59 protein-coding genes (2 of these 59 running past the window's edge) are annotated in these 56292 nt (G+C 58.4%); 28 read left to right on the plus strand and 31 right to left on the minus strand.

The window, feature by feature from the left end; genetic code table 11:
* The 5 genes from ACR0K4_RS07680 to ACR0K4_RS07700 form a co-directional block, all read right to left on the minus strand.
* Positions 1 to 284 carry the start of an SDR family NAD(P)-dependent oxidoreductase gene (locus ACR0K4_RS07680; RefSeq protein WP_480853482.1) on the minus strand. The gene continues 355 nt to the left of window position 1, outside the view, so 284 of the gene's 639 nt are visible here — the first part of the coding sequence; its start codon is at positions 282 to 284; the stop codon falls past the left edge of the window.
* A gap of 3 nt (positions 285 to 287) precedes the next feature.
* Positions 288 to 743, minus strand: a complete 456-nt coding sequence (locus ACR0K4_RS07685) for a DUF1178 family protein (RefSeq protein WP_480517779.1) — start codon at positions 741 to 743, stop codon at positions 288 to 290.
* 71 nt (positions 744 to 814) lie between these two features.
* On the minus strand, positions 815 to 1297 hold the full coding sequence (locus ACR0K4_RS07690) for an NUDIX hydrolase (RefSeq protein ID WP_480853483.1): 483 nt from the start codon (positions 1295 to 1297) through the stop codon (positions 815 to 817).
* A 102-nt stretch (positions 1298 to 1399) separates the two neighbouring features.
* Entirely contained in the window at positions 1400 to 2149 is a 750-nt protein-coding gene (locus ACR0K4_RS07695) for an EcsC family protein (protein ID WP_480853485.1), read from the minus strand.
* A gap of 53 nt (positions 2150 to 2202) precedes the next feature.
* Entirely contained in the window at positions 2203 to 2697 is a 495-nt protein-coding gene (locus ACR0K4_RS07700; protein ID WP_480853486.1) for a GNAT family N-acetyltransferase, read from the minus strand.
* A gap of 72 nt (positions 2698 to 2769) precedes the next feature.
* On the opposite strand from ACR0K4_RS07700, the gene ACR0K4_RS07705 reads away from it, so the two are divergent.
* Positions 2770 to 3375: a flavin reductase family protein gene (locus ACR0K4_RS07705; protein WP_480853487.1), complete on the plus strand. Its 606-nt coding sequence runs from the start codon at positions 2770 to 2772 to the stop codon at positions 3373 to 3375.
* Positions 3376 to 3505: 130 nt separating this feature from the next.
* On the opposite strand, the gene ACR0K4_RS07710 is transcribed toward ACR0K4_RS07705, so the two are convergent.
* On the minus strand, positions 3506 to 5140 hold the full coding sequence (locus ACR0K4_RS07710) for a SulP family inorganic anion transporter (RefSeq protein WP_480853488.1): 1635 nt from the start codon (positions 5138 to 5140) through the stop codon (positions 3506 to 3508).
* 167 nt (positions 5141 to 5307) lie between these two features.
* Between ACR0K4_RS07710 and ACR0K4_RS07715 the strand changes: the two genes are divergently transcribed.
* Complete coding sequence (locus ACR0K4_RS07715) at positions 5308 to 5862, plus strand: hypothetical protein (RefSeq protein WP_480853489.1); 555 nt, start codon at positions 5308 to 5310, stop codon at positions 5860 to 5862.
* A gap of 78 nt (positions 5863 to 5940) precedes the next feature.
* The gene (locus tag ACR0K4_RS07720; protein ID WP_480517767.1) at positions 5941 to 6813 is read left to right on the plus strand and encodes an S-methyl-5'-thioadenosine phosphorylase; all 873 of its coding nucleotides are present in this window, start codon (positions 5941 to 5943) and stop codon (positions 6811 to 6813) included.
* A 13-nt stretch (positions 6814 to 6826) separates the two neighbouring features.
* Here the strand turns inward: ACR0K4_RS07720 and ACR0K4_RS07725 are convergent, their stop codons facing one another.
* Positions 6827 to 7687, minus strand: coding sequence for an alpha/beta hydrolase (locus ACR0K4_RS07725; protein WP_480853490.1), 861 nt, complete (start codon positions 7685 to 7687; stop codon positions 6827 to 6829).
* A 251-nt stretch (positions 7688 to 7938) separates the two neighbouring features.
* Here ACR0K4_RS07725 and ACR0K4_RS07730 point away from each other — a divergent pair, with 251 nt between their 5' ends.
* A complete protein-coding gene (locus tag ACR0K4_RS07730; protein ID WP_480853491.1) occupies positions 7939 to 8955 on the plus strand; it encodes a DUF418 domain-containing protein in 1017 nt (338 codons plus the stop codon).
* A gap of 52 nt (positions 8956 to 9007) precedes the next feature.
* Positions 9008 to 9637, plus strand: a complete 630-nt coding sequence (locus tag ACR0K4_RS07735) for a LysE family translocator (RefSeq protein ID WP_480853492.1) — start codon at positions 9008 to 9010, stop codon at positions 9635 to 9637.
* A 4-nt stretch (positions 9638 to 9641) separates the two neighbouring features.
* Here ACR0K4_RS07735 and ACR0K4_RS07740 read toward each other — a convergent pair whose 3' ends face one another.
* Entirely contained in the window at positions 9642 to 9815 is a 174-nt protein-coding gene (locus ACR0K4_RS07740) for a hypothetical protein (RefSeq protein WP_480853493.1), read from the minus strand.
* Between the two features lie 321 nt (positions 9816 to 10136).
* Here ACR0K4_RS07740 and ACR0K4_RS07745 point away from each other — a divergent pair, with 321 nt between their 5' ends.
* Both ACR0K4_RS07745 and ACR0K4_RS07750 read left to right on the plus strand, forming a co-directional pair.
* Positions 10137 to 10676 (plus strand): adenine phosphoribosyltransferase, encoded by a 540-nt coding sequence (locus ACR0K4_RS07745; RefSeq protein ID WP_480517757.1) that lies wholly within the window; start codon positions 10137 to 10139, stop codon positions 10674 to 10676.
* Positions 10677 to 10844: 168 nt separating this feature from the next.
* On the plus strand, positions 10845 to 11324 hold the full coding sequence (locus ACR0K4_RS07750) for a fasciclin domain-containing protein (RefSeq protein ID WP_480853494.1): 480 nt from the start codon (positions 10845 to 10847) through the stop codon (positions 11322 to 11324).
* A gap of 36 nt (positions 11325 to 11360) precedes the next feature.
* Here ACR0K4_RS07750 and ACR0K4_RS07755 read toward each other — a convergent pair whose 3' ends face one another.
* The 12 genes from ACR0K4_RS07755 to coxB form a co-directional block, all read right to left on the minus strand.
* Positions 11361 to 12776: an FAD-binding oxidoreductase gene (locus ACR0K4_RS07755; protein WP_480853495.1), complete on the minus strand. Its 1416-nt coding sequence runs from the start codon at positions 12774 to 12776 to the stop codon at positions 11361 to 11363.
* A 38-nt stretch (positions 12777 to 12814) separates the two neighbouring features.
* The gene (locus ACR0K4_RS07760; RefSeq protein WP_480853496.1) at positions 12815 to 13660 is read right to left on the minus strand and encodes an MBL fold metallo-hydrolase; all 846 of its coding nucleotides are present in this window, start codon (positions 13658 to 13660) and stop codon (positions 12815 to 12817) included.
* A 129-nt stretch (positions 13661 to 13789) separates the two neighbouring features.
* Positions 13790 to 14338, minus strand: a complete 549-nt coding sequence (locus tag ACR0K4_RS07765) for a hypothetical protein (RefSeq protein WP_480853497.1) — start codon at positions 14336 to 14338, stop codon at positions 13790 to 13792.
* Positions 14339 to 14342: 4 nt separating this feature from the next.
* The gene (locus ACR0K4_RS07770; protein ID WP_480517997.1) at positions 14343 to 14927 is read right to left on the minus strand and encodes a GNAT family N-acetyltransferase; all 585 of its coding nucleotides are present in this window, start codon (positions 14925 to 14927) and stop codon (positions 14343 to 14345) included.
* On the minus strand, positions 14927 to 16189 hold the full coding sequence (locus ACR0K4_RS07775) for a M16 family metallopeptidase (protein ID WP_480853498.1): 1263 nt from the start codon (positions 16187 to 16189) through the stop codon (positions 14927 to 14929). The genes ACR0K4_RS07770 and ACR0K4_RS07775 overlap by 1 nt, the downstream gene beginning before the upstream one ends.
* Positions 16186 to 17571: a threonine synthase gene (gene thrC / locus ACR0K4_RS07780; protein WP_480853499.1), complete on the minus strand. Its 1386-nt coding sequence runs from the start codon at positions 17569 to 17571 to the stop codon at positions 16186 to 16188. Before thrC ends, ACR0K4_RS07775 begins: the two co-directional genes overlap by 4 nt.
* Positions 17568 to 18245, minus strand: a complete 678-nt coding sequence (locus ACR0K4_RS07785; protein ID WP_480853500.1) for an SURF1 family protein — start codon at positions 18243 to 18245, stop codon at positions 17568 to 17570. Before ACR0K4_RS07785 ends, thrC begins: the two co-directional genes overlap by 4 nt.
* Before the next feature lie 166 nt (positions 18246 to 18411).
* Positions 18412 to 19227: a cytochrome c oxidase subunit 3 gene (locus ACR0K4_RS07790; RefSeq protein ID WP_480517741.1), complete on the minus strand. Its 816-nt coding sequence runs from the start codon at positions 19225 to 19227 to the stop codon at positions 18412 to 18414.
* Between the two features lie 22 nt (positions 19228 to 19249).
* A complete protein-coding gene (locus tag ACR0K4_RS07795; RefSeq protein ID WP_480517739.1) occupies positions 19250 to 19825 on the minus strand; it encodes a cytochrome c oxidase assembly protein in 576 nt (191 codons plus the stop codon).
* Positions 19825 to 19986 carry a hypothetical protein gene (locus tag ACR0K4_RS07800; RefSeq protein ID WP_162896804.1) on the minus strand — a complete coding sequence of 54 codons (162 nt, stop codon included), beginning with the start codon at positions 19984 to 19986 and terminating at the stop codon, positions 19825 to 19827. Before ACR0K4_RS07800 ends, ACR0K4_RS07795 begins: the two co-directional genes overlap by 1 nt.
* Positions 19983 to 20939 (minus strand): heme o synthase, encoded by a 957-nt coding sequence (gene cyoE / locus ACR0K4_RS07805; protein ID WP_480517737.1) that lies wholly within the window; start codon positions 20937 to 20939, stop codon positions 19983 to 19985. Before cyoE ends, ACR0K4_RS07800 begins: the two co-directional genes overlap by 4 nt.
* Before the next feature lie 73 nt (positions 20940 to 21012).
* The gene (gene coxB / locus ACR0K4_RS07810; protein ID WP_480517735.1) at positions 21013 to 21924 is read right to left on the minus strand and encodes a cytochrome c oxidase subunit II; all 912 of its coding nucleotides are present in this window, start codon (positions 21922 to 21924) and stop codon (positions 21013 to 21015) included.
* A 176-nt stretch (positions 21925 to 22100) separates the two neighbouring features.
* Here coxB and tldD point away from each other — a divergent pair, with 176 nt between their 5' ends.
* From tldD to ACR0K4_RS07840, 6 genes are all read left to right on the plus strand, one after another.
* A complete protein-coding gene (gene tldD, locus ACR0K4_RS07815) occupies positions 22101 to 23522 on the plus strand; it encodes a metalloprotease TldD (protein WP_480517733.1) in 1422 nt (473 codons plus the stop codon).
* Positions 23523 to 23752: 230 nt separating this feature from the next.
* Entirely contained in the window at positions 23753 to 24877 is a 1125-nt protein-coding gene (gene dprA, locus ACR0K4_RS07820) for a DNA-processing protein DprA (protein WP_480517731.1), read from the plus strand.
* 174 nt (positions 24878 to 25051) lie between these two features.
* Positions 25052 to 27655, plus strand: a complete 2604-nt coding sequence (topA, locus tag ACR0K4_RS07825) for a type I DNA topoisomerase (RefSeq protein ID WP_480853501.1) — start codon at positions 25052 to 25054, stop codon at positions 27653 to 27655.
* A gap of 126 nt (positions 27656 to 27781) precedes the next feature.
* Positions 27782 to 28309 (plus strand): superoxide dismutase family protein, encoded by a 528-nt coding sequence (locus ACR0K4_RS07830; RefSeq protein WP_480853502.1) that lies wholly within the window; start codon positions 27782 to 27784, stop codon positions 28307 to 28309.
* A gap of 113 nt (positions 28310 to 28422) precedes the next feature.
* Entirely contained in the window at positions 28423 to 29127 is a 705-nt protein-coding gene (locus ACR0K4_RS07835) for a CoA transferase subunit A (protein WP_480517725.1), read from the plus strand.
* Positions 29127 to 29768 carry a 3-oxoacid CoA-transferase subunit B gene (locus ACR0K4_RS07840; RefSeq protein WP_480517723.1) on the plus strand — a complete coding sequence of 214 codons (642 nt, stop codon included), beginning with the start codon at positions 29127 to 29129 and terminating at the stop codon, positions 29766 to 29768. Before ACR0K4_RS07835 ends, ACR0K4_RS07840 begins: the two co-directional genes overlap by 1 nt.
* A gap of 43 nt (positions 29769 to 29811) precedes the next feature.
* Here ACR0K4_RS07840 and ACR0K4_RS07845 read toward each other — a convergent pair whose 3' ends face one another.
* Positions 29812 to 30681, minus strand: a complete 870-nt coding sequence (locus tag ACR0K4_RS07845) for a lytic transglycosylase domain-containing protein (RefSeq protein ID WP_480853503.1) — start codon at positions 30679 to 30681, stop codon at positions 29812 to 29814.
* Between the two features lie 352 nt (positions 30682 to 31033).
* Between ACR0K4_RS07845 and ACR0K4_RS07850 the strand changes: the two genes are divergently transcribed.
* The 15 genes from ACR0K4_RS07850 to pdeM all read left to right on the plus strand — a co-directional run bounded on the left by ACR0K4_RS07850 (position 31034) and on the right by pdeM (position 46294).
* Positions 31034 to 31228 (plus strand): hypothetical protein, encoded by a 195-nt coding sequence (locus tag ACR0K4_RS07850; RefSeq protein WP_480517719.1) that lies wholly within the window; start codon positions 31034 to 31036, stop codon positions 31226 to 31228.
* Between the two features lie 84 nt (positions 31229 to 31312).
* Positions 31313 to 31507, plus strand: a complete 195-nt coding sequence (locus ACR0K4_RS07855; protein WP_480517717.1) for a hypothetical protein — start codon at positions 31313 to 31315, stop codon at positions 31505 to 31507.
* A gap of 175 nt (positions 31508 to 31682) precedes the next feature.
* Complete coding sequence (gene cpaB, locus ACR0K4_RS07860) at positions 31683 to 32564, plus strand: Flp pilus assembly protein CpaB (RefSeq protein ID WP_480517715.1); 882 nt, start codon at positions 31683 to 31685, stop codon at positions 32562 to 32564.
* A gap of 196 nt (positions 32565 to 32760) precedes the next feature.
* Positions 32761 to 34167: a type II and III secretion system protein family protein gene (locus ACR0K4_RS07865; RefSeq protein WP_480517714.1), complete on the plus strand. Its 1407-nt coding sequence runs from the start codon at positions 32761 to 32763 to the stop codon at positions 34165 to 34167.
* 17 nt (positions 34168 to 34184) lie between these two features.
* A complete protein-coding gene (locus ACR0K4_RS07870; protein ID WP_480517712.1) occupies positions 34185 to 34805 on the plus strand; it encodes an OmpA family protein in 621 nt (206 codons plus the stop codon).
* A 208-nt stretch (positions 34806 to 35013) separates the two neighbouring features.
* Positions 35014 to 36246, plus strand: coding sequence for a CpaE/TadZ family protein (locus ACR0K4_RS07875; RefSeq protein ID WP_480853505.1), 1233 nt, complete (start codon positions 35014 to 35016; stop codon positions 36244 to 36246).
* Positions 36247 to 36263: 17 nt separating this feature from the next.
* The gene (locus ACR0K4_RS07880) at positions 36264 to 37709 is read left to right on the plus strand and encodes a TadA family conjugal transfer-associated ATPase (RefSeq protein WP_480517708.1); all 1446 of its coding nucleotides are present in this window, start codon (positions 36264 to 36266) and stop codon (positions 37707 to 37709) included.
* Between the two features lie 11 nt (positions 37710 to 37720).
* The gene (locus ACR0K4_RS07885) at positions 37721 to 38689 is read left to right on the plus strand and encodes a type II secretion system F family protein (protein WP_480517706.1); all 969 of its coding nucleotides are present in this window, start codon (positions 37721 to 37723) and stop codon (positions 38687 to 38689) included.
* 10 nt (positions 38690 to 38699) lie between these two features.
* Positions 38700 to 39698 carry a type II secretion system F family protein gene (locus ACR0K4_RS07890; protein ID WP_480853506.1) on the plus strand — a complete coding sequence of 333 codons (999 nt, stop codon included), beginning with the start codon at positions 38700 to 38702 and terminating at the stop codon, positions 39696 to 39698.
* Between the two features lie 61 nt (positions 39699 to 39759).
* Positions 39760 to 40284, plus strand: coding sequence for a tetratricopeptide repeat protein (locus tag ACR0K4_RS07895; RefSeq protein ID WP_480853679.1), 525 nt, complete (start codon positions 39760 to 39762; stop codon positions 40282 to 40284).
* 30 nt (positions 40285 to 40314) lie between these two features.
* The gene (locus ACR0K4_RS07900) at positions 40315 to 41166 is read left to right on the plus strand and encodes a tetratricopeptide repeat protein (protein WP_480853508.1); all 852 of its coding nucleotides are present in this window, start codon (positions 40315 to 40317) and stop codon (positions 41164 to 41166) included.
* 3 nt (positions 41167 to 41169) lie between these two features.
* Positions 41170 to 41715, plus strand: a complete 546-nt coding sequence (locus tag ACR0K4_RS07905) for a prepilin peptidase (protein WP_480853509.1) — start codon at positions 41170 to 41172, stop codon at positions 41713 to 41715.
* Between the two features lie 117 nt (positions 41716 to 41832).
* Positions 41833 to 43140: an ATPase gene (locus ACR0K4_RS07910; protein ID WP_480517698.1), complete on the plus strand. Its 1308-nt coding sequence runs from the start codon at positions 41833 to 41835 to the stop codon at positions 43138 to 43140.
* A 38-nt stretch (positions 43141 to 43178) separates the two neighbouring features.
* Entirely contained in the window at positions 43179 to 45590 is a 2412-nt protein-coding gene (locus ACR0K4_RS07915) for a ligase-associated DNA damage response DEXH box helicase (protein ID WP_480853510.1), read from the plus strand.
* 41 nt (positions 45591 to 45631) lie between these two features.
* The gene (gene pdeM, locus ACR0K4_RS07920) at positions 45632 to 46294 is read left to right on the plus strand and encodes a ligase-associated DNA damage response endonuclease PdeM (RefSeq protein ID WP_480853511.1); all 663 of its coding nucleotides are present in this window, start codon (positions 45632 to 45634) and stop codon (positions 46292 to 46294) included.
* A gap of 4 nt (positions 46295 to 46298) precedes the next feature.
* Here the strand turns inward: pdeM and ACR0K4_RS07925 are convergent, their stop codons facing one another.
* The 10 genes from ACR0K4_RS07925 to tolB form a co-directional block, all read right to left on the minus strand.
* A complete protein-coding gene (locus ACR0K4_RS07925; protein ID WP_480853513.1) occupies positions 46299 to 47036 on the minus strand; it encodes a LytTR family DNA-binding domain-containing protein in 738 nt (245 codons plus the stop codon).
* A 204-nt stretch (positions 47037 to 47240) separates the two neighbouring features.
* Positions 47241 to 48131: a bifunctional methylenetetrahydrofolate dehydrogenase/methenyltetrahydrofolate cyclohydrolase FolD gene (gene folD / locus ACR0K4_RS07930; RefSeq protein ID WP_480517690.1), complete on the minus strand. Its 891-nt coding sequence runs from the start codon at positions 48129 to 48131 to the stop codon at positions 47241 to 47243.
* A 53-nt stretch (positions 48132 to 48184) separates the two neighbouring features.
* On the minus strand, positions 48185 to 48490 hold the full coding sequence (locus ACR0K4_RS07935; RefSeq protein WP_480853514.1) for a chorismate mutase: 306 nt from the start codon (positions 48488 to 48490) through the stop codon (positions 48185 to 48187).
* Positions 48491 to 48547: 57 nt separating this feature from the next.
* A complete protein-coding gene (locus ACR0K4_RS07940; protein WP_480853515.1) occupies positions 48548 to 50224 on the minus strand; it encodes a formate--tetrahydrofolate ligase in 1677 nt (558 codons plus the stop codon).
* A gap of 185 nt (positions 50225 to 50409) precedes the next feature.
* Positions 50410 to 50985: an MOSC domain-containing protein gene (locus ACR0K4_RS07945; protein ID WP_480853516.1), complete on the minus strand. Its 576-nt coding sequence runs from the start codon at positions 50983 to 50985 to the stop codon at positions 50410 to 50412.
* A gap of 95 nt (positions 50986 to 51080) precedes the next feature.
* Positions 51081 to 52997: an ATP-dependent zinc metalloprotease FtsH gene (gene ftsH, locus ACR0K4_RS07950; RefSeq protein ID WP_480853517.1), complete on the minus strand. Its 1917-nt coding sequence runs from the start codon at positions 52995 to 52997 to the stop codon at positions 51081 to 51083.
* Between the two features lie 76 nt (positions 52998 to 53073).
* Entirely contained in the window at positions 53074 to 54327 is a 1254-nt protein-coding gene (gene tilS / locus ACR0K4_RS07955; protein ID WP_480853518.1) for a tRNA lysidine(34) synthetase TilS, read from the minus strand.
* The gene (ybgF, locus tag ACR0K4_RS07960) at positions 54324 to 55145 is read right to left on the minus strand and encodes a tol-pal system protein YbgF (protein ID WP_480853519.1); all 822 of its coding nucleotides are present in this window, start codon (positions 55143 to 55145) and stop codon (positions 54324 to 54326) included. The genes tilS and ybgF overlap by 4 nt, the downstream gene beginning before the upstream one ends.
* A gap of 4 nt (positions 55146 to 55149) precedes the next feature.
* Positions 55150 to 55653 (minus strand): peptidoglycan-associated lipoprotein Pal, encoded by a 504-nt coding sequence (gene pal / locus ACR0K4_RS07965; protein ID WP_480517676.1) that lies wholly within the window; start codon positions 55651 to 55653, stop codon positions 55150 to 55152.
* An 87-nt stretch (positions 55654 to 55740) separates the two neighbouring features.
* Positions 55741 to 56292: the end of a Tol-Pal system beta propeller repeat protein TolB gene (gene tolB / locus ACR0K4_RS07970; protein WP_480517674.1), read on the minus strand. 768 nt of this gene lie beyond the right edge of the window; only the last 552 of its 1320 coding nucleotides appear in the window; its start codon lies beyond the right edge, outside the window; its stop codon occupies positions 55741 to 55743.

Here is a 56292-nt window from a genome sequence, read left to right on the forward strand (position 1 = left end):
CCGGTGACATTGGCGGCAAAGCTCTGGGCCCACATGTCCACAGGATAGCCACTCAGATCCTGCCCTTTGTCCAGGTAAACACCCGCATTACAAATCAGCAAATCAACCGGCATATCGCTCAGCTGACTTGCCATATCGGCATGCATCTTTGGGTCTGTGACGTCCAATGCGATTTCACATTCCGCAGTTCTGGACGTTCCAGTCACCTCATGACCCAGAAGGCGATATTTGTCGGCCAAAGCTTTTCCGATGCCACGGTTGGCCCCCGTCACGACCACATGCATCGGTCAGTTGGTCTTGCGGCTGGGCACGAACGGCAAAGGGGCAACGGGTACACCGTCTTCGACCAGTGCTTTGGCATCTTCGGGTTTGGCCTCACCATAGATGGCGCGTTCCGGCGCATCACCCAGATGAATCTTGCGGGCTTCGCTGGCAAAATCGCCGCCCACATAATCCGCGTTCTGTTCTACTTTGCGTCGCAGTTCCGACAGAACCTTTTCGATTTCCGGCGCAGGTGTCGCGACATCAATTTCAGTTGGCGGAGCCTTTTTGACCTCGTGCCCCGTTTTAGCCTGACGGGCCGGGCGCACACGCGGCGTCATCACTGCCTTTTCGACATTGCTACACCCGCAAACCGCGCAGGTCACCATCCCCGCAGCGGCCAGTTTGTCAAACGCCGCTGCCGATTGAAACCAACTGTCAAAACTGTGGCCGTCTCTGCATTTCAAAGCATATTGAATCATGAATCGCCCATAAGCCGGATGGCGAATAGATACCGACGGGCCAGATAAGATCAAGCCTTGACCTTTGTCACTTATTGCAAGAAGCGCGCGAAATCGCTTAACGCTGCAGCAAGTTCTCGTGAAATGACCAAATTCGAGGCATCCTCCGGCGACACCCATCTACGCTGTCGCTCGCCCGCCTCGGGAAAATCCGTCGCCAGCGTCTGCACGTGCAGAGGAAAAATCCGGACATTGCACAGCGCTGGTCCTTTGGTCGCCCGGTTTTTCACATATGTAAACTGACCGATACTGTCTGATCCACACCGACCCGAAACGCCAGCCTCTTCCCAGGCTTCCCGTTCTGCCGTTTGCGATGGGCTCAACCCGGTAATCAGCCACCCTTTTGGAATAATCCACCGCCCTGATCGACGGGTCGTAATCAGCAGGATTTCCGGCTGACCGACCCGAAACCGATAGCACAGCGCCGCCGATTGCACATGCACTGGCAAAACATCAGTACGATAGCCCCGCCGCGCACCAATCTCTCCCGAGATCTTACTTTTCCGCCTGTCCAACACTGTTCAATCCAGTTGCCTTACCCGCTTATCTTGCGGTGTATGGCTTGAATGCTACAATATTTCGACAAAGCGTCAACTTTTTGACGAAAAAGCCCCAGATCACACGCCCATACGGTGCGACAAGCGCTGCACAAGCTCGGCATGGGGGATATCGGCATCAATGGCCAGACGCCGCAGGCCGAAATGAACCCGCGCGATCTGCTGGTAATAGCGCGTGTAGATAAAGTTGGTGCCCCCACCCGCCAGCGCCCCAAGAACGGGGACGGATTGCGCGGCCAGCTTCTGCCCCAAAACCACCGACAAACGGGGCGCGACAGCGGCAATCAGGCGCTGTATGGCCGGGCCGGTCAATGTCATGCGCGTGGAAAAGAAACCCAAATCCGCGCCATCGTCCTCCGACAACGGGCCAGCAGCGGACAACACCCGGATACTGTCGAACCGGACATTCTCGGCGGATGGGTCGAACCCTTCGCTCGCCGCAACTCCTTGAATCGAGCGCAACAGCATTGCCGTTGTTGCCGGAAGCTCAACCAGTGCCGAGGAAACGCCGCCCAACCCTCCGGCGGCCCCCATCGCAGTGGTGACTGCGGTGTTCACCCAAGCGCTTTGGTCCGGAATCGCCCGCCGCGAACCTTGCGCCGCGTGCATCGCAAGCCAAAGCGCCTGTTCTGTTGCCTGGGTCAGTCCAATCCGTAGCGAATTGGGCAATTGTTCCAAAAGTGACTCGGCCGAGCCGCCCAATCGGTTCAGCAGCATCACACCCGATCCACCGGCTGTGCGATACAACCGGGCCAGTCGATCAAGCTCGGCCTCGGGGTCAATGTCAGCAACTAGAACAACGTCTTGCATTTGTGCCCTCCTGCCAGTCCAAGATCGGCACGGAACCCGCGCATTTCAACTCCTCAGCGGGTCCAGCGGGTGACATTGCCCGACACCCCTTGCCATCCGCCGACGGCCAGTTCTACGCCCAAAACACGGTCCGGGTTGGTCGGAGGCGGCATCTCGACTCCCCGAAGCCTGAAGAACCCGAACCGCTTGTAATAGGGCGCATCACCGACCAGCATCACGCGACGCCAGCCCAGTTCACACCCTGCATTCAGCCCTTCGTGGATCAGATATCCGCCCAATCCTTCGCCCTGATGCGTCGGGTGAACCGCGACCGGACCCAGCAACAGAGCGTCATGATTGCCTACATGCACAGGCCAGAACCGGATCGCACCCGCCACGATCCCTGCACTGTCGCGCACGACAAAAGACAGATCCGCAACAGGGGGCACGTCATCGCGCAACCGGTACGAAGACAAGGCCTCGCGCCCCGGTGCAAAGCACAGGTCATAAAGCGCCTCAACCTCCCACCAGTCCTCCGGTGTTTCCGGCTTGATCCCGAACTGCTGCACCCCTGCCCTCTTTTCCTTGCTGGAATTCGCCCTAGCACTTCGGTACGCCTTGGGCAAACGCTTGGAGACCACATGTTCTATCGCCCCGAAGATGGCCACGGCCTGCCTCACAACCCCTTCAACGCCATCATCACGCCGCGTCCCATCGGCTGGATTTCATCCCGTGATGCGGATGGGATCAACAATCTGGCCCCATATTCCTTTTTCAACGGCGTCGCCTACACGCCTCCACAGGTCATGTTCGCAACAACCGGAACCAAGCACGATCAGGATGGCGGCAAGGACAGCATCGCCAATATCGCAGCCACCGGCGTTTTTTGCGTCAATGTCGTGGCCCATGCGCACCGGGATGCGATGAATGCCAGCTCGGCCGGTTTGCCCAAAGAAGTTGATGAATTCGCCCATGCAGGTCTGACGGCCGTTGAATGCGAAACCGTGCCCTGCGCGCGCATTGCAGATGCACCAGCAGCGCTGGAATGCAAACTGACTCAGATCGTGACCTTACCCGGCGAGGCAAACCGGGTCGTGTTCGGAGAGGTGACAGGCGTCCACTTGCGTGATGATTGCCTGAAAGACGGCAAATTCGATGTGACAACCTTCCAACCTCTGGCGCGCCTTGGATACAGGGACTATTCGGTTGTCACTGAATTATTCTCGCTCAATCGTCCGGATGACTGACGTAGCGCAACTGAGGCCGCTGCCCTGACGACGACATTTCAAGGATGACGCCCTCCAAACAAAACAAGCGATCCTGCATTCATCTGGCTAAAAATATCCCGGAGCGCGAGGCAGAGCCTCGCAAAAAAACTCAGTGCCCCCCAAGAATGCCGGTTCGGACCGAATAGTCCACAGCGATTTCATAATCCGGGTCGTCATCGCTATCGACCATCAGATGACCCGCCTTGTTAAGCAGCTTGTGACAATCACGGCTCAGGTGGCGCAGCATGACACGCTTGCCGGCAGTCTCATATTTGGCAGCGATATTTTCGATGGCCTGCAACGCCGACTGGTCAACAACACGGCTTTCGGCGAAATCCACGATGACGGTTTCCGGGTCATTGGGAACATCAAATAGCTCCACAAACCCCTCGGACGATCCAAAAAACAGCGGACCCTGAATTTCGTACACTTTCGCGCCTTTCTCCGTCTCGGATTCGCGCGTAATCGCGTGGATGCGCTTGGCGTTGTTCCACGCATATGCCAGCGCCGAGACGATCACCCCCACAACCACGGCAACCGCGAGGTCCTCCATCACCGTGACAACCGTCACCAGCACAATGACAAACGCATCAGTCATGGGCACTTTGCGCAGGATATTGAACGAGTTCCAGGCAAAGGTTCCGATCACCACCATGAACATCACACCAACCAGGGCAGCCAGCGGGATTTGCTCGATCAAGGGTGAGGCAAAAAGGATAAAGATCAGCAAGAACAAGGCGGCGGCAATCCCCGCGATGCGGGTGCGTCCCCCTGATTTTACGTTGATCATCGATTGTCCAATCATGGCGCAACCACCCATGCCGCCGAAAAAGCCGGTGGCGACATTGGCAACGCCTTGCGCAATGCATTCCTGCGATGCCCCGCCGCGTTTGCCGGTGATCTCGCCCACAAGGTTCAGGGTCAGCAAGGATTCAATAAGCCCAATCGCAGCCAGAATGACGGCATAAGGCAGAATGATCTCAAATGTTTCCCAGGTCAGCGGCACCATCGGGATATGCAAAGGTGGCAGGCCGCCCTCAATCGAGGCAAGGTCGCCCACACGCGGCACATCCAATCCAAGGCCAATCACCAGCGCGGCCACCACGACAATCCCGGCGAGCGGTGCCGGAATGATACGCGTGATGCGCGGCATGACCCAGATCACCGCCATCGTCAGCGCCACCAACCCCAACATTGTATAGAGTTGCAGACCCGAAAGCCATTCTCCGCCGCCCATGCCGTGGCCGGTATTTTCCATTGTGCCCGGAACTTTGAACTGGCCCATCTGCGCCAGAAAGATCACAATCGCCAGCCCGTTCACAAAACCCAGCATCACCGGATGCGGCACCAGACGGATAAAGCGGCCCCAATGCATCGCTCCGGCGATTACCTGCAAGATGCCCATCAGAACAACGGTTGCAAACAGGTATTCGACACCATGTTCGGCAACCAGCGCCACCATGACCACGGCCAACGCCCCGGTTGCACCGGAAATCATGCCCGGTCGGCCGCCAATCAGCGCGGTGATCAGCCCCACCATGAACGCTGCATAAAGACCAACCAGAGGATGCACGCCAGCCACGAACGCAAACGCGACGGCCTCGGGCACCAAGGCCAATGCAACCGTCAGCCCCGACAGCAACTCGATGCGTACCCGCGACAGGGTGAACCCTTCGTCAGGCATCCAACGCAGATCGGGAATGGCGATACGGTTGGCAAAGCTTGCCAGCAAGGCTCGGGGCATTGGACAGTCCTGTCGGTCTGATGGGTTCGCGCGAAAGGGACTTTCTACCTGCGATCCGCCCTCAGAGCCACCGCAATAGGTGGGAGGCTGGTATGCACCTGATGCATATCATAAGCCTCTCAACTTCGTGAGTTGAAGACCGCGTCACACTCCCGCAGGTTTGGTCCATGCGATGGATTTTCCTGTTCTTGCTGGCTCCGACAGCTGCGTTTGCGCAGGATCTGGAAGGCAATGACACTGCAAGCAACTGGCTTGTGACTCACTACGAATCTTTCGGTGTCTGGAATTCGATCTGTGATGAGCGCGAAGAATTCGACGCTCTGAAGCAACGGTGTTACATCCGTCGGGCCGAGGTGTTTTCATACCGCCCGAAATTCGGCGCGCAGTATCTGTTCATCACACCTTCGCCCAAAGGCATCGAAATCGAATTCGGCATCGAGCCCGGCACGTTGTTTCGACCCTCCGGCTTTCGCATTGATGGCGCGGATGGCGTGATCTGGCGCACGCGACGACCCGGGTGCCTGACCGGGTTGAGTTGTACGTTCGGCGGCCCCGACGCCGATCAGATTGTCGAGGCGATGTTGACTGGCGTCGACTATCGTTTTGTCTTTCGCGACCGCCATGGGCAATCACAGGATCTGACATGGCCGCTGCAGGGATTTGATGCAGCCTGGAGCGATTTTCAGAGCGAAGCGCAGACCCGCGCCCTGTTGCCCCGGTAGTCCCGGGCATTGCCCCTTGTCAAACAAGCCCGCACGACGCACAAATTCCAGAACGCACAAAACAAACGGAGAAAACCAGTGACCCAAACCAAAATCGCTGTCATCGGCGGATCGGGGATTTACGATATCGACGGTCTGGAAAACGCGGAATGGGTCACGGTTGAAACCCCCTGGGGTGCGCCCTCAGATCAGGTGCTTACCGGAACGCTGGACGGGGTAGAAATGGCGTTCCTGCCGCGTCACGGACGGGGCCATATCCATTCGCCGACCGACGTGCCCTATCGCGCCAATATTGACGCATTGAAGCGGCTGGGTGTGACGGATGTGATCTCGGTCTCGGCCTGCGGGTCCTTCCGCGAACATATGGCGCCAGGTGATTTCGTGATCGTCGATCAGTTTATCGACCGGACTTTTGCACGTGAAAAAAGCTTCTTCAGCTCGGGCTGTGTTGCCCATGTCAGCGTTGCCCACCCCACGTGCCCCCGGCTTTCTGATGCTTGCGAGACTGCCGGCAAGGCGGCTGGCATTAATATCCACCGGGGCGGAACCTATCTGGCAATGGAGGGGCCACAGTTCTCGTCGCTGGCGGAATCCATCATGTATCGCGAGCAATGGGGCTGCGATGTCATCGGCATGACCAACATGCCCGAAGCCAAGCTCGCCCGCGAGGCCGAGCTGTGTTACGCCTCGATCGCGATGGTCACCGACTATGACAGCTGGCACCCCGATCACGGCGAGGTCGACGTCAGCGCCATTATCGCTACGCTGACAGGTAATGCTGACAAAGGACGTGCCTTGGTCAAGGGTTTGCCCGCCCTGTTGGGCGCAGATCGCGCACCTTGCGAGCATGGCTGCGACCGGGCGCTTGAATATGCTATCCTGACTGCTCCGGAAAAACGCGACCCGGCACTGCTGGCCAAACTGGATGCGGTCGCGGGTCGGGTGCTCTGAGCCGGTCCTGAGTTCAGTTTTGGGACAAGCTGTGTTGCACCTTGTCCCACAGACCGTGGGACCACAGATCATTATGGGTCCCACCCGGCACAATGAACAACTGCGCTGTGTCATCCGCGAGGGCGGCCAACGCCTTGCCATGGTGAACCGGCACCACTGTGTCATCCGTGCCGTGAAAGATCAGAATCGGAACGGAAATGTCACTCACCCGGTCTCGCGTGGCGAATTGATCCGTCATCAGCGCGTTCACGGGCAGCCATGGATACCGCTCGACCGCGACATCAACCGTTGCGGTAAAAGGCGCTTCCAGCACCAACATCATCGCATCAGGGCGCTGTTCGGCCACGGCAGCCGCGATTGCCGTGCCAAGGCTTTGGCCATGCAAAACGATTTCCGCGCCCTTGTCATTCAGCATATCGTACATCTGAACACCGTCGGAAATCAGTGCCGGTTCGGACGGTGTTCCTTCGCTGCCCGGATAGCCGCGATAGCTGGGCGCAAACAGGCCGAAGCCGCTGTCAAGAATTTCGCGCAATCTGTCCGCGCGATCCCCCAGATTGCCACCTTGACCATGAAAGAACAAAACCGTCGGCGCGGTATCAGACGCCGGTGGCGCGGACCATGCGGTCAGAACCGTGCCATCCGCCATCGGTAGAGCGATCACCTCCACTTCCGATAACCCCACCGCGCTTGGTTCAGGCAAGGCACCTTCGGGTTTAAACAGCAATGCGCGCTGGTTCAGATACATATAGCCCAAAATGGCACAATAGAGGACTGCCGCGACGACGCACAGCGCGACAAGCCCACGCCCGAGGCGCGCCCTGCTCGTTAAGGTTCGCGTGGCGGGCATGTCGGGATCAAGATCCTGTGCCATCAACTTCTCCCAAAGGGTCATATGCCGTCTGATACTGGGCAGCGACGTTCCGGTTTCAAGAGAATGGCGCTGGCTTTCATCCAATCTTTAACTCTTGGCCACATTGCAACACAGGCCTGACCAAAGGCGAACCAGTCTTGAAAATCTTCTTCCGGACTCGCGATTTGTTTATTTGGACCAAAGGATCGGGTCGTACTTGCGCCACAAATCAAGGTCACAAGACGTCCACGTGACAGCGAAAGAGGGCGTACATGCAGCGGTTAGAAGCTTTGGATGCGGCGCGGTTTTTGGCCTTCTGCGGCATGGTCCTGGTCAACTTTCGCATCGCCGCACAAGTAGCGCCGGGCAATGATTGGGCCTCGGCGCTGATCGACGCGCTGGAAGGTCGGGCTGCCGCGCTGTTTGTCATCTTGGCGGGCGTCGGTGTCGGCCTTTCGCGCATGTCAGCGGGCACGCTGCTGCGCAGGGCAGCATTCCTGTTTGTGCTCGGACTGATAAATATGACGATCTTCGATGCAGATATTCTGCATTTCTACGCGCTCTACTTCGTTGTCGGAGCGATCTTTCTGACCGCGTCGCCCCGAGGATTGTGGCTGGGTGCGGTTGCAATCGTCTTGCTGGCAGTACTGGCCAATCTGGGTTTCAACTATGATCGGGGCTGGGACTGGACGACCCTGACCTATCCCGATCTATGGTCCCTGTCCGGGTTTTGGCGAAACGCGCTTTTCAACGGATGGCACCCGGTTCTACCTTGGGCGGCGTTTCTGCTGGTCGGGATGGCGCTGGGGCGAACTCAACTACATACGATTTGCATTCAGCATCGGCTGATCATGTGGGGGTTTGGCGCATCTGTATTGGCTGTGTTTCCACAAACTCTTGCGTCCGATCCTGATCTGACCGCCTATCTGGGCACCGCCTCCATTCCGCCCGGGCCGTTCTATGTTCTGGCGGCCACCGGGTCTTCCTGTGTCGTGATCGGAGGGTTGCTGAAACTCTGGCCGCGTATCGCCGGGCTGGGCCTTGGCCCCGCGCTCGTGGCGCCCGGACGGCAAAGTCTGACCTTGTATATGGCGCATATCCTGGTCGGAATGGGCGGACTCGAAGCAGCCGGGTTGCTGAACGGGTCGCTCAACACCCCTCAGATTGTCGGATTTGCGTTGGCGTTTTGTGCCCTGTCTTCAGCTTTTGCGCTGCTTTGGAGCCGCCATTTCGTGAGCGGCCCGCTAGAGGCCCTCATGAGACCGGTCGTCGACCCACGAAAGGCTTGACCTGCACCGCATTGGCGGGCTTGGTGCCAGAAACGTTTGAACAGGACCTGGTATGTCGCTTGATCTTTGGTTGACCTTTGTGGCCGCCTCTACCGCATTGCTTTTGATCCCTGGACCCACGGTGTTGCTGGTCCTCAGCTACGCCTTGTCAAAGGGACGCAGCGTGGCAGTCGCGTCGGCCACCGGGGTTGCTGTGGGCGATCTTGTCGCAATGACCGCGTCGCTGCTGGGGCTTGGCGCATTGGTATTGGCATCTGCCACGCTGTTTTCAATCCTGAAATGGATCGGCGCGGCTTATCTGGTCTGGTTGGGCATCAAACTGTTGCGCAGCGCCCCGTCAGGCGGCCTGAGAGCGGTGGATACCGGTCGTGACGTGACCGCGCGTGGCGTCTTTGGGCACGCCGCTGCAGTCACGGCGCTGAACCCTAAATCCATCGCGTTTTTCATCGCTTTCGTGCCGCAGTTCCTGCGCCCGACTGACCCTTTGGGCCCGCAATTCACTATCTTGATCGCGACATTTGTCGGCCTCGCCTGGCTTAACGCACTGGCCTATGCGCTGTTGGCCGACCGGCTGCGCCTGATGATCGAGCGCGCAAGCGTCATCACCGCATTGACGCGGTTCGGAGGGCTGGCACTGATCGGTATGGGCGTGGCAACGGCCGTTCTGCGCCGCCCGGCCTGAGGCGTCACTCTTCGACGTTTTCTTTCATGAAACCACGTATGAAGCGTCGGATTTCCCGCGCGGCTGACGTGTCCAGCTCTTTGCACAGTTCGACAAATGCGTCGCGTTCATCCTTGTCCAAACGCAAGACCAACTGACTGTTTTTCTTGGTGGACCTTTTGCCGTCTTTCTTTGCCACGTGCTTTTTTCCCGCGCAAATCTTGATTCACTTCGCGATGCAATGTATATACACTGCATATAGGTTGTAGTTATCGAGCACCTAACAAAAAACAAGGATTATGGCAATGAATCTTCATGCTGCTCAAGCATTTCTTTTGCGCGACCAGAGAAACTGGCGGAAACCTCACCTGTCCTGGTTACCCGCTGCACTTTATCGATATTACAGCCTGCCAAATTCCGTTTCCAAACGCCGCAAGTAATTCAACGACAGTCTTTTCTTGCAAGCCTAACCGGTATGGGCCAAACACCTTGGCGTGTGTTGATGCCAAAGGGGTGGTTTATGTCCAGAAACAAAACGGTCAAGGATTACATTCGGACCATCGTTGATTTCCCGCATGACGGGATCATGTTTCGCGATGTCACAACCCTGTTTGCCGACCCGCGCGGGTTCCGCATGGCCATTGACCAGATGCTGCACCCTTATGCAGGTGAACAGATCGACAAGGTCGTCGGACTTGAGGCGCGCGGCTTTATTCTGGGCGGTGCAATCGCTCACCAGCTAAGCGTCGGATTTGTGCCGATCCGAAAGAAAGGCAAACTGCCCGGCACTACGATCAGCCAGGACTATAAGCTGGAATATGGCGAGGCCATCGTCGAAGTCCATGATGATGCCATTCAACCGGGCGAGAAGATACTTGTGGTCGATGACCTGCTGGCCACCGGCGGTACAGCCGCAGCCGGGATCAAGCTGGTCGAACGTCTGGGGGGCGAGATCGTTTCCTGCGCGTTCATCATCGATTTGCCAGCGCTCGGCGGCCGAAAAGTGCTTGAGGACATGGGTATGGATGTCCATGTGCTATGCGAATTCGACGGTTTGTGACTTGGATCTGATCACAAAAACGTGAGTGGAAAACTTTTGACGCACTGGCTTAGCGCAGCTTGCTGCCCGGTCAACGTTATTTCATCCACATATTCGATGATCTTGTTTCGTGAAAGGCCCGTAACCTGAATGATGCCGCTTCGGGCATCCCAACAAGGGAACCTTATCATGTTTCGCAAAATCGCACTTGCCGGAGTGTCTGGCGCCTTGATCGCCTCTGCTGCATTCGCGGGTGGCAAAAAGGATATCGTTGATACGGCTGTCGGCGCAGGCAGCTTTGAAACTCTCGTCGCAGCTGTTCAGGCGGCCGAACTGGTTGATACGCTGAAAGGCGATGGTCCGTTCACTGTCTTCGCCCCTACGGATGAAGCTTTCGCCGCGCTGCCCGAAGGCACGGTCGAAACTCTGCTGAAGCCCGAGAACAGGGATCAGCTGGTTGCGATCCTGACCTATCACGTTGTGCCGGGCAAAGTGATGTCGGGTGATTTGTCCGACGACATGACAGCCGCAACCGTGCAGGGCAGCGACATTACAGTTGATCTGGACAATGGCGTCATGATCAATGATGCATCGGTCGTTCAGGCAGATATCGAAACGTCGAATGGCGTAATCCACGTCATCGACAAAGTAATCCTGCCGGAAACCTGAAATCCCGCGCGTGGTCCGGTTCTGGCCGGGCCACGCCTACGGCTTCAAGACTGCGCCGGGGTTCATGATGCCTTTGGGATCCAGCGCAGACTTTATAGCGCGCATAGCGCCCAGCTTTACCGGATTACCATAGGTTTCAAGGTCCCCGCTTTTCAGACGCCCCACCCCGTGTTCAGCGCTGACCGAACCACCGAATTGATGCACCAGATCATGAACCGCTTGCCGGATATCTCCGCTCAGAGCATCAAACTCTGACCGAGACCGCCCGGGCGGCGGGAACACGTTGTAGTGCAGGTTCCCATCCCCCAAATGTCCAAAACAATTGATGCGGAAAACACCGAACTGCGCAACAACATCAGGCGCCTGCCGGATAAATTCGGGAATTTCCGAGATCGGAACCGAGATATCGTGGCTTGAGATCGCTCCGATCAAACGATTGGCTTCCGGAATCTGCTCGCGTACGGCCCAAAGGGCCAGTCGCTGCGCCTCACTTTGGGCGATCACAGCATCGGTCACAAACCCTCGGCCCTCTGCCGCCATATACAGGGTTTCCAGGGTGGCATCGGGGCGCTGACCTGCGGACAGTCCGATCTCGATCAACACGGTCCATTGCGGTTGATGCGCGAACGGCTGGCGGATCTCGGGCAACACTTCGGACAGAAACGCAAGCCCCTGCTGGTGGATCAGCTCGAATGTGGTGACGCCATCACCGATCTGATCCCGCGCCAAAGCCAGCAGGTCAATCGCGGCCTCGGGCGAAGGGACTTCGATCATCGCCGTGCCCACCGCTGCGGGACGCGGAAACAATTTCAGAGAAGCCGCCGTGACGATACCAAGCGTCCCTTCCGCCCCAATCAGCAGGTTGCGCAGATCATAGCCTGTGTTGTCCTTACGCAACCGGCTGAGCCCATGCCAGATTTGCCCGTTTGGCAAGACCGCCTCTAACCCCAGGCACAAATCACGCGCATTGCCATAACGCAGCACATTGACCCCGCCCGCATTCGTGGCCAGGTTGCCCCCGATCTGGCAAGACCCCTGCGCAGCCAGGGCCAAGGGAAACAGCCGATCTGCCGCTTCCGCCGCTGCCTGAACCTCGGCCAGAATGACGCCTGCCTCTGCAATCAGGATATTTTCGGTCGGATAGACGGCACGGATCGCCTTCATGCGTTCCAAAGACACAAGCAAAGGCGCAGGACCGTCGGGCATGACCTGACCGCCGACCAGCCCCGTACCCCCACCATAGGGTAGAACGGGCACAAAAGCCTCGGACGCCAGCCGCACCAGCGCGGCAACCTGATCCACGGTACGGGGTAAGGCCAACACCCCCGCCTGCCCGGCAAACCGTCGCCGGGGCTCTTCGATATAACGCGCCGAGACCGGGCTCAGGATGTCATCGCCCAGCACATCGCGAAGGGATTGGGAAAAAGCGTCATCGGCAGGGTTCAAACTCATACCCTTTCCATGCCCAACGCAGGCTGCCCCGGCAAGCCCTATTCCAGATCGATCAGATACTGCGGTTCCAGCACGACCACCGTGGGACGGTCCGGCAGAGACCGCAATGAAACCGTGATCTCGGACACGCCATCGCGCACAACCGGAAACTCATCCCGGATGTCGACAAGGAACCGATCCAGCGAAAACCCGGAAAACCAATGCATCGGAATGATGACCGAACTTTTCAGCCGTTTCAGAACCGAGATCATCTCGGGCAGCGGCATTGTCGTGCCCCCGTCCACAGCGGCAATCACCACATCCAGCCGGCCCAACGCCGCGAATTGTTCGTCGGACGGGATATGGTGCAAGTGCCCCAGATGGCCGATGCAAAGCCCCTCAATCTCGAACACGAAGATCGAGTTTCCACGTTCCTCGACCCCACCGTAGACCGACCGGATATCGGTCGAGACATTCCGCACCAACATCTCACCCAGATCCAGATGATGCTCGATCCCCTGCCCGAACTCGCCCCAGCCCGGCAATACATGGGGAATGGCGGGATCGGGAAACGCGGTCCAATGAGTGTCATGGGCATGGTTCATGGTCACCACATCCGGGATCAGATCGGCACTGCCGATAAACCCCGTGAAATCCGTCACCGCATTCAGGCCACCCCGGGTCTGGATCAAAAAAGACGCATGCGCGACATAGCTGATCCGAACCGAAAACTCCGGCACCGGGTCCTGCCACGCCGCCTTTTGGACGAATTCAATCCCAGGTGCTGCGTCTGCAATGGCAATGCAATGGCTCGGCCGCCGCTCCTGCGCCGAAGCCCCGCCTGAAACCAATATCAATGCCGCAATCAAACAGCGCATATGCAAAGTGTAGCGTACCGTCCGCATATGTCACGCGTGCAGACAGTAGCTTAGTGAAAAAGCGGCTAAGGGTGTTGACCTAAATCACAACACACTTACGCAAACTGAACGGTCTGGAAACCTTTGCGTCTCGCAACGCCCTCGCTAGCGCGTCGCTCACGAAGAACGCATTCGCATAACAGTGTCTACCCATATGTCGGGACCATCCAAGGCAGCCGCACTGACCGCAATATCATTGTCTTTCATGACCATTGGCGGCTGCCAAATATCGTAATCTGGATACGGCTTTCCAATATTCCGTGATTCACCTGGCAAAACCGCTGTTTTTTGATTACCGAAATTTATACAAAAATACTCACCCTCAACGGGTGTAATGCGATCATGCTGAAACAGTTTAACCGGATATAAATTTCCATCGCCCAGATCGAAATTCCGCAAAACAGCGGCGCATTCTCCAGAAACTGTCCGTGCCCCGCCAGCTAAGAACAGGTGCGGCTGTTTCTTTTCTTTTTTGTTGCGGTACTTCGAGTACATTTCTTTAGGAAAGTGCTCAGCGGCCAAGGGCTCACCCGCTTGATTGCGCAGCATTGCACTTAATCCCTGCTTCTCGTTTTCAAGAAGGATATCGCTGTCAAACGCCCGATTGTTCGTCGGGCTGGCCATAGCGTCGCTGATCCAGACTGTGGGTTTCTTTGTCCGCGCCATTGCTCTACCCCGCGTCGGTCTTGCCCCGCCGGTCCGACCGCAACGAGGCATACAGGACATGCGTCCGCCACCGCCCATTGATCTGCAAATACGACTGCGCCACGCCCTCGTATTTGAAGCCCGAGCTTTCCAGCAATCCGCGCGACGGTTTGTTCTCGGGCAAACAGGCCGCCTCGATCCGGCTCAGGTCCAGACGTGTAAAGGCATAGTGGACCACTGCGCCGATGGCTTCGCGCATATACCCCTGCCGGGCGAACGCCTGCCCTGTCCAATAGCCGAGTGTTCCGGCCTGCGCCGGGCCGCGCCGGACATTGTCCAGGGTGATCGCGCCCATCAAAACGTCATCACTGCGCCGGAACAGAAACAGCGGAATTGCGGTTCCGCTGGCCACCGACCGTTGGGCCCAATAGACCCGGTTGGTGAAGGACTTGCGGCTCAGATGGTCCTTGGCCCAGATGGGCTCCCACGGCACCAGATAGTCCTTGGACGCCCGTCGCAGTGCGGTCCAGTCGTTGAAGTCGGAATGTACGGGCGGGCGCAGGCTCAGCCGCTCGGTTTCGAGTTTCAGCTTGCGTCGGCCCAGCAACATCACGCCGCGCGCCTCGCCTGCAACTCCTCCAGCGATGGCGCGCCCGAGACGGGACCATAAAGCGCCAGCGCCGCTGGGGCCTGAATGGCCATGTCTTCGGCAAAAGCGCGCACATCCTCGGTGCAGACCGCATCGATCTTTGCCACGGTGTCTTCAAGCGAGGGCACACGTCCCCAGATCTGCACCAGCCGCGCCAGACGCTCGGCCCGGTTTGACGGGCTTTCCAGCCCCATCAGCATCCCGGCCTTCATCTGGGCCCGGGCGCGGGCGATCTCTTCGGCGCTCATGTCATCAGCGGCGCGCTTCATCTCATCGATGGTGATCGTCGCCAGTTCGCCCACCTGATCAGCGGACGTTCCGGCATAGATCGTGGTCGTCCCGGTATCGGCATAAGCCCCGGTCTGCGCGAAGATCGTATAGCACAGCCCACGCGACTCACGCACTTCCTGGAACAGGCGCGAGGACATGCCCCCGCCCAAAGCGGTCGAATAAATCTGGGCGGTATAGATCGCATCATCGCGATAACCGGGGCTTTCCAGCGCCAGTGCGAAATGCGCTTGTTCCAGCTCTTTCTCCTGCCGCGCTTCACCGCCGGTGAAGCGGGCGGTTTCCGGGATCAGGCCTTTGCGAGGTTGCAAGTGGCCAAACATCTCTTCGGCCATTTTCATCAGGGTATCGTGATCCACAGCACCCGCCGCCGATAGGATCATCTGCTCCGGTCCATAGTGTTCAGCCACAAAACCCGAGAGGTCTTCGCGCGAAAACGCGCTGACCCGTTCGGACGGTCCGAGAATGGTGCGACCCAGCGGCTGATCGTGATAGCTCTGTTCCTGCAACCAGTCAAAGATCACATCGTCGGGCGTATCATAGGACTGACCGATTTCCTGCAGGATCACGCCACGCTCGACCTCGATCTCGCGCGGGTCGAAGATCGGGTTCAGAACGATGTCGCCGATCACATCCATCGCCAGCGCCACGTCGTCTTTCAGAACGCGCGCGTAATAGGCCGTCACCTCACGCGAGGTATAGGCGTTGATGTAGCCACCCACATCCTCGATCGCTTCGGCAATTTGAAGCGCAGAACGCCGCTCGGTTCCCTTGAACGCCATATGCTCAAGGAAATGCGCGATGCCGTTCTGCTCAATCCGCTCATGCCGCCCACCGGCGGTTACCCAGATGCCGATGGCCGCCGATTGCAACCCCGGCATATGTTCACTGACGATACGAAAGCCGTTCTTCAGTTGGTCTTGTCTGACTGTCACTCAGCGATATGCCTTCTGATATGATCCTCAAGGGCACCCAGATCGTTGGCAATCCGTGTCACCCGTTCCGGTCGTTCATACAGATCAGACATGCGGGATGGAAGGGGGGCATGTTCCCCGCTCGCCTTCTCGACCGCTGCCGGGAATTTGGCCGGATGCGCAGTGGCCAGAGTAACCATCGGCGTGTCCGTGCGATGCTCTTCACCGACCTTGATGCCAATCGCCGTGTGCGGGCAGACCAGTTCAGCGCTGTGCGCCAGCGTGTGCTTGATTGTCTCCAGCGTTTCATCCTCGGACACGCGTCCCGAGTCAAAACTCTCACGCAGCGATTCCATCGCACCTTGACTGACGTTGAAGCCACCGGTTTTCAGCTCATCCATCAACTGCGCCACGGCACTGCCATCCTCGCCATAGGCATAGTACAGCGCCCGTTCAAAATTCGAGCTGACCTGAATATCCATCGACGGGCTGATCGAGGGGATGGTCTCTCCCTTGAAGTACCCCTCACCCGACAGACACCGGTGCAGGATGTCGTTCTGATTGGTCGCCACCACCAGACGGTCGATGGGAAGCCCCATGCGCTTGGCCAGATAGCCCGCAAAGATGTCGCCGAAATTGCCGGTGGGCACCGTGAAACTGACCTTGCGATGCGGCGCACCAAGGCTGACAGCGGCCGAGAAGTAATAGACGATCTGCGCCAGAACCCGCGCAAAGTTGATCGAGTTCACACCGGCCAGCTTGACCCCGTCGCGGAAGTCGAAATCGTTGAACATATCCTTTAGCGCGGCCTGACAATCGTCAAAGTCCCCATCCACGGCCAGCGCGTGTACGTTACTGTCGGCGGGTGTCGTCATCTGGCGGCGCTGCACCTCAGACACCCGGCCATGGGGAAACAGGATGAACACATCGACCGCGTCCAGCCCCCGGAACGCCTCAATCGCGGCCGAGCCGGTATCGCCACTGGTCGCGCCCACGATGGTTACACGGTCATTGCGCCGCTTCAGCGCCACCTGAAACAGCTGGCCGATGAGCTGCATCGCAAAGTCCTTGAAGGCCAGCGTCGGCCCGTGGAACAACTCCAGCAGGAAGTGGTTTTCGTTGAGCTGCTTCAGCGGAGCGCGGGCATCGTGGCCGAACCCTTCATAGGCACGGGCGATGATGTCTTTGAACTCATCTTCCGAGAACGAAGCGCTGACATAAGGCCACATCACACGGAACGCGATTTCCTCATAGGGCAGACCGGCCAGAGCGGCGATCTCGTCATGGCTCATAACCGGGATCTCGGCGGGCAGGTACAGGCCGCCATCACGGGCCAGCCCGGTCAACATCGCTTCTTCAAATGTCAGTTCGGGCGCCTGCCCACGGGTCGAGATGTATTTCATGTCGCTTCACTCTCAGACGGGGCGCGGCTGCGCCACAAGAAATATGCGGTCATCGCGGCCCAGACCAAGGCCAGACCAAACCATGTAATTGCGTATTGCAGGTGATCATTCGGAATGCCCGCCGTGTCCACGGGCAGAGGCGTCACGCCCGGATCAGTCTCAGACCGCGCGATCAGCAGAATGGGCTCGGCCCCCAACGCAGCGGCCAGATTGGGCACGTCGCGGGCGAACCAGATATTGGCGTCAATATCGGGTTCGGGCGTATAGCTGTCGATCTCATCGGGCCAGTGCAGGTTGCCGGTGACCTCCATTTGCCCTGTCTGCCGCGCAGTGTCTTTCGCGCTCACCGGAACAAAGCCCCGATCCACCAGAATGGTCCGACCCTCAGTGCTGAAAGACTGGATGATCCGATACCCCGCACCAACCTGCTTGACCGAGACCAGAACGTGGATTTCTCCCGGTTCCATCTCGCCCGAAACCGTGACCGGAAGGTACCTGTCAGTGCCAGCCGCGACCTGATCCGGCAGAGCCACAGGGTCCGCAGAAATCCGACTTTCGATATCGGACAGAACGCCCCTCTTCCACGCCAGCCGCTGAACCTGCCACATCCCCAGCGACAGCAGGACTGCCAGACCGGCAATACCAAATATCAGCGGAAACAGGATACGGCGCATGACGGGACCAAGTCTGGTTGCTTCGGGGGCGTTTCAACGGCGTCTTGTTAAGGGCGGCACATACTGGAATGCAACCACGCAATTGTATGGGGCGCAATCTTGTGCCCCGGATAGAGAAAAAGCCGCCCCAAGGGGCGGCTTTTGCAATTGGATCATCTGAGGCCGATCAGAATAGCGGGGCCTGACCCCAAATGTAGACGGCGAAGAACAGGAACAGCCAGACAACGTCCACGAAGTGCCAGTACCAGGCGGCCGCTTCAAACCCGACGTGTTTCTCGGGCGTGAAATCCCCTTTCAGCGCCCGGATCAAGCAGACCGTCAGGAAGATTGTACCGATAATCACATGCGCGCCGTGGAAACCGGTCGCCATGAAGAAGTTCGAATAGAACTGGTCGCCACCAAATTCCCAGCCTTCATGGGCCAGCAACTCATAGTATTCAAAAGCCTGCAGCGCGGTAAAGGCGATACCCAGAACGATACCGATAGCCAGGCCCTGCACCAGCGCCTTGCGGTCGTTGTTGTGCACCAGCGCGTGGTGTGCCCAGGTGATCGCGCAGCCTGACAGCAACAGGACCAGCGTGTTGATCAGCGGCAGATGGAACGGGTCAACCGCGTGGATATCCGGCTGGATGTACTCGGTGCCGGCATAGTCGTACATCGGGTACATGCGATGTTTGAAGAACGACCAGAACCAGGCAAAGAAGAACATCACCTCGGACATCACAAACAGGATGAAACCATAGCGCAACCCGATGCGGACGACGGGCGTGTGGTCGCCCTGACGGCTTTCGACCACCACTTCGGACCACCAGGCGAACATGGTGTAGAGCACACCCACCAGCCCCATCCAGAAGATCCAGGCGGTGATGCCGTGCATCCAAAGGACGGCTCCGAACAGCATCACAAAACCGCTGACCGCGCCGATCAACGGCCAGATCGAGGGGTTCAGAATGTGGTAGTCATGGTCTTTTGCGTGTGCCATCAGCGTCCCTCACCTACAGGCGTTAGTTCTTGTTTGTCTCAGCCTGCACGTCAAGGGCGGCATAGCCCTCGGGCAGGTCAATTTCGTAGAATGTATACGACAGAGTGATCGTATGCACATACTTGGCTTCCAGATCCTCGACCATTTCGGGGTCGACGAAAAAGCTGACGGGCATCTCGACCCGCTCACCCGGTTGCAAAACCTGCTCTTCAAAGCAGAAACAGGCGATTTTCTCAAAATACCCACCGGCGGAATAGGGCGTCACATTGTAGGATGCCTGTCCCGCAATGGGTCGGTCGGTCGGGTTATAGGCCTCATAAAAGGCCAGACCGGTTTCGCCGATGCGCACTTCCATCTCGCGCACGACCGGTTTGAATTCCCAAGCCATGCCTTTGGCCTTCGAGGCATCGAACCGCACGGTCACAACGCGATCCAGCACATCTTCGGGCGCGGCTTCGGCCACACCCGTGGTGCCGCCAAATCCGGTGACACGGCAGAACCAGTCGTAAAACGGCACCGCCGCCCAGGCGAGGCTGCCCATCAGGACAACCACACCCACGGTCTGCGCAACCGTTTTCTGCGGACCCGACAACGCCATCAGTTCTGCACCTCTTGCGTCGCCATGTTGAAATCGGTGCCTGACACCTTGACGATGGTCAGACCGAAGATGATCACAATGAACGCGGCCAGCGTCAGGCCGACGCCCAGATTGCGGCTGAACCGGCGCTGATGCAGCTCGTGGCTTTTGCGCAGGCTCATGACCAGCCTCCCAGCCCATAGGGCTTCAACAGGGCCTCGGCCAGAATCGCACCAAAGTGCAGGAACAGGTACAGCAGCGACAGCTTGAAGAAACTGCGCTCGACCTTGAAATTGTCGGCTTCCGAGTCGTCCTCGGTCCGGCGCGAAATTTGCCACGCGCCGCGCAGGAACAGGGCGTTCATCACCACCGCAACGGTCAGATAGATTGGGCCGCCGATGCCCGAGAATGACGTCCCGACCGCCAGCAGCGCCAGCAGAGCCGTATAGACCAGAATGTGCCAGCGCGTCGCACGGCGTCCGTGGGTCACGGTCAGCATCGGCACGCCCGCATCGTCGTAATCGGACCGCATGAACAGCGCCAGCGCCCAGAAATGCGGCGGCGTCCACATGAAGGTCAGGGCGAACATCAACCACGGCTCCAGCGTCATCGATCCCGTAGCCGCGACCCAGCCGATCACAGGCGGGAAAGCTCCTGCGGCGCCGCCGATCACAATGTTCTGCGGTGTCGAGCGTTTCAGCCACATCGTGTAGACGACGACATAGAAGAAGATGGTGAAGCCCAAAAACGCGCCTGCAAACCAGTTGGTCGCAAGCCCCAGCATGATCACCGACAGACCGGACAGCGCCAGACCCAGCGCCAGCGCCTCGCCCTCTTCAACCTTGCCCGAGGGGATGGGGCGGCCCTTGGTGCGCTTCATAACGCGGTCGATATCCGCATCCCACCACATATTCAGCGCACCTGACGCACCACCGCCGATGGCAATGAACAGAATGGCGCAGAAACCTACAAACGGGTGCACAGGCACCGGAGCCGCCAGCAGCCCGACCAGAGCGGTAAACACCACCAGCGACATCACCCGCGGCTTCAGCAAGGCGAAATAGTCGCCGAAGCTGGCCTCGTCCGCGCGGGGCTGCGCGGTGACGGTGCTGGCGTTGAAGCTTGCGTCGCTCATGTCCGGTCCTTTTCGGGGCAAAAGCTGCGCGAAACCCGCGCAGCCCGCATGTTTTACCTAACCCGAGATGGGCTTAGTTCGAGGCCACCTGATACGCAGCAGGCTGACCCGCATACTCTTCCAGAGCACCCTGCAGCCATTCCTCATACGCCGCTTCGCTAACCACTTTCACGGTGATCGGCATATAGGCATGGTCCTTGCCGCACAGTTCCGAGCATTGGCCGAAATAGATGCCTTCCTTATCGGCCTGGAACCACAGCTCGGCCAGACGACCGGGCACACCGTCCTGCTTCACGCCGAACGAGGGGATAGTCCACGAGTGGATCACGTCGGACGCAGTAACCTGCATCACGATGACCTTGCCCACGGGCACCACAACGGCGGTGTCAGTGGCCAGCAGCCACTCGTCTTCGCCATAGCCTGCATCGGCCAGTTTGGCGCGCATTGCATCATCCAGAACAAACGGGGTTACGTCTGCATCCGCCGGGCGTGCACCTTCGTCGAGTGTGGCCGGATGGCCAAGCAGATAGCTGTCAAAGGCGAAATCGTGATCGACATATTCGTAGGTCCAGTACCACTGGTTCCCTACCACCTTGATGACAACGTCACCTTCGGGAATTTCCTGCTGTTTGAACAACACAGGCAGCGAAAACGCGCCGATAAAGACCAAAATCAGGATCGGGCCCAGAGTCCATGCGACCTCGACCGGCGTGTAATGCGAGAACCGCGCCGGCGTCGGGTTGGCCCGCTCGTTGTAGCGCACAATGCAATAGACCAGTAGGCCGGCGACAAAGAGACAGATCGCTGTGATGATCACCAGAATCAGACCGTCCAGATCCCGAATCCCTTCGGCAAGGCTGGTGGCTGCAGGTTGGAAGCCCATGCCGCCATCGACCGGCTTGCCAATAATCTCAAGCTCCTGAGCCATGGCGGGAAGGCTGGAGAGGGCTGTCACAAGCCCCGAAAGCATCAAAGCATTCTTCATTTTCTGTCCTGATCGTTTGATCTTTGCGTCCCTGGCGAAAAGGTGTGAATCGGTCGCACCTCTCCCGTTGTCTTTGGCCGCGTTAAAAACCATATTCCGTCGGGTAGATAAAGCAAAATGCTTGCGTCAAACAGACGCTATTTTTGATCTGGATCAAACCCGAAAGGTCGCAACCGATGACTCAGGCCCCGTTTCGCCCCTTTGAAAGCACTCTTCCGCAGGATGAGGCGCTTGCGGTTCTGCAGACAGCCACTGCCGGAGCCGAGGACGGAGAGCTGTTTATCGAGAGGCGGAAATCCGAATCTCTGGTCTTTGACGATGGCCGTTTGCGCACCGCGTCTTATGACGCGTCCGAGGGGTTTGGCCTGCGCGCCGTACAGGGAGAAGTGGCCGGATATGCGCATTCGACCGATGTGTCGATCCCGGCGCTGAAACGTGCCGCTGAAACGGCCCGGCTGGCCGTGGGCGAAGGTGGCGGTACCCTGTCTGACGCCCCCCGCTCCACAAATGTTCGTCTGTACACAGACGAAGATCCGATCGAGTCCGCTGATTTTCCGGTCAAGATTGAGACCTTGCGCGCTATCGACGCCTTTGCCCGCGATCTGGATCCACGGGTGGTACAGGTCAGCGCCACCATCGCCGCCGCCGTGCAGGAGGTCGAGATTTTGCGGCCTGACGGCGTGTTGGTGCGTGACGTGCGCCCAATGACCCGCCTGAACGTCTCGGTCATCGTCGAACAGAACGGACGGCGCGAGAGCGGCTCGGCCGGTGGTGGCGGTCGCGTCGGGCTGGACGGGTTGATTGATCCAGCAGACTGGCAGGGCAAAGCGCGCGAGGCGCTGCGCATCGCTTTGGTCAATCTGGATGCGGTACCCGCCCCTGCCGGTGTGATGGAAGTCGCGCTCGGCCCCGGTTGGCCCGGTATCCTGCTGCACGAGGCCATCGGACACGGGCTTGAGGGCGATTTCAACCGCAAGGGCAGTTCGGCCTTTGCCGGGCTTATGGGGCAGCAAATTGCCTCGAAAGGGGTGACGGTCGTTGATGACGGCACGATTGCGGACCGTCGGGGCTCGATCACCATGGACGATGAAGGCACGCCCAGCTCGCGGACGGTGCTGATCGAAGACGGCATCCTGACAGGATATATGCAGGATCGCCAGAATGCGCGTCTGATGGGCGTCGCGCCCACGGGCAACGGACGGCGACAAAGCTATGCGCACAAACCGATGCCGCGCATGACCAACACGATCATGCTGGGCGGAGATGCGGACCCTGCCGCACTGGTGGCTGACATCAAAGACGGTATCTGGGCCGTTGGCTTCGGCGGCGGTCAGGTCGATATCACCAACGGCAAATTCGTCTTCTCCTGTACCGAGGCTTATCGCGTCGAAAATGGCAAGATAGGCGCGCCTGTCAAAGGTGCCACGCTTATCGGCGACGGACCATCCGCCTTGAAACGCATTCGAGGGTTGGGCAATGACATGGCGCTGGACCCTGGTATGGGCACCTGCGGCAAAGACGGTCAATGGGTGCCGGTCGGTGTCGGGCAGCCGACAGTTCTGATGGACGGGCTGACCGTGGGTGGTTCGGCGGCCTGAGACAGAATCAGCGAAAGAGCAAGAGCGCAAGGCTAACACCGCGCGCTCTTGGATCGCAGCTGAACCGCAATCCGCACCAAGAAAATTCGTACGAATTTTCTCTTCCGCCTCAAATACATAAGCAAACTCTCTACGTCGATTTCGGAAAAAATCGCATCTAATTTTCTTCGATTTACAAGCTGTTAACCCCATTCGCCGTAAACCAGTTCTGCAATCAGGCGGAGCATCGGATGACCGAAGAGCAGCTTTCTTCCAATCACCCCACACTCCCACCCACCACGGAAGAGGACCGGTTCTCCTGGCTTCGTCTGTTGCGCTCACGCAAGGTTGGCCCGGCGACGTTTCGTCGGCTGCTGCGCGAACATGGCTCAGCGCAGAATGCGCTGGCCGCGCTGCCTGAAATGGCGCGCGCTGCCGGAATCAAAGGGTATGAAATCTCCCCCCCCGGCGTGATTGAGGCAGAACTCAAGGCCGCAAAAGCCGCCAATGCGCGGCTTTTGTGCCTTGGTGCCACCGATTTCCCCACGTCTCTGACTGACCTGGTGGACGCACCACCTCTGCTCTGGGCAATCGGAGATGTCTCGCTCTTGCAAAAACCTGCAATCGCCATGGTCGGTGCGCGAAACTGCTCCTCTCTCGGTGCGCGCATGGCGCGCGGGCTGGCGACTGATCTGGGGAAAGAGGGGCACGTCATCGTCTCGGGTCTGGCCCGGGGCATAGACACTTCGGCCCATCTTGCGGCGCTCGGAACCGGGACCATTGCGGTAATGGCGGGCGGCGTAGATGTCATTTATCCGGCTGAGAACACGGATCTCGCGCGACAGATCGCATGCCAGGGCCTGCGCCTATCCGAACAACCGATGGGTGTCACACCCCAAGCCCGACATTTTCCGCGACGCAACCGAATTATCTCGGGCCTTGCACAGGCGGTCGTGGTGGTCGAGGCTGCGGCAAAATCCGGTAGCCTGATCACGGCTCGCGACGCCCTGGACCAAGGTCGAGAGGTTCTGGCCGTTCCCGGACATCCCTTTGACGCGCGCGCAGCCGGTTGCAATCTGTTGATTCGCGACGGCGCGACGCTCGTGAGGTCTGCCGAGGACGTGATCGACGCCTTGCCGCGACAACATGATCTGTTTCGCGAACAGACGGAACCACCACGCCCCGCGGCGCCCCTACCTGCCGCAGCGCTGCAGGCACAGATTTTGGCGCGACTTGGCCCCTCTCCCATCGCAGAAGACCAGCTGTTGCGCGATATTGCAGCCTCGGCTGGCGAGCTCGGACCAGCCTTGGTCGATCTGGAACTCGACGGTCGAATCCAACGTCAGCCCGGTGGGCTCTTGTCACTGGCAGATTGACGACTTATCGCGCGTCGCGGCAAAGCGTGCGGTACCGGCGCAATGGCGGATAGCACACTGGCCTCAAGCCATTTTAACGTCTGCAAAAGGAACGCATTGACAATCCCGTCTTGCCCCACACATTTTGCACCACCATATATGGCGCCTATTTCGTCGAGCGAGGATTCCCCTTAAATGCCCGTAGTTGTTGTAGAATCTCCGGCCAAAGCAAAAACGATCAACAAATATCTCGGCCCCGACTACACGGTTCTGGCCTCGTACGGCCATGTGCGGGATTTGCCGCCCAAAGACGGATCGGTCGATACCGACCACGAATTTTCCATGAAATGGGAGGTCGGGAACGACAGCAGAAAGCATGTCAAAGCCATCGCTGATGCGCTGAAAGAGGACAACGCCCTGATCCTCGCCACCGACCCTGATCGCGAGGGCGAGGCGATCAGCTGGCACCTGCAGGAGGCGCTGACCAAGCGGCGTTCGATCAAGAAGGACACGCCGGTCAGCCGCGTGACCTTCAACGCTATTACAAAGGACGCCGTGACCGAGGCGATGCAGAACCCGCGTCAGGTCGATATGCCTCTGGTCGAAGCCTATCTGGCCCGTCGCGCGCTGGACTATCTTGTGGGCTTCAACCTCTCGCCGGTTTTGTGGCGCAAGCTACCCGGCGCGAAATCAGCAGGCCGGGTGCAATCGGTCTGCCTGCGTCTGATCGTTGAGCGCGAGATGGAGATCGAGGCATTCAAACCGGTCGAATACTGGTCGGTCCGGGCGTTGTTCGAAACTCCACGCGGGCAAACCTATGAGGCGCGCCTTGTCACTTATGCCGGCAAGAAGCTGGACAAGCACGACCTCAAAGACGCCACGCAGGCGGAATTGGCGGTACAGGCGATCACCAGCCGCGCGCTGAGCGTCACATCGGTCGAGGCCAAGCCCGCCGCCCGCAACCCCAGCGCGCCGTTCATGACCTCGACCCTGCAGCAAGAGGCCAGCCGCAAGTTCGGCATGGGCGCGCGGCATGCGATGCAGGTGGCGCAGCGGCTGTATGAAGCGGGCTACATTACCTATATGCGGACCGACGGCATCGACATGGCCCCCGAGGCCGTAGCCGCCACCCGCGATGCGATCTCGGACCGATATGGTGCCGAATACGTGCCGGACAGCCCGCGTATCTACAAGAACAAGGCCAAAAACGCGCAGGAAGCGCACGAATGTATCCGCCCAACGGATATGGCACGCGACACCAAGGCGCTGAAAGTCACCGATGAAGATCAGCGCAAGCTTTATGATCTGATCTGGAAACGTACCATCGCGTGCCAGATGGCGGCTGCTCGGTTGGAACGCACGACGGTTGAGATCGGTAGCGACGACGGTCAGGTCGGCCTGCGCGCGACCGGTCAGGTGGTTTTGTTTGATGGCTTCATGCGCGTCTATGAAGAAGGTCGCGACGATGTGGCCGATGACGACGAAAAGCGCCTGCCGCAGATCATGCAGGGCGATCCGGCGCGGTTTGCCAAAACCTCGCTGAAGGATCAATTCGCGAAGGCTGAGGACAAGGCCGCGATCCTGTCCGACAACGAAGCCGTGCTGGCGCTGCAGCACCACACGCAGCCGCCGCCGCGCTATACCGAGGCCACTCTGGTCAAGCGGATGGAGGAGTTGGGGATTGGTCGCCCTTCCACCTATGCCTCAATCGTCACCACGATTCAGGACCGCGAATATGTGCGCAAGGACAAGAACCGGCTGATCCCCGAGGAAAAGGGCCGGATCGTCACGATCTTTTTGCTGAACTTCTTCCGGCAGTATGTGGGCTATGAGTTCACCGCCAATCTGGAGGAAGAACTCGACGACGTCAGCGCGGGCGACCGGGACTACAAGGACCTGCTGGGCAAGTTCTGGCGCGACTTCTCGGCGGCGATTGGCGAGACCTCGGAACTGCGCATTTCGGAGGTGCTGGACAAGCTGGACGAGGCATTGGCCCCCCAGCTTTATCCGCCGCGCGAGGACGGTTCCGATCCGCGCATCTGCCCCAAATGCGGTCTGGGGCAGTTGCACCTTAAAACCTCGCGCACAGGTGGGTTCGTGGGCTGCGGAAACTACCCCGAATGCACCTATACCCGTCCCATCGCAGGCGAAGGGGCCGAGGGCGACGAACGGTTGCTGGGTGAGGATGCCGGAGATGAGATCTGGCTGAAATCCGGTCGCTTTGGGCCTTATGTGCAGCGCGGCGAGCCCACGCCCGAGAACAAGAAACCGCCGCGCGCCTCCCTGCCCCGAGGATGGAGCAAGGATGACATGGATCTGGAAAAGGCCCTGACACTCTTGTCCCTGCCCCGCCAGATCGGCGAACACCCGGAGGGTGGTATGATCACCTCGAATTTCGGGCGGTTCGGTCCTTATCTGATGCATCAGTTGGCCGATGAGGCCAAGCCGGTCTATGCCAACCTCAAAGACCCCAATGATGTGTTCGAGATCGGCATGAATCGTGCCGTCGAACTGCTGGCCGAAAAGCGCGCCAACCCGGGACGCGGACGGCGGGCGGCCGCGAAGGCGCTCAAAGAGTTGGGTGAACATCCCGATGGCGGCGCGATGCAGGTTCTGGACGGGCGTTACGGGCCTTATGTGAAATGGGAAAAAGTCAATGCGACCATTCCCAAAGACATAAAGCCCGAGGATGTGACACAGGAAATGGCCATCGAACTGGTCAATGAACGCGCAGCCAAGAAGGGCACCAAAAAGAAAGCCGCTCCGAAAAAGAAAAAGGCGGCAACCAAGAAAAGCTGACCCCAACCCAAGCCGCTTACACAAGGTTTGACCGGTCCGGCGTCTGTATCTGAATAAAACGGTCAGGTTGTGTGTTTCCTTTCAGACGCGACGTGAGGATGCGTTGCCGAGAAAGGGAACAAACACATGATCAGATTAGCCGTATTGGGCGCTGCAATGGTCTTTGCCTGCGCAGCGCAGGGACATGCAGGCAATAACGCTAAAACCGCAACCGCCGAGATCATCAACGCCCAGGGCGAGGTGATTGGCGAGGCCCATGCCACGCAGGGTCCAAACGGTGTGCTGCTACACGTCAAGGTCTCGGACCTTCCGCCGGGGAAACACGGGCTGCATTTGCACAGCCACGGTGTTTGCGAACCCGGCGAGGGCTTCAAAACGGCCAAAGGCCATGTCGGCAAGGTCGAAGGAGCCCATGGGCTGATGAACCCCGAAGGCCCCGAGCCGGGCGATCTGCCCAACCTTTATGTCGGTACGGACGGCACCGGCGAGATGGAGGCCTTCACGACCCTGATCACGCTGGAAGGCGGCGATCATGCGTTGCTGGATGCGGACGGGTCGACGTTCATCATTCATGAAAAGGCCGATGATCATATCACCCAACCGATTGGGGGCGCAGGTGGGCGAATAGCCTGCGGCATACTAAAGGCCTCGTAGGCAACTTACCGGCCGGGCACCGTAGAAATACCACAACCCCCTTGGATTCGTTGACTTCCCTGTGACGTGGCGGCACAACTCGGCCCAACACCACGTCATTGGGGGAGTTTTCCATGAAGAAAGTCTATGCCAATGCCACTGAGGCGCTCGATGGAGTGATCTCGGACGGCATGCTGATCGCCGCGGGTGGATTCGGCCTGTGCGGCATCCCGGAGCTGCTGCTTGAGGCGATCAAAGCCTCGGGTGCCAAGGACCTGACATTCGCCTCGAACAACGCGGGCGTGGATGATTTCGGCATCGGCATCCTGCTGCAGACCAAGCAGGTCAAGAAGATGATCAGTTCGTATGTCGGCGAAAACGCCGAATTCATGCGCCAGTATCTGAGCGGTGAGCTTGAACTGGAGTTCAACCCGCAAGGCACTCTGGCCGAGCGCATGCGCGCCGGTGGTGCAGGCATCCCCGGTTTCTACACCAAGACAGGCGTCGGCACCGTGATCGCAGAAGGCAAAGAGCACAAGGACTTCAACGGCGAGACCTACATCATGGAGGAAGGCATCTTCGCCGACCTCGCCATCGTGAAGGCGTGGAAAGCGGATGACACCGGCAACCTCGTGTTCCGCAAAACCGCCCGTAACTTCAACGTGCCTGCTGCGACCTGCGGCAAGATTTGTGTGGCCGAAGTGGAAGAGATCGTGCCGCGCGGCTCGCTGGACCCGGATTCGATCCACCTGCCCGGTATCTACGTGAACCGCCTGATTCAAGGCAGTCATGAAAAGCGCATCGAACAGCGCACCACCCGCAAGAAGGAGGACGCATAATGCCACAAGAAATTAAAGGGTGGGACCGCAATCAGATGGCCGCGCGCGCGGCAGAGGAGTTGGAAGACGGCATGTATGTGAACCTCGGCATCGGGATTCCGACGCTGGTGGCGAACTATGTGGGCGACAAGGACATCACGCTGCAGTCCGAGAACGGTATGCTGGGCATGGGGCCTTTCCCGTTTGAGGGCGAAGAAGACGCTGACCTGATCAACGCGGGCAAGCAGACGATCACCGAACTGTCCCGGACCTCCTATTTCGACAGCGCCACATCCTTTGCCATGATCCGCGGCGGCAAGATCGCCGCTGCGATCCTGGGCGCAATGGAAGTGGACGAAAAGGGCGATCTGGCCAACTGGATGATCCCCGGCAAGCTGGTCAAAGGCATGGGCGGCGCGATGGATCTGGTGGCTGGTGTCGGTCGCGTGATCGTCGTGATGGATCACACCAACAAGCATGGCGACTCGAAAGTGCTGAAAGAATGCACGCTGCCCCTGACCGGCCAAGGCGTGGTTGACCGTATCATTACCAATCTGGGTGTGCTGGATGTGGTGGAAGGCGGGTTGAAGATCGTCGAACTGGCAGACGGCGTTAGCGAAGACGAGATGCGCGCTGCAACGCAGGCGACGATCGTCGGCTGACAATCGTCTCGGACATGCAAAAGGCCCGCCCCTGTGCGGGCCTTTATGGTGTCAGCGTCTGAAACACACAGGCATCCGAGATGAACTGCGGCGGGGTCGTGCAAAGCGCGCTGGCCACCTGGAACGCGGCAAGGACCTTCGGCACATAATCCCGGGTCTCGGCATAAGGTGGAACACCGCTGTGTTTTCTCACTGCACCTTCACCCGCGTTATACCCGGCCAGCACAAGAATCGGATCGCTGCCGAATTCTTCCATCAGCCAGTCCAGATACCGCACACCGCCTTCAATGTTCTGCTCGGGTTTGAAACTGTCCTGAACCCCGAATCTCGCGGCTGTGGCCGGCATCAGCTGCATCAAACCCTGCGCCCCGGCAGAGCTGACCGCCTCGCTCCGTCCAGCAGATTCGACTGAGATGACGGCCAGAACCAACGCCGGTGAGACATTTGTACCGACTGTCGAGCGCAGAATATCGACCCCGCGCTGCTCGGCGATGTTCTGAAGCGTCTGCAACCGAGGTGCAGCCACACCGATCGAAGATGCGGCCCGCATCGCTTGCGGCAACCGCCCCGCGTTGGCCTGTGCCATATCTGGCGACACACGGCCCCAGAAGGCTTTGTAAGACCCGACGGGTTTGGGTGTTGTCGCAATAGGTGGCACGACCGACGCTGGAGGTTTGGTGCGCGCGATGATCTCGGGCACGGCCAACTCGGCCCCGGTACTCGGCGCGGCGGGCGAGGCATCATGCTGTTCTGGGGTGATCTGAATCGTCACGCGCGGGCGCTGCCCCGGCTTTGGCGCTTTTATACGTTTATATACGCCACGCGGTTCTTGCTCGGCCGTATATGCGGGCATAGCGCCCGAAATGAGTAACGCCGTCACGGCGGCGCATGCGACTGCGTCCCGGAAATACATTTGCCTGCCTCTGCTTTCTTGTTTTTTAGTATTTTGAACCCCGAATCCGCCCGCAACACCAGAAAAACTAAGTCAAATGGGGCAATTTCGCCTCATTTGCCGCCATTTTGCATCGCCGCCCATAACGCCCTCAAAAAAGATTCAGAATATTTATATTTGATTACAGTGAGTTGCGTAATTTTTTGCGAAAAAGTTAAGGTTTGAGAAAAAAAACCGGTGTTTGGCCCAATTCCTGCCACGCACAAGGGGCAAAACTATTCCCATACCGAGACGAACGGGAGCGGACTGAGAGAGAAAGCTCTGGAAGACGCCGAGGTTAATTTACTTTTTGATCCTTTAGGAGGGACGTACCATGATCAAGTTCATCAAGAACTTCCGCAAAGACGAAGACGGCGCCGTAACTGTAGACTGGGTCGTTCTGACCGCAGCTGTTGTTGCTCTGGCAGCCATTGCATACGGCCAGGTTAAAGCCGGCGCCAGCGATCTGGCAGGCGACGTTGAATCGGCACTGAAAGGCGCCAACGTCGGCACCATCGTACTGCGCTAATCTAGCAGTTACGTAAAAAGAATTGGGGCTGTGCCTTCTTTAAGGCATAGCCCCTTATTTTTAACACCAACTTGATGGTCCGATATGTTTACTAAATATCAGCGTTTTTTGAAGGATGAGTCCGGCGCCATCACTGCCGATTGGGTCGTTTTGACCGCCGCAATCGTCGGCCTCGGCGCGCTGGCCTTTTCATACCTTTCCGGTCCTGTCCAAAATATTGACGCGCAAACCGGCAAAGCACTTGCAGATGCGGATGTGGGGACTTTGGTCATCCGCTAGGGTTAGCGCGTATTCTGGGGTGGCGGGTGAAAAACCCCAGGCAACATGCGGAGCCTGCTAAAAATCTCAGGATTGTCCCCCTTTTCGACACAATTCGCCGCTAACAGATTCGATGAGTTAGGTTTGCGCTGTGCGCGCAAGCTGAAATGAACAACTAAGAATAAAGGGGACGCGAATGCGTGCAGTATTTGGACTGGTCCTGATCATAGGGGTCGCGTTGGCTGCTGGTGCAGTTTATCTGGCTCGCGAATTCATCGCCGAGAATCAGGCAAAGCTGGAACAGGAGCGTCTGTTGCGCGAACAAGCGCAGGCCAACGCGCAGACCGAGGTGGTTCCGACCGTTGGCGTGCTCGTCTCGACACGTGCTTTGCGATACGGGGAAAAACTGACCAAGGAAGACGTACGGGTCGTACAATGGCCCGAAGACGCGATTCCAGAGGGCAGTTTTGTCGACATGGCGGTTCTGTTCCCGGAAACCGGCGACAACGAACGGTTCGTGTTACGCGCAATGGAAATAGACGAAGCTTTGATGGAGGTTAAGGTAACCCGCCCCGGTGAAGCGGCTGGCTTAACCTCGCGCCTGGAAAAAGGTATGCGCGCATTCACAATCAGTGTTGATGTGGCATCCGGCGTTTCCGGCTTTCTGCGCCCCGGTGATAATGTGGATGTCTATTGGACCGGATCGTTGCGCGGCGCAATCGAAGGTGCCAACGGCGAGATTACGCGCCTGATTCAAACCAGTATCGAGCTTGTTGCTGTTGACCAGACGGCGGGATCCGATCTGACCGGTGCAACCATCGCCCGCACCGTGACAGTAGCCGTCACCCCGGAACAGGTTGCGGCTCTGGCTCAGGCTCAGAACACGGGTCGCTTGTCTCTGGCGTTGGTCGGGGTTCAGGACGACACCATCGCAAGCGCAATCGAAATTGATCAGCGTAAATTGCTGGGAATCAAAGAGGCGGCTCCGGTTCCTGTTGTGGCCGAAAAGAAGGTTTGCACCATCAAAACACGGCGTGGCGGTGAAATTGTCATGACCGAGATTCCCTGCACAAACTGACGCCTATTCAGACTGTTAACAGATCGGGGCCGCACATCTTGTGTGGCCCCTTCTTTGTGGTTGTTGCGGAATATCCACATAAGGAAAATTCCAGAAACCATTGATTATTGCAATAAATCCGGAATTGACGCAGGGTTTCGAGACATAGGGCATTAGACCCAATAAAAATCGAGTGGTGATCGGAGAGGCAGGTCACATGAAATTACGTTCCTGGATTGGCGCGGCCCTGATGGGGCTGGCGCTTACTTTTGGTCCTGTCGGCGATGCCGCCTGGGCTCAAGATCTTCGCGTGGTTAAAAAAGGGACAGTGGAAACACTGGACGTTCCCGTTAACCGCGCAATTGTGGTGGAAAGCGAACAGCCGTTCGCCGACATCAGCATTGCCAATGCCGGCATTGCAGACATCTCAACCTTGTCGGATCGCACGATCTATGTCTTGGGCCGCGCGCCGGGCATGACGACTCTGACCTTGTTCGACGGCGCAGGTAATCTGCTGACCAACGTTCGGGTTCGCGTCGCACCGGATGTGACCGAGTTTAAAGAGCGTCTTCGTCAGATTCTTCCGAACGAAACCATCGAAGTTCGGACCGCAAATGACGGTATCGTTCTATCCGGCACAGTATCCAGCAGTGCCCGTCTGGCGCGCGCGCTGGAGCTTGCAGAACGCTATGCGCCTGAACGGGTTTCGAACCTGATGAGCGTTGGTGGCGTACAGCAGGTCATGCTGAAAGTGCGTTTTGCGGAAATGAACCGCTCAGTTGCCAAGAATCTCTCGGCATCGCTGGGGATCGGAGGAACGGATGTCACCGCAGGTATCAACACCTTGAACAACCAAGGTGCGCTGAGCAACGCTTTGGCCAACAATATTCCATTTGCCCAGACCAATACAGGCGCGGTTCTGTTTGGCTTCGGCGCGGGTTCGACGCAGGTTCGCTTGTTGTTGGAAGCGCTTGAATCAAAAGGTCTTGCGCGCAGTCTGGCTGAACCGAACCTTTCGGCTTTGTCCGGACAGGAAGCAGAATTCCTGGCAGGTGGCGAAGTACCGATTCCGGTTCCGCAGGACGATGGCGCGATCGCGATTGAATATCGTGCATTCGGTGTTGAACTGTTGTTCACGCCACGCGTTACAGACGGTGACTTGATCAACCTTGAGATGGGCGCGTCCGTATCGAGCATCGACCCGACGTCCAGCTTTACCATTCAGGGCGACTCGGTCCCCAGCTTCATCGTACGTGCGTCGAAAACGACCGTTGAATTGCGGGATGGAGAAAGCTTTGCCATCGCAGGCCTGATTCAGGATGACTTTACGGACCTGAGCAACCAAATTCCCTGGCTGGGCGACGTCCCTGTCCTTGGGGCTTTGTTCAGAAGCGCGGAATATCAGCGCGAGCAATCCGAACTGGTCATCATTGTCACGGCACATCTCGTGTCGCCGACCCGCGGCGAAGCATTCGCCTTGCCCACAGATCGCGTCAAACCGCCCAGCGAGTTTGATCTGTTCGTCAACGGCCGTGTTGCCCGGACCGAACGCGCCGGAAACGGTGCGGCCTCGGAGATCGCCAAACAGGACTTTGGCAGCTCTTATGGCTACGTCCTGGATTGATTGAAAGGATAAGACCAATGCAAAAGTGGATCTTAACACTGGGTCTGTCGGTTGCTGTCGCCGCCTGTACACGTGAGGCCGGTTACGAAATCGACCAGGGTACATTCGGCAACGCCAACTTCAACAATATCCAAGTTGCGACCGGCAAGCTGACATACGGGCAGATTCTTGGGCAGCGATTCGCAGCCGAAGTGCCAACCCAGATCAACTTCGCTTTCGACAGTGCGAAACTGGATGCCACCGCCCAACGCATACTGGTGCAGCAGGCCAACTGGATCAAACAGTTCCCCGAAGCGCGGTTCCGTGTCTATGGACACACGGATGCCGTGGGATCGGCGGCCTATAACAACAGCCTGGGCCAGCGCCGTGCAAATGCGGCTGTCGCGTTCCTGACGCGGCAAGGCATCGCGCGAAATCGTCTGGAAGCTGTCGCCTCGTTCGGCAAAAGCCAGCCTCTGATCGATACGCCAAACAGAGACCGCCGCAATCGCCGCACGGTGACCGAGGTTTCAGGCTTTGTCGACAACCATCCCCTGCTGCTGGATGGAAAATACGCCGAGGTCATCTATCGCGAATATGTCGAGAGCGCGACCCGGGAAAGCTATATCCAGAGCGAGGACTCGGGCGAGTCCGAATAACTCTACAATAAAATGTGATTGGGCGGCATCGTCGCCCAATTCCCAACAATTGGTTCTTTTGCGCCCAATTCTCGCCCAACTTCCAAGCGACCTTGACAACAATTGGGTGACCTGCGGCCAAGTTTGACCGCATCGGGCGACAGCATACCAGAACTGACCCTTCAGCGTTCATACGGTTTGCTCAGCCCTCACGACGAGGATTGTGTTAATGACGAGCGCGACGCCGCAAGACGAAAATTCAGCCATTCTGGCCTGCACCATCAGCCGGGACGTCCAGAACTTCGACCTGTTGATCGAAGATATGGAAGCCGAACTTGGCGAACGATGGGGCGACCTGGGGTTTGCCGAAGCTCTGGCTTTTTTCAGCCAATCCGAGGCAGAATCACTGCAATTTGTGGCACTTGCACTGGACGGTGAAGACGAAGACAACCTGACGCTGATGGGGGAAATCATCACTCAGGCCAAGGAAAAGGGCATCAAGGTCGTTCTGATTGCCGAAGACGTCTCTCCGGCATCGCTTCACCAGCTCTTGCGCAAGGGGGCGGATGAGTTTGTCCCCTACCCGCTTCCGGAAAACGAATTGAGCGAAGCCATCGCGCGTATGAATGCGCCCGACCCGGTTGCGGTGGCGCAGGCGGCGGTGCCACTGACGGCGGGCGATTCGAAGGAAGGCGCCCTGTTTGTGGTACACGGTCTTGCTGGCGGCGTCGGCGCGACAACGCTGGCGGTAAATCTGGCCTGGGAGCTGGCAAATGTGTCGGCCAAGGAAAATCCAAAAGTCTGTCTGATTGATCTGGACCTCCAATATGGAACGGTATCGACCTATCTGGACTTGCCCCGCCACGAATCCGTCTTTGAGATGCTGTCGGACACCGACTCGATGGACGAAGAGTCCTTTGGACAGGCATTGCAGACATTTGAAGACAAATTGCAGGTTTTAACCGCCCCTTCCGATATGGTGCCATTGGACATCATCACGCAGGAAGACGTGCAACGTGTCATCGATACGGCCCGTCGGCATTTCGACTATGTGATTGTGGACATGCCCAAAACACTGGTTCATTGGTCCGAAACCGTGTTGCAGGCCGCTCATGTCTACTTTGCCATGATCGAACTGGACATGCGCTCGGCCCAGAATGCCCTGCGCATGAAGCGAGCCCTTCAGGCCGAGGAACTTCCGTTCAACAAGCTGCGTTTTGCCATGAATCGCGCGCCGAAATTCACCGATCTCAGCGGCAAGGGTCGGGTCAAGCGGATGGGTGAAAGCCTGGGCATTTCCATCGACCTGTTGCTGCCGGACGGTGGCAAACCCGTCATGCAAAGCGGCGATCACGGTCTGCCGCTGGCCAATTCCGCCGCCAAGAACCCGCTGCGCCGCGAAATCGCAAAACTTGCACAGTCGTTGCACAGCCTTGGCAGCAGCGACGCTGAAGCAGCATAACCCGAAGGAGAGCCGCGGTGTTTTCAAGATACAAGAAACAGCCAGCCGCACAGCCGGTTGAGACCCAAGCCCCCACCGCTGAAGCTCCGGCAGCCGCTCCGGCGGCAAGTTCAAATGGGAGCGCAGTTGCGCGCAAACCCATCCCGAAGAAAAAATCTGCCGAAGTGACGGTCAGCGACAAAGAGCGCAAGCGCAAAGAGCGTCTGGGAGAGATCAAGGTCGAGCTTCACCGCGAGCTTCTTGAAAACCTGAACCTTGGCGCTCTGGAAAATGCCGCTGAATCCGAATTACGGACGGAAATCAGCGCGATCGCCAGCGAAGTGCTTGAGGCCCGCAATATCGTTCTGAACCGCGAGGACCGCACACAGCTCAATAAAGAACTGTATGACGAGGTCACCGGTCTTGGGCCATTGGAAACCTTGCTGCAGGACGATTCGGTCAACGATATTCTGGTGAACGGGCCGCAACAGATCTTTGTGGAACGGGCGGGTAAGCTGGAACTCAGCGACATCACCTTCAAGGATGAAAAGCACCTGATGCGGATCATCGACAAGATCGTGTCCGCCGTGGGTCGTCGCGTTGATGAATCCAACCCTTATGTTGACGCCCGTCTTGCCGATGGCTCCCGTTTCAACGCCATGGTTCCACCGATTGCCGTTGATGGCTCGCTGGTTTCCATTCGTAAGTTCAAAAAAGACAAGCTGGGCATTGACGATCTGGTCAATTTCGGCGCGTTCACCGAGGAAATGGCCGCCTATCTGCAAGCCGCTGTGTCGACCCGTCTGAACATCATCGTCTCGGGCGGTACAGGTTCGGGTAAGACGACCACGCTGAACGCCCTGTCCAGCTTTATCGACGATGCCGAACGCATCCTGACCATCGAGGATACCGCGGAACTTCAGCTGCAACAGACCCATGTGGGCCGGATGGAAAGCCGCCCGCCCAACGTCGAAGGCAAAGGCGAAGTCAGCCCGCGCGACTGTCTGAAAAACGCCCTGCGTATGCGCCCTGACCGCATCATCGTGGGTGAGACGCGTGGCGCCGAGGTGATCGACATGCTGCAGGCCATGAACACTGGCCATGACGGCTCGATGACGACGATCCACGCCAACTCGGCCCGCGACGGAATCTCGCGTCTGGAAAACATGATCGCGATGGCGGGGATCGAAATGCCGATTAAGGCAGTCCGCAGTCAGGTCTCAAGCGCTGTGAACCTCATCGTGCAGGCCAGCCGTCTGCAGGATGGTTCACGCCGCATGACCTCGATCACCGAGATCACCGGGATGGAAGGCGATGTAATCTCGATGCAGGAAATCTTTAAGTTTCAGCGTGTTGGACTGACGCCGGATAACAAGATCATCGGCCACTTCACCGCGACCGGCGTGCGCAGCCACTTTTCCGAACGCTTCCGCCTTTGGGGCTTTGATCTGCCCGCGTCCATTTACGACCCCACCACGATGTAGGAGACTGAACAATGCAATTGCCTATGGAGGCACTCATCTATGTCGTGATCTTCGTCGGAGTCGTCCTCCTGGTCGAAGGTATTTATCTGGTCGCTTTTGGCAAATCCATCAGCTTGAACAGCCGCGTCAACCGGCGTTTGGATATGATCGACAAAGGGGTTGGCCGCGAAGAAGTTCTGGAGCAGCTGCGCAAGGAAATGCAGCAGCACATGAAGTCTCAGAGCATTCCGCTTTATTCCCTGTTGGCGGACAAGGCTCAGAAAGCGGCGATTGCGTTTTCCCCTAAGCAATTGATTCTAGTAATGGTGTTGCTCGCCGGTCTCGCCTTCCTGGGCCTCAGCATCGGAACCGCGACAGAGCCTGTGCTGCGCGCAGCCATTTCGGTCGTCATTGGTGTCGGCGCGGTTTACACTTGGGTCAGCCGCAAGGCGAGTAAACGGATGAGCATGCTTGAAGAACAATTGCCGGACGCAGTCGAATTGATGGTTCGATCATTGCGCGTCGGCAACCCGTTCGTGTCATCCGTTCAGATCGTGGCTTCCGAAGTCGAAGACCCGCTTGCCACCGAATTTGGCATTATCTCGGATGAGGCAGCTTATGGCCGCGATGTTGGCGAGGCTCTCAAGGATATGGCCGAGCGACTGGGCATGCAGGATTTACGCTTTCTGGCCGTGGCCGTTTCGATCCAGCAACAATCCGGTGGTAACCTGGCCGAAATTCTGGCCGGACTGGCCAAAGTGATCCGGGCCCGTTTTCGTCTGTTCCGGCGTGTCAACGCAATCACGGCCGAGGCAAAGTGGTCTGGCAAGTTCCTGTCGGGTTTCCCGCTGGCGTGTCTGGTCTTCATTCTGGTCAAGGATCCCAACTACTACGACTCGGTTCTGGACCACCCCTACTTCATCCCCGCATGCTTCTTTGTCGGCATCATGCTGACTTTGAACCTGATCGTCATGCGCATTCTTACGAACATCAAGGTCTGAGGGCCGCGGTATGGAATTCTTGAATCAAATCAACGACCTGCTCAAACAGCATCTTGGTGAATTTGGCCCGCTCATCATAGTGGGTGTGCTTGGGGTCCTCATGATCCTGATCACCATCCCGCTGATGCTCAATCAGCGCGAGGACCCGCTGAAAAAGCTTCAGCGCAGCACTGCCCCACCTAAAGCGAAGAAGAACAACAAACAGGAACGCCTGCGGCAGGCGGGGGGCAATCAGCAACTTGAGAAATTCGCGAATTTCCTTGAGCCCAAGAACCAGGAAGAATATTCGGCGGTTCAACTCAAATTGCGTCAAGCCGGATATCAGTCCAAGGACGCGGTGCGGTTCTTTCACTTTTCCCAGTTTGCACTTGGCATCGTCGGTCTGTTGATCGGTGTACTGCTGGTAACAGTGCTGGCCGGTGATCAAGAGTTCGATCAGACACAGATTCTGCTGCGCGTCTTCACGCCGGGCGCTGCCGGATATTTCTTGCCGAAATACTGGATCACCCGTCGCGTCGAAGAGCGTAAGGAAGCGATTGTCAGCGGGTTCCCGGACACGCTCGATCTGATGCTCGTTTGTGTGGAAGCTGGTCAATCCCTGGATCAGGCGATTGTGCGCGTTGCTGGCGAAATGAAGGCTTCCTACCCCGATATCGCGCTTGAATTTGAAGTTGTGGCGCATGAGATGAAGGCCGGTAAGGAAAAAGACACGGTTCTGCGTGACTTCGCGACCCGTTGCGGTGTTCAGGACGTCAGCGCATTTGTGACCGTGATGATCCAGTCGGCAACTTTCGGTACATCGATTGCAGAAGCGCTGAGAGTTTATGCGGACGAAATGCGTGACAAACGTGTGATGCGCGCGGAAGAGGCGGCAAACAAGTTGCCAACGAAAATGACCCTTGCCACTATGATGCTGACAGTGCCGCCGCTACTGCTCATCCTGGTTGGTCCATCGGCCAAAGGCATCATGGAGTTCGGCAGCGGCTCGGGACCAGGTGTCGGCGGATAACCGAATGAATAAATATCCAGGCGCAGCCTTTGCATGGTTTCGCAAGATGCTTCAAACCACCATGGTTATCACCATGGTGGTATCTTGCACTGAAAGCACCCCTTCCGTTGATCCCTTCGCGCCCGGTGTCGACCCTGACGGCGCCGCTGCGGATGAAATCACGATCGGCAACCGCCTGATGGCCGCTGGGGAATATGAACTGGCGCTGAAATCTTTTACCCGCGCCGCTCTGGACCAGGGTTTAACACCGCAAATCCTGACATCCATGGGCACCGCCAATCTGGGATTACAGCGCGTTGGTCAGGCTGAACCTCTGCTGCGCCGCGCTGTCGAAGATGATCCCGACTGGCCCGTTGGCTGGAATAATCTGGGGGTTTTTCTGATGGAAACCGGCCAGTACGCCGAGGCATCGCAGGTCTTCCGTCGGGCCTATGCGCTGGACAATGGCGAAAGTGACGCAATCCGGGACAATCTGCGGTTAGCACTCGCAAAAATGGAAAATCCTGTTAATAATACTCCGCAAGAACAAGAATTTGAGCTGGAACAACGCGGCGACGGAGAATTCGTTCTGCGCAAAATCCAGTAACAGAGGCAAGAGCAGTAAAAGGACGCAAAAATGCGCCACTATTTCGTGATTCCGTCCATCGTTGTATGTGGGCTGGTTCTGACCGCCTGCGCAAAAGAAACCGAAGATGAAAAGGTTGAGCGCACTTTTCAGGAGGTCAACGTCATTGACGAGACCAACCTGAATGACGTGATGCTGAACGCAGCCGATCCGAACGAGGCCGTCACCTATTTCCAGAATACCGCGGTCAAAAACCCCGAACGGATTGATATTCAGCGCGGCCTCGCCATCAGCCTGACCCGTGCGCAGCGATATACCGAAGCCGGTGGGGCCTGGAAACGCGTCGTGGGCATGAAAGGTGCCACCGATGCGGATCGGGTGGAGCTGGCGGACGCTCAGGTACGCAGCGGCAACTGGGACGCCGCCAAGACAACATTGGACAAGATCCCGCCGACCTTTGAAACCTTCAAACGCTACCGGCTGGAAGCTGTGGTCGCGGATTCCAACAAAGACTGGAAACGCGCCGATCATTTCTATGAAACCGCTATCGGGCTGACCACGCGGCCTGCCGGTGTGATGAACAACTGGGGCTATTCCAAGCTAACCCGTGGTGACTATTCCGGTGCCGAACGGCTGTTTACCGAGGCCATTCGTCAGGACAATTCCCTGTTTACCGCAAAGAACAATCTGGTTCTGGCCCGCAGCGCACAAGGCAACTACGGATTGCCGGTCGTACCCATGTCACAGGTCGAACGTGCACAGTTGCTTAACACCATGGGCATCTCGGCGGTGAAGCAGGGCGACCTCACGACGGCCAAAAATCTGTTCCGCGAGGCGATTGCGACCCACCCGCAGCATTTTGACGAAGCTGTCCGTTCGCTGCGCGCGCTCGAGGAAACCTGATCCATGGCGATCCCTGCGGTGGCGGCGGCGTGGTTCTTACCCTTCGTGCTGCCCATCTGTTTTTACGTCGCCTTCACGGATATGCGTGACATGCGGATCAAAAACCACGCTGTCATGGCCTTGTTCTTCGTCTTCATCGGTATCGGACTAATCGTCCTGCCACCATGGGCTGGTGATTGGATTTCGGGGCATATCGGCCCGCTCTCTGTCTCGCTTCCGGTTTATGCCTGGCAGATTTTTCACGTGGCCGTGGTTCTGATCCTCGGGATTCTGGCCAACGCTGCCGGGCTGATGGGGGCTGGGGACGCGAAATTCTGTGCCGCCGCTGCCGCGTTCGTCTGGGTGCCTGACCTGATGTTGGTTCTGGTGATCCTTACCGCCACAACGCTGGGGGCCGTGACGGCGCATCGTCTTGCCAAACGCAGCCCTCTGCGCCGTATGGCACCGCATTGGGAAAGCTGGGATCGGGGCAAACAATTCCCAATGGGTCTGGCCCTTGCAGGCAGCCTGAGCATCTATTTGATTTTGGGCGCAATTCACGGATCGTAAACAATCATCACCACGCCTTGCCTGTGCCTTGGTACTGCCACAAAGCCACGTCAAATTTTTTACAACAAACCCTGTATTGGGTTGTTGGCGTGATAATTTGATGGACGAGTCCCGCACATGAATATGCAGACGACTGCCGTGATGGCCCCCCCCGCCCCGAAGGGCCTGGCTGAAATGCAACTCCCGCTGGTGATGATGCGGGACATTCTGTTGAAAACCATCTTTCGCAAGAACGTTGATACAGTCTCGGAAGTTGCAGAAGCGATTTGTCTGCCGGGCGCGGTCACTCAGGAGCTGATCGACATTGCACGCGAACAGAAGTTGCTGGAGGCGACGGGTACGCTGAATGCAAACAGTGGCAACGAAATGGGCTATCAACTCACGGACGCCGGCAAGGCCCGCGCGCTGGACGCGCTCAGCCAGTCGGAATATTTCGGTGCCATGCCGGTACCGCTTGATGTGTATCGCGAACAGGTCAAGCGGCAGTCCATCCGCAATATCCAAGTCACGCGCGATCAGCTGACCGGGGCCATGGGCCATCTGGTTTTGCCCGACAGCCTGCTGGATCATCTGGGCCCTGCGGTCAGTGCGGGCCGGTCGATCCTGATGTATGGCCCGCCGGGCAACGGTAAATCTTCGATCTCGAACGGGATTCGCGATGCGCTGGGTGACAATGTCTATGTTCCGCGCGCCATCGAGTATTCCGGTCAGGTTATCACTGTATATGACCCGATCGTGCATACCGCGATCGAGCAGGAGGCTGATGATCCCAACAGCCTGCGCCGCCGCAAGCGGTTCGACACGCGATACGTGCAATGTGAACGGCCCACCGTTGTGACGGGTGGCGAACTTTCGCTCAATATGTTGGACCTTGTTTATAACCCAACCGCGCGGACCTATCAGGCCCCGCTGCAGTTAAAATCCACTGGCGGCATCTTCATCGTGGACGACCTTGGCCGTCAGGCCGAACCGCCTCAGGCCCTGATCAACCGCTGGATCGTTCCGCTGGAGGAAAGCAAGGATATTCTGGGCCTGCAATCGGGTGAAAAGTTCGAAGTGCCTTTTGACACGTTGGTCATCTTCTCGACCAACTTCCACCCGAACGAAATCTTTGACCAAGCGGCCCTGCGTCGTATCTTTTTCAAGATCAAGATCGATGGCCCCAATCAGGAAAATTTCCTTAAAATCTTTGCGATGGTTGCCCGCAAGCGCGGAATGCCACTGGACGAGGCCGCGTTGGTGCATCTGCTGAAGGTCAAATATCCGACAATCAACAATGTCTATGCGAACTATCAGCCAATCTTCCTGATCGACCAGATGATCTCGATCTGCGAGTTCGAAGGCATCCCTTATCAGATGAACCCCGATCTGATCGACCGTGCATGGGCCAACATGTTCGTCAAGGAAGAGAAGATCATTCACTAGCCCCTGCCATTCTGATCCCCGGCGGGTAATCTGTGACCATGACGCAGATTCCCGCCCCGATCACCGATTGGTTCACTGCCAAAGGCTGGTCAATCCACCCACATCAGCAAGAGATGTTCGACCGGGCCTCTGATCCGGCAACTCTGCTGATCGCGCCCACAGGCGGTGGGAAAACCATGGCCGGGTTCCTGCCATCTCTGGCCGAACTGGCCGGCGGAACACATCCGGGCCTGCACAGCGTCTATGTCTCGCCGCTCAAGGCGTTGGCGGCGGACATCCGGCGCAATCTGCGCGGGCCGGTTGAGGACATTGGCCTGCCTATCCGGATTGAGGACCGCACCGGCGACACATCGGCCACGCAGAAGAAACGGCAACGCGTGGACCCGCCGCATATCCTGCTGACTACGCCGGAAAGCCTGGCTCTGCTTACCTCATACGAAGACGCGCCCCGGATGTTTGCCGGGGTGCAGCGTATCATCGTGGATGAGATACATGCGCTGTCTGAAAGCAAGCGCGGCGATCAACTGATGCTGGCGCTGGCACGCGTGCAGACACTCTGCCCCGGTCTGCGCCGCGTCGGCCTGTCGGCCACGGTCGAAGACCCCCAGGGAATTGCGCGTTTTCTGGCCCGCCATCCCGATCCTTGTCACATTATTCAGGCCGATCCCGGGCCCGATCCCGATATCGCGATGCTGCAGACAAACGAAATGCCGCCTTGGTCGGGCGGTGGGGCCGCCTATGCCATTCCAGCCGTTCTTGAACAAATCAGGCAACACAAGACAACGCTGATTTTCCACAACACCCGCGCGCAGGCCGAGATTTTCTTTCATAACCTTTGGCTCGCCAATGACGACGGTCTGCCCATCGGCATCCATCATGGCAGTCTGGACCGGCAACAGCGCGAACGGGTCGAGGCTGCAATGGTGCGCGGAGATCTGCGGGCGATTGTGTGCACCGGCAGCCTCGATCTGGGGATTGACTGGGGTGACGTCGATCTGGTGATCCAGATCGGTGCCCCGAAAAACGTCAAACGGCTGGTTCAGCGGATCGGGCGGGCCAACCACCGATATAATGCCCCGTCCAAAGCCTTGCTGGTGCCCGCTAACAGGTTCGAAGTTGTCGAGTGCGTGGCGGCGCTCGAAGCGGCTCGGGCGCATGATCTTGACGGTGAACCCCGCGGAGCGGGACCCCGGGATGTATTATGTCAGCATATCCTGATCGCGGCGGCCAGCGGTCCGTTTGATGCCAGCACATTGTACCGGGAGATGGCCTCGGCCGGGCCTTATGCCCATCTGGAACGGGCCGCTTTCGATGCCTGTCTTGAGTTTTGTGCAACCGGAGGCTACGCGCTGAAGGCCTATGACCGCTGGCAGCGCCTGCAACAACGCTCGGACGGATTGTGGCAGCTGCGCGACCTGCGTGCGGCTCAGCGGATCCGGATGAATCTGGGCACGATACAGGACACGGACACCCTGAAAGTCCGCCTGAGGCGCAATCGTGGGGGCAAGCCGCTGGGAGAGGTGGAAGAGGCGTTTGCGGCCTCGCTGACCCCGGGCGACACATTTCTGATCGGAGGCCAGATCGTGCGCTACGAGGGCCTGCGCGAAATGGTGGTCGAGGTTAGCCGACGCGCGGACAAAAAGCCAAAGGTCGCAGTTTTTGGCGGCACCAAATTCGCCACATCCACTCAACTGAGCGACCGGATTTTGCGCATGCTGAATCAGACGAAATGGCCTCAGCTGCCGTCGCACACGGCCGAGTGGCTGAGCTTACAACGCGAGATCTCGCGCCTGCCGCAACGGGATCGGCTGCTGATCGAGAGTTTTCCCAATGAGGGGCGCGAAAACCTGTGTGTCTATGGGTTTGCCGGGCGCAACGCCCAGCAGACTTTGGGCCTGTTGCTGACCAAGCGGATGGAGGATATGGGCCTGGCCCCGCTGGGCTTTGTCGCCACCGACTATGCCACGCTGATCTGGGGACTTGATGCGGTCACCGATCCCCGACCGCTGTTTGAACGGGACGCGTTGCGCGATGGGCTGGAAACATGGCTGGCCGGGAACGCGGTCATGAAACGGACATTTCGCGCTTCGGCCACCATTGCGGGTCTGATCGAACGAAACACGGGCGGTCAGCGCAAAAGCGGACGGCAGGCGACGTTCTCGTCAGATATTCTGTACGACACATTGCTGAAATACGACCCTGACCATCTGCTGATGCAGATCACCCGCGAAGAGGCCATGCGCGGGCTGGTTGATTTCGGTCGGATCGAAGCCATGCTGGACCGGATCGGAGACCGGATCGACCTTTTGCGTCTGGATCGGGTCTCGCCCCTTTCTGCACCTTTGTTTCTGGAGGTCGGTAAAATTCCGGTCAAGGGCGAGGCCGAGGAACGATTGCTGGCCGAAGAAAGTACGCGTCTTTTGCAGGCAGCTGGACTGGAAACCGGGTGATATCGCTTGATCACCGCGCAATTCCACGTCAAGAACAGATCATGAACGCAGTTGAATTTACTTTTGCGGATCAAACCCTGATGGCCCTCGGATCGGGGGCCTTGTGGTGGCCAGCCCAGGGCGTGTTCTGTGTTTCGGACCTGCACTTGGGCAAATCCGAACGCCTCGCCCGCCGGGGTGGCCCGGCCCTGCCCCCTTATGACACACGCGAAACGCTTGCCCGCCTGACATCGGATCTGGCGCAAACCCGCGCGAATGTGGTGATCTGCCTGGGCGACAGTTTTGACGATCTGAGGGCCGCGACCACACTGGATACATCGGAGCAGTTGCAGATTGCAACCCTGCAGGCCGGGCGTCGATGGATTTGGATCGAAGGCAACCACGATCCCGGCCCGGTCGAGTTGGGTGGCAGTCATCTTGCCGAATGGACCCAAAACACCATTGTCTTTCGCCACATCGCCCAGCCCGACGCCGCGCGCGAGATTTCCGGGCATTACCATCCCAAGGTGCGGCTTGGGGTAAAAGGCCGGTCCATTTCTCGTCCTGCGTTCCTGCTGGACGACACCCGTCTGATCCTGCCGGCCTACGGCACCTATACCGGTGGGTTGCGCAGTTCAGACACGGCTTTGGCCGGACTTATGGCAAATAACGCTCGGGCCATTCTGACCGGGGATCACCCAAGGATGGTGCCCATGCCGCGATAGGTGGTCAGATGATGCCTGCGGCCTCGAGCACAGGTTTGTATTTGCGGCTGACCGGAACACGCTCATTGTTGCACAGGCGAAGCCAGGTTTTGCCCTGCTCCCTTTCGACCCCCGCGATGGCCGCATCCACCACCCAGTGTGAACGATGTGTGCAATGGCCCTGTACCGGTTCCATCTCGTGGATCGCGTCGGTGAAACGCAGACGGATCGTGTAAGTTCCCTGAGACGTGACAACATCCACATAGTGATCCCGGACGCTGAGGCGATAGATCTGGCCCTGAAACGACGCAGGTAATCGGCGGACCAAGCGTGGTGGCGGGGTGTTGGGTGTGACGCCCTCAGGGTCTTTGCCTCTGACCAGCATCAGCCCCGTGGCAAACATCAGGCCATAGGGAGTGACAGACAGTAACCCGGGCGCATCCTGCCCACCGACCGTAAAGATTATCCAGGTCAGAAGCCACAAGGACGGCGCAAAAAGCGACAGGATGAGCAAGGCAAACAACACATCACGATAAACTCGGCTGATGTCGGGAATATGAGTGCGCACCAACGAAGTTGCAGCCCAGCTCGCCCCAAGGGCCAGGGCCATCACGCCAGTCCAAAAGACCAGCCGCAAGGCAAAGGACAGGTCCATATCCCTGAACGGTGCAAAGGAATAAGCCAGCAGCGGTATAAAAACCAGGCCCGCGATCACCCTTTGAGGGCTGCACATCGCCAGAATCGGCTTCAATTCAAACGTCATACCAGAAACTGCGCCCCTCCCAGAGCACTGCCAACACATCTGGGTCGCAAAGGATCAGCGACCGAACCTATTGGAGTGAAGGGCTTACCACTGGTTGCCAAAAAGGCAAAGTCGTTAATGTGCGAATTAATCTGGTTTTAATCTTTGCAAAAGAACAAGTTGGAGCGAGCCACGCCGAGCAATGCGCGGCTCGCTCCTAAGATGTCAGGCTGTCAGCCCCTCAGGCTCAGGCAGACCATTCGCCCGGCAGCAGGCCGTGACGGTATTGGCCAGCAGGCACGCGATGGTCATCGGACCGACACCGCCCGGAACCGGTGTGATGGCACCGGCCCGCTCGGACGCGCTGGCAAAATCCACGTCACCTACCAGCTTGTTTTTGCCGTCGCGTTCAATCCGGTTGATGCCCACGTCGATGACGGTCGCGCCTTCCTTGATCCAGTCGCCCGGCACCATCTCGGGGCGGCCCACGGCGGCCACGACGATATCGGCACGGCGCACAACCTCGGGCAGGTCCTTGGTGCGCGAATGTGCAATGGTCACGGTGCAGCTGTCGCCCAGCAGCAGTTGCGCCATTGGCTTGCCGACGATATTCGAACGGCCAATCACAACCGCATCCATACCCGACAGCGAGCCGTGATGGTCGCGCAGCATCATCAGGCAGCCCAACGGCGTGCACGGCACCATTGATTTCTGACCTGTACCCAGCAGACCCACGTTCGAAATATGGAACCCGTCAACGTCCTTGGCCGGATCAATCGAGTTGATCACCAGGTCTTCGTTCAGATGTTTGGGCAGCGGCAATTGCACCAGAATGCCATGCACAGCCGGATCGTTGTTCAGCTTGTCGATCAGCGCCAGCAGGTCTTCTTCGGACGTGTCCGCATCCAGCTTGTGCTCGTACGAGTTCATGCCGACTTCGACAGTCTGCTTGCCTTTTGAGCGGACATAGACCTGGCTGGCCGGGTCTTCACCCACCAGAACCACTGCCAGACCGGGCGTGATGCCGTTTTCTTCTTTCAGCTTCGCCACCTGATCGGCGACCTGAGCGCGCACTTTCGCCGCAAAGGCCTTTCCATCGATGATTTGGGCTGCCATCCTTCGATCCCTTCTTTCAAAACTCAATCGGGCGCAACCTGCGCCCGTGTCATTCAGTCGGTTCCGATCACACGCTCTTCCCGTGCGATCGACCAGTCAATCAATATGCGCCAAAGGCTCTCGGCCAAAACCGCATCAAGGCCCATCTCGTCAGCGCTGGCACACACCTTCTGGACCACCTCTTCAACCCGGGCCGGAATGCGCGCTGGCAACCCTTCTGCCGGTTTCAGCTGCGCCGCACGGTCGATATAGCCAGCACGTGTCACCAACATTTCGATCAGTTCGCGATCCAGCTTGTCGATCTGAACCCGCAATTCCTGCATCGATCGACAGTCTGATGGCGGCGTCAGATTGGGCATCTCGATCTCCTCATGGCCCGGGGATTCCCCGGACCACGAGATGGTTCATATTGCGGCTTAGAACAAGCCCTCGATCTCACCTGCGTCGTTAAGGCAGATGGTTTCCGCGGCAGGTTTGCGCGGCAGACCGGGCATAGTCATGATCTCACCGCAGACAACCACAATGAACCCGGCACCGGCGGACAGGCGAACCTCACGCACCGGAACCGAGTGGCCGGTCGGCGCGCCGCGCAGGGTCGGGTCGGTCGAGAACGAGTACTGGGTTTTCGCCATGCAAACCGGCAGGTTGCCATAGCCCGCCTCTTCCCACTCGCGCAGCTGGTTGCGAATCTTGTTGTCGGCCAGGACCTCGTCGGCGCGGTAGATGCGCTTGGCGATGGTTTCGATCTTCTCGAACAGCGGCATCTCATCCGGGTAGATCGGCGAGAAGTTCGCAGACCCACCATCGACGATTTCAACAACCTTCTCGGCCAGCGGGGCCGAGCCTTCCGAACCCAGTTCCCAGTGACGCGACAGAACCGCCTCAACCCCGTGCTCGCCGCAATAGTCTTTTACGGCCTGCACTTCGGCGTCAGTGTCGGTGACAAAGTGGTTGATGGCGACAACAACCGGCACGCCGAAGGATTTGACGTTCTCGATGTGACGACCCAGGTTTGCGCAGCCCGACTGAACCGCGTCGACGTTTTCCGCACCCAGATCGGCCTTGGCCACGCCGCCGTTCATCTTCATCGCGCGCACGGTGGCGACCAGCACCACAGCCGACGGAGCGATGCCTGCCTTGCGGCACTTGATGTTCATGAACTTCTCGGCACCCAGATCGGCACCAAAGCCCGCTTCGGTCACAACATAATCAGCCACTTTCAGCGCGGTCTTGGTTGCGATGACCGAGTTACAGCCATGCGCGATGTTGGCAAACGGGCCACCGTGGACAAAAGCCGGGTTGTTTTCCAGCGTCTGCACCAGGTTCGGCTGCATTGCGTCTTTCAGCAGAACGGTCATTGCACCTTCGGCCTTGATGTCGCGGCAGTAAACCGGGGTCTTGTCGCGGCGGTAGGCCACGATGATGTCACCCAGACGCTTTTCCAGGTCTTTCAGGTCGTTCGCCAGACACAGGATCGCCATGACTTCCGAGGCCACGGTGATGTCAAAGCCTGCTTCGCGCGGGAAGCCGTTCGACACACCACCCAGTGAAGCAGTGATCTGACGCAGCGCGCGGTCGTTCATGTCAACCACACGACGCCACGCAACGCGGCGGATGTCGATGTCGCATTCGTTGCCCCAGTAAATATGGTTGTCGATCATCGCCGACAGCAGCGAGTGGGCCGAGGTGATGGCATGGAAGTCACCGGTGAAGTGCAGGTTCATTTCCTCCATCGGAACAACCTGTGCATAGCCGCCACCCGCAGCGCCGCCCTTCATGCCGAAGTTCGGGCCAAGCGAGGCTTCGCGGATACAGATCATCGCGTTTTTACCGATGCGGTTCAGACCATCGCCCAGACCCACGGTGGTGGTGGTCTTGCCTTCGCCCGCAGGCGTCGGGTTGATCGCGGTGACAAGGATCAGCTTGCCATCTTCGCGGCCCTGCACCGAGTTGATGAAGTCCTGGCTGACCTTCGCCTTGTCGTGGCCGTAGGGCAGCAAATCGCCGGAGTCGATGCCGATCTTGGCGCCGATTTCCTGAATGGGCTTCTTGTTCGCCTCGCGAGCGATTTCGATGTCGGATTTATAGCTCATGGCCGAGTCCTTGGTTGAATGCCGTGCAAAACCGACGCAAAAAACGCCGGAGCTGCGCAATCCATACAATTGTGCACCGAAATAGAGGATGTGGATTCCGACATAATCATGCCGTGAAACGGCGTAGCGTTATATACCGGGCGACGTCACGCCGAATTGATACCTATGATCGGAAATCCTGTGTCCTAAGGTGTCCAAGCGCGCTGATCGGGAACAAACAGGGTCAGCCGGTCGCCCCGTTTCAACTCTCCGGGGCGTTCGACCCATGCTGTCACCCCACGCCGCCCCTGAGCCGCCGGTTTGAATGCGGCCCCGTGACCGGGCAAATCAGCTTCGACCTCGCGACCCGGGGTCACGCAGGGGCGGTTTTCCATATCAACCGTCAATGTCACCCCATCCGGTCCCTGCAAGCGTGATGAGGGTGGGATATGGGTGAAATCGGGGATACCGCGCAGCAGAATGCTGACGCCCAGAAAAGTAGGATCCAATTGATCCAGCCCCATCGCAGCAGCCGTCGCCTGCAACTCTTCTTCGGACAACACAGACAACTGGCGCACATTGCGGATTTCAGTCCCGCGCGGATAGAGGTTCTGAACCCGCACACATGATGCGCGGTTGACGCCTTCATGCCGTTCGTCCACAGCGCCAGCAAAGTCAAGGGACAGACTATCGACGGCCCGCGCCCGGATCGTTTGTCCGTCTGGCACATGGCCCAGCCAAACAACCTCACCGCTGAATTCGGTTTCGCGCAATACCGGCATGGTGACCCTCTTCCCTGCTTTTGCCCAACAACTACTAGAGGTCAGGTTGTCGGGAAAGGAAAGAAAAACCCGAGCCTTGGCCCGGGTTTTTGGAATTATGCCGTCGGTTCCGGCTCCATCCCGCCATCCGGCGGAGACTTCTTGACCTTGGTCTTCGGAATGGCCGTGACGCTGGGCGCGCTGCCCTCATCAGGTTTGTCGCCTTCGTCATCTTCTTCGGTCGGCGGATGACCGTTCATGACGCGTTTGATCTCGTCGCCGGTCAGGGTTTCATACTCCAGCAATCCCTGAGCCAGACGCTCCCATTCCTCGCTTTTTTCGGTCAAGATCTGGTGTGCACGCTCATATCCCTGCTGGATCAGGCGCTTGACCTCTTCCTCGATCAATTCCTTGGTATGGGCCGAGACCGAGAACCCGGCGGTATTACCCGAGTACCCCTCATGCGCTTCGGCATAGTCGATATTGCCGACCTTGTCCGACATCCCCCAGCGCATCACCATGGCGCGCGCCAGTTGGCTGGCCTGCATGATATCACCGGCTGGGCCGTTAGAAACATGATCCTCACCGTATTTGATGACCTCGGCGGCCTTACCGGCCATGGTCATGGCAAGCTTTTGCTCACACTCATCGCGGTGATAGTTCAGACGGTCCATTTCCGGCAGCGAGACCACCATACCCAACGCACCACCACGCGGAATGATCGTTGCCTTGTAAACCGGATCACATTCCGGCAGCGCCAGACCAACCACGGCATGCCCCGCCTCGTGATAGGCGGTCTTTTCCTTCTGGTCCTGTGTCAGCACCATCGAGCGGCGCTCAGCCCCCATCATCACCTTGTCTTTGGCGTTCTCGAAATCTTCCATAGTGACAAAGCGGCGACCGACGCGGGCCGCCATCAAAGCGGCCTCGTTCACGAGGTTTGCCAGATCAGCACCCGAGAATCCCGGCGTGCCGCGCGCAATGATGCGCAGGTCAACGTCAGGGCCCAGAGGCGTTTTGCGCGCGTGCACGCCCAGAATCTTCTCACGACCTTTGATGTCAGGGTTGCCGACGGTCACGTTCCGGTCGAAACGGCCCGGACGCAGCAGAGCCGGGTCCAGAACATCCTTACGGTTGGTGGCCGCCAGAATGATCACGCCTTCGTTGGCCTCAAACCCGTCCATCTCAACCAGCAACTGGTTGAGCGTCTGTTCGCGTTCGTCGTTACCGCCGCCATAGCCTGCGCCACGATGGCGACCCACGGCGTCGATCTCGTCGATGAAGACGATACAAGGCGCGTTTTTCTTGGCTTGTTCAAACATGTCGCGCACACGGGATGCACCGACACCCACGAACATTTCAACGAAATCCGAACCCGAGATGGTGAAGAACGGCACACCCGCCTCACCCGCAATCGCGCGGGCCAGCAACGTTTTACCCGTACCCGGAGGGCCAACCAGCAGCGCGCCCTTGGGAATCTTACCGCCCAGACGGCTGAATTTCTGCGGGTTGCGCAGGAATTCGACGATCTCTTCCAGCTCTTCCTTGGCTTCGTCGATGCCCGCGACGTCGTCAAAGGTCACACGGCCATGTTTTTCGGTCAGCATCTTGGCCTTGGACTTGCCAAAGCCCATAGCGCCACCTTTGCCGCCGCCCTGCATCCGGTTCATGAAATAGACCCAGACACCGATCAGCAGCAGGAAGGGCAAGAGCGTGATCAGGAAGGACTGAAAGCCCGATTGCTGCTGTTTGACAGCCTCGACCGGGATGTTCTCGTCGATCAGCAGTTTCGTCACCTCGGCGTCGCCGGGTTTGATCGTCGTGTAGGTTGCACCGCTCTGTGTAGTATAGCGAATCTGCTCACCATCCAGCGTCACTTTGCTGACCTCGCCGCCTTGAACGGCGGTCACGAAGTCGGAATAGGGGTTTTCATTGCCCTGAAGCGACCCGCTGGGTCCGCTGAACAGGTTGAACAGAGCCAGGATCAGCAGAAATAGAACGACCCAAAAGGCGATGTTGCGCGCGTTGCCCAAGAAAAATCTCCTAAACGGTTTCGGCAGAGGGGGCTCTGCCGTCTTGCTCTTTAAAATAGAGATGATTGAGGCAGGTTCAATGCGATAAAATCAACGCACCGAACTCTGGCCATTCCGGCGAGAGTTTTGCACTCCAGTTCGCTGAAAAGCCCGCCAATGGGGCAGAAATCACCTGATTGGTGCGCCAAAGCGCAGGTGTTGACAGAATTGCCGCGCGCGGACGGCCCAGATCCCGCCAATCATCCAGCTGTGCGATGCCCTCCTCGCCCAGGGCACGAACTTCACCTGTTTGCATATCCGGTCCATCCATGATCCAGCGCCCATCCCAAAGCTGACCGGGGTGCGCCACCTGATCCTTCACCGCCTGTAGCTCTCTGCAAACCCATATAAAATTGCCCTTTGGCACAAGAATGCAGCCGCCGATCGTCGTGATGTGCCCCTGCTCCATCGCAGCCAGAGCTTGCCCGACGGCGCCATGGCGCGGCGGATACCCATCGCCCGCAATCCATGCGACAGCAGCAATCAGAATGCGGCGACGGATTTCGATGGGCAGCCGAACGAAACCCTCCTGCTCAACCCGAAGCGCACCACCTTCCGCTTTGACATAAAGACCAGCGGTTTCCTGCGCGTACTGCGCCAGCGCCTCACGGGCTTGTGCAAGGTTTTCAGCAACCCGTGACAATGTCTGCGCATTTATCCCAGAAGATCCAAGCTCGCTCAGCGCGGTACGAGCCTTGATCCGGTCGAATGTCCGATCCTGATTCGAAGGGTCATCGATCCATCCCATGCCAACCTGCTTCAGGTAATCCTGCAACTGGCCCCGCGTTATCGACAGCATCGGCCGCAAGAACACAACGCCTTTGTCCCGGCGCACCGGCGACATACCCGACAGCCCGGACACGCCCGCCGCGCGCGCAAGGCGCATCACAACAGTCTCGGCCTGATCATCTGCCGTATGACCCAAGGCAACTGCATCCAACTGCAGGCGCCTGGCCCAGTCACGCAACAACCGAAATCGGGCCTGCCGTGCCTGATCCTGCAGGTTTCCTGCCCCGTCCCACCCCTGCCATTTCAGGGTTTCATGCGGAACGCCCAACCCTTGCGCCAGATCGGCAACCTGCAAAGCTTCGGTAGCGGCTTCCGGACGCAGCCCATGATCTACAGTTGCCGCAAACAGGCCGATACCCTCGGTTCGCGCAAGATCGATCAACAGGCGCAACAATGCTGTGGAATCACTGCCGCCCGAAATCGCGACCCCCAACCGCCGAGGCAGCGGATCAGGCAGGCAGGCGCGGAGTTTTTCTGCGAGTGCTGCGCTGTCCGGGCTCAAGAACACCCCAACGTGGCCATTTCCTGTGTCGCGGATGCGGTCAGCGCCGAGGTCGGGAATCTGACACTCACCTCTCCCAGGGTAATGCAGGCCTGATCCGTCTGTCCCAGCCGACCCAAAGCCGCCCCCAGTTCGAACAGCGCCTCCGGGGCCATGGGCCCTTCGGAATCACCTGTGAAACTGGCCAGAAATGCCCGTGCAGCCTCGCGCGTGTCGCCAAGCCCTTCTAACGCCTGCCCGCGTCGCAGGTTGGCTTCGGGCGCCAGGGGGCTGCCGGGATAAGACAGGTCGAACTGCGAGAACAGGTCTGCCGCGCCCTGAAAATCACCATCTGCCAGCGCTTGCGTTGCCGCATCAAAATCCAGCTTTTCGCCGACCGCAAGCTCGCCCTGATCGACACCCTCTGGCTGAACCGGTGTCGGCGCGACCGCAACGGCGGTCTGTTCACCGCCAAGGGTCGAAGTTTCGCCCAATGTGCTGAGGTCACCACCCTCCAGTTCGACCAGTCTGAATTCAAGATCACCAATCCGGTTGGTGCCATCGGTCACGACGTTCTGCACACGCTGGTTCAATTGCTCGGTCTGGCGGGTCAGGCGCTGCAGCTCGGCCTCAATGGCATCTACGCGTTCCAGAACCGAACTGCCGGACAGGTTCGGCGCGGGCGATCCGGTGGTCGAAAATTCACGCTTCAGGCGCTGAATCTCCACATGCAGCACCGTCAGTTCCTGTCGGATATCCGCCAAAGTCTGCTGATCCTGTGCTTGCGCCATGCCCGCGGTCGCGACAACCAAGGTCAGAACCCATCCTGCAAGTCTCATCGTCTTACCCCAAGGTTGAGCCGGTCAACACCGTTACCGCGCGACGGTTCTTGGAATAGCATTCCTCGGTGCTGCAAATCTCGATCGGGCGCTCCTTGCCGAAGGACACCGTCTGCAGACGATTGCCTGCAACACCGCGCGAGATCAGATATTCCCTCGCCGCATTCGCGCGTCGTTCACCCAGCGCAAGGTTGTATTCGCGTGTGCCCTGTTCGTCCGCGTGGCCTTCGATGGTCGCCACAAAATCGGGATTGGCCAGCAACCAGTCAGCCTGACCCTGCAGAACCGTCTGTGCTTGCGGCGATAGCGTGGACTGATCCACGGCAAACAAAACCCGATCTCCCACCGTCTGCTGGAAATAGGCCGGCGAGCGCGGATCACTGGGTGAACCCGGAACTAGCGCGCCGCCTGCCCCTGCGCCACCCCCCAAAGTCGACGGATCGTTGTTGGAACACGCGGCCATCAGGGCCAGCGCACCCACCGCTGCGAATTTGCTCAATAGCTTCATTTCAAGTGCCTCGTCTTCTGTTTGTTTATTGTCGCCTGTCTAACACATCGCAGGTTTGTTGTGAACTTGGCGCGGCCCGATGCGGGTTCAATTCTGCAGCGGTCCCCATGACGGGTCGCTGCCGCCATCCGGGGTTCGAACCGGCCGCAGGTTGCGCCCCGAAATATCCACCGAATACAGCGTCGAACGCCCGCCTGCGCCCTGCGTTTCCCGCGTGAACATGATCACCCGACCGTTCGGAGACCACGTCGGCCCCTCATCCAGGAACGACGCGGTCAACAACCGTTCTTCACTGCCATCCACCCGCATGACGCCGATATGGAACCGCCCCTTGTTCTGCTTGGTGAACGCGATCAGATCGCCACGCGGGGACCAGACCGGCGTGCCGTACCGACCCTGACTAAAGCTGATGCGTGTCGCCTCGCCCCCATTGGCGGGCATGATGTACAGCTGAGGTGCGCCCGATCGATCGCTTTCAAACACGATCCGGCCACCATCCGGCGAATAGCTGGGCGCGGTTTCAATGGCTGGCGTGTTCGTCAACCGTGTGCTTTGCCCCGAAGCCAGATCCATCCGCCACAGGTCCGTGTTGCCACCCTGCGACAGCGAATACACAATCGACCGTCCGTCGGGCGAAAA

It is taken from the genome of Ruegeria sp. K11, from assembly GCF_056531905.1.

Excerpts from the sequence above, each read along its gene's own strand:
- ACR0K4_RS07685 (WP_480517779.1), bottom strand. The coding sequence starts at position 743 with ATGATTCAATATGCTTTGAAATGCAGAGACGGCCACAGTTTTGACAGT.
- ACR0K4_RS07695 (WP_480853485.1), bottom strand. The coding sequence starts at position 2,149 with ATGCAAGACGTTGTTCTAGTTGCTGACATTGACCCCGAGGCCGAGCTT.
- ACR0K4_RS07705 (WP_480853487.1), top strand. The coding sequence starts at position 2,770 with ATGTTCTATCGCCCCGAAGATGGCCACGGCCTGCCTCACAACCCCTTC.
- ACR0K4_RS07710 (WP_480853488.1), bottom strand. The coding sequence starts at position 5,140 with ATGCCCCGAGCCTTGCTGGCAAGCTTTGCCAACCGTATCGCCATTCCC.
- ACR0K4_RS07715 (WP_480853489.1), top strand. The coding sequence starts at position 5,308 with ATGCGATGGATTTTCCTGTTCTTGCTGGCTCCGACAGCTGCGTTTGCG.
- ACR0K4_RS07725 (WP_480853490.1), bottom strand. The coding sequence starts at position 7,687 with ATGGCACAGGATCTTGATCCCGACATGCCCGCCACGCGAACCTTAACG.
- ACR0K4_RS07730 (WP_480853491.1), top strand. The coding sequence starts at position 7,939 with ATGCAGCGGTTAGAAGCTTTGGATGCGGCGCGGTTTTTGGCCTTCTGC.
- ACR0K4_RS07735 (WP_480853492.1), top strand. The coding sequence starts at position 9,008 with ATGTCGCTTGATCTTTGGTTGACCTTTGTGGCCGCCTCTACCGCATTG.
- ACR0K4_RS07745 (WP_480517757.1), top strand. The coding sequence starts at position 10,137 with ATGTCCAGAAACAAAACGGTCAAGGATTACATTCGGACCATCGTTGAT.
- ACR0K4_RS07750 (WP_480853494.1), top strand. The coding sequence starts at position 10,845 with ATGTTTCGCAAAATCGCACTTGCCGGAGTGTCTGGCGCCTTGATCGCC.
- ACR0K4_RS07755 (WP_480853495.1), bottom strand. The coding sequence starts at position 12,776 with ATGAGTTTGAACCCTGCCGATGACGCTTTTTCCCAATCCCTTCGCGAT.
- ACR0K4_RS07760 (WP_480853496.1), bottom strand. The coding sequence starts at position 13,660 with ATGCGGACGGTACGCTACACTTTGCATATGCGCTGTTTGATTGCGGCA.
- ACR0K4_RS07765 (WP_480853497.1), bottom strand. The coding sequence starts at position 14,338 with ATGGCGCGGACAAAGAAACCCACAGTCTGGATCAGCGACGCTATGGCC.
- ACR0K4_RS07770 (WP_480517997.1), bottom strand. The coding sequence starts at position 14,927 with ATGTTGCTGGGCCGACGCAAGCTGAAACTCGAAACCGAGCGGCTGAGC.
- thrC (WP_480853499.1), bottom strand. The coding sequence starts at position 17,571 with ATGAAATACATCTCGACCCGTGGGCAGGCGCCCGAACTGACATTTGAA.
- ACR0K4_RS07785 (WP_480853500.1), bottom strand. The coding sequence starts at position 18,245 with ATGCGCCGTATCCTGTTTCCGCTGATATTTGGTATTGCCGGTCTGGCA.
- ACR0K4_RS07790 (WP_480517741.1), bottom strand. The coding sequence starts at position 19,227 with ATGGCACACGCAAAAGACCATGACTACCACATTCTGAACCCCTCGATC.
- ACR0K4_RS07795 (WP_480517739.1), bottom strand. The coding sequence starts at position 19,825 with ATGGCGTTGTCGGGTCCGCAGAAAACGGTTGCGCAGACCGTGGGTGTG.
- ACR0K4_RS07800 (WP_162896804.1), bottom strand. The coding sequence starts at position 19,986 with ATGAGCCTGCGCAAAAGCCACGAGCTGCATCAGCGCCGGTTCAGCCGC.
- cyoE (WP_480517737.1), bottom strand. The coding sequence starts at position 20,939 with ATGAGCGACGCAAGCTTCAACGCCAGCACCGTCACCGCGCAGCCCCGC.
- coxB (WP_480517735.1), bottom strand. The coding sequence starts at position 21,924 with ATGAAGAATGCTTTGATGCTTTCGGGGCTTGTGACAGCCCTCTCCAGC.
- tldD (WP_480517733.1), top strand. The coding sequence starts at position 22,101 with ATGACTCAGGCCCCGTTTCGCCCCTTTGAAAGCACTCTTCCGCAGGAT.
- dprA (WP_480517731.1), top strand. The coding sequence starts at position 23,753 with ATGACCGAAGAGCAGCTTTCTTCCAATCACCCCACACTCCCACCCACC.
- topA (WP_480853501.1), top strand. The coding sequence starts at position 25,052 with ATGCCCGTAGTTGTTGTAGAATCTCCGGCCAAAGCAAAAACGATCAAC.
- ACR0K4_RS07830 (WP_480853502.1), top strand. The coding sequence starts at position 27,782 with ATGATCAGATTAGCCGTATTGGGCGCTGCAATGGTCTTTGCCTGCGCA.
- ACR0K4_RS07835 (WP_480517725.1), top strand. The coding sequence starts at position 28,423 with ATGAAGAAAGTCTATGCCAATGCCACTGAGGCGCTCGATGGAGTGATC.
- ACR0K4_RS07840 (WP_480517723.1), top strand. The coding sequence starts at position 29,127 with ATGCCACAAGAAATTAAAGGGTGGGACCGCAATCAGATGGCCGCGCGC.
- ACR0K4_RS07845 (WP_480853503.1), bottom strand. The coding sequence starts at position 30,681 with ATGTATTTCCGGGACGCAGTCGCATGCGCCGCCGTGACGGCGTTACTC.
- ACR0K4_RS07850 (WP_480517719.1), top strand. The coding sequence starts at position 31,034 with ATGATCAAGTTCATCAAGAACTTCCGCAAAGACGAAGACGGCGCCGTA.
- ACR0K4_RS07855 (WP_480517717.1), top strand. The coding sequence starts at position 31,313 with ATGTTTACTAAATATCAGCGTTTTTTGAAGGATGAGTCCGGCGCCATC.
- cpaB (WP_480517715.1), top strand. The coding sequence starts at position 31,683 with ATGCGTGCAGTATTTGGACTGGTCCTGATCATAGGGGTCGCGTTGGCT.
- ACR0K4_RS07865 (WP_480517714.1), top strand. The coding sequence starts at position 32,761 with ATGAAATTACGTTCCTGGATTGGCGCGGCCCTGATGGGGCTGGCGCTT.
- ACR0K4_RS07870 (WP_480517712.1), top strand. The coding sequence starts at position 34,185 with ATGCAAAAGTGGATCTTAACACTGGGTCTGTCGGTTGCTGTCGCCGCC.
- ACR0K4_RS07875 (WP_480853505.1), top strand. The coding sequence starts at position 35,014 with ATGACGAGCGCGACGCCGCAAGACGAAAATTCAGCCATTCTGGCCTGC.
- ACR0K4_RS07885 (WP_480517706.1), top strand. The coding sequence starts at position 37,721 with ATGCAATTGCCTATGGAGGCACTCATCTATGTCGTGATCTTCGTCGGA.
- ACR0K4_RS07890 (WP_480853506.1), top strand. The coding sequence starts at position 38,700 with ATGGAATTCTTGAATCAAATCAACGACCTGCTCAAACAGCATCTTGGT.
- ACR0K4_RS07895 (WP_480853679.1), top strand. The coding sequence starts at position 39,760 with ATGGTTATCACCATGGTGGTATCTTGCACTGAAAGCACCCCTTCCGTT.
- ACR0K4_RS07900 (WP_480853508.1), top strand. The coding sequence starts at position 40,315 with ATGCGCCACTATTTCGTGATTCCGTCCATCGTTGTATGTGGGCTGGTT.
- ACR0K4_RS07905 (WP_480853509.1), top strand. The coding sequence starts at position 41,170 with ATGGCGATCCCTGCGGTGGCGGCGGCGTGGTTCTTACCCTTCGTGCTG.
- ACR0K4_RS07910 (WP_480517698.1), top strand. The coding sequence starts at position 41,833 with ATGAATATGCAGACGACTGCCGTGATGGCCCCCCCCGCCCCGAAGGGC.
- ACR0K4_RS07915 (WP_480853510.1), top strand. The coding sequence starts at position 43,179 with ATGACGCAGATTCCCGCCCCGATCACCGATTGGTTCACTGCCAAAGGC.
- pdeM (WP_480853511.1), top strand. The coding sequence starts at position 45,632 with ATGAACGCAGTTGAATTTACTTTTGCGGATCAAACCCTGATGGCCCTC.
- ACR0K4_RS07925 (WP_480853513.1), bottom strand. The coding sequence starts at position 47,036 with ATGACGTTTGAATTGAAGCCGATTCTGGCGATGTGCAGCCCTCAAAGG.
- folD (WP_480517690.1), bottom strand. The coding sequence starts at position 48,131 with ATGGCAGCCCAAATCATCGATGGAAAGGCCTTTGCGGCGAAAGTGCGC.
- ACR0K4_RS07935 (WP_480853514.1), bottom strand. The coding sequence starts at position 48,490 with ATGCCCAATCTGACGCCGCCATCAGACTGTCGATCGATGCAGGAATTG.
- ACR0K4_RS07940 (WP_480853515.1), bottom strand. The coding sequence starts at position 50,224 with ATGAGCTATAAATCCGACATCGAAATCGCTCGCGAGGCGAACAAGAAG.
- ACR0K4_RS07945 (WP_480853516.1), bottom strand. The coding sequence starts at position 50,985 with ATGCCGGTATTGCGCGAAACCGAATTCAGCGGTGAGGTTGTTTGGCTG.
- ybgF (WP_480853519.1), bottom strand. The coding sequence starts at position 55,145 with ATGAGACTTGCAGGATGGGTTCTGACCTTGGTTGTCGCGACCGCGGGC.
- pal (WP_480517676.1), bottom strand. The coding sequence starts at position 55,653 with ATGAAGCTATTGAGCAAATTCGCAGCGGTGGGTGCGCTGGCCCTGATG.